Here is a 57,671-nt window from a genome sequence, read left to right as displayed (position 1 = left end):
TTTAAGGAAGTTTTATGACCATAGAAGAATTTAATAGTAAATATTTGGTAAACAGAGAAGGAACAAATTCCCAAAAGTGGGAAACAAAAAAAGACAGAAGATTTTTAGTAGATGGTTTAATACCTATGTGGGTAGCAGACATGGAATTCAGAGCTCCAGACGAAGTTATAGAAGCTTTAAATAAAAGAGTTTCTCATGGTGTTTTTGGATATACAGTTTTATGGGATAGTTATTTTGAAGCATTCTTTAATTGGCAAAAAAGCAGGTATAATATAGACTTAAAAGAAGAATGGATAAACTTTTCTACAGGATTAGTAACTGCATTATATTGGTTGGTTAATGCTTTTACAAACAAAGGAGACAGTGTTGTAATACTTACTCCTGTTTATTATCCATTTCATAATGCTGTTAAAGACAATGAAAGAAATTTAATAAAATGTGAATTAAAAAATGATAACGGAGTATTTTCAATTGATTTTGAAAAACTAGAAAGCGATATAGTAAAAAATAATGTAAAATTGATGATATTCTGTAACCCTCATAACCCTGCTGGAAGAGTTTGGACAGATGAAGAGATAGATAAAGCTTTTGATATATGTAAAAGACATAATGTATATATTATTTCTGATGAGATTCACCAAGATATGAATTTGGGTGTAAGACCATTTATTTCTGCTCTATCTATCAAAAATAAAGATAAATATTTAGACAGATTAATAGTATTATCTTCAGCTTCAAAAACATTTAACTTAGCATGTCTTCTAAACTCTCATATTATAATACCAGATGAAAAGATGAGAGAAATATATAACAAATATGCAAACACAGTTAATAGAACAGAATTAAGTTTATTAGGAATGGTTGCTACAGAAGCAGCATATAGATATGGTTCAGATTGGCTTGACGGACTTTTAAAAACATTAAAACGCAATTATGAATATATAAGAGATGAATTAAAAACAAAAGTACCTGAAATAATAACAAGTCCTTTAGAAGGAACTTATTTGCCTTTTATAGATTTAAGAAAAGTTGTTAGTCCAGATAGAGTAAAAGAGTTTATACAAGATGACTGTAAAATAGCTATAGACTTTGGAGAATGGTTCTCTGACAGTTGTAAAGGCTTTATAAGAGTTAATATTGCAACAGATTTTAAATATATAGAAGAGTTTGTAAACAAAGTAACTTCACAATTAAAAAATAAAAACTATAAATAATTATAAAATGGAGGTCTTTTATGAAAAGTTCTTTTTGGAAAAATTATAGGTTCCCGATACTGTTAGTTTCAGGAGTAGTTGTAGGAAGTATATTGGGAATAGTTCTCAAAGAGAAGGCTACAGTTTTAAAGCCGTTTGGGGATATATTTATTAATATACTATTTACTGTAGTTGTGCCTTTGATATTTTTATCTATTACAAACTCTATTATTCAAATGGATAATATGAAGAGATTAGGTAAAATAGTAGCTTCAATGTTTGTAGTATTTATTATCACAGGACTTATTGCTGCAACTATAATGATAGTTACTGTTAGAGTATTTAATCCTGCTGAAGGTTTTACTATGCCTATCACTCAAGTTGAAGAGCCTAATCCTCCTAAAGTTTCAGAACAATTAGTAAAGATGGTTACTGTTACAGATTTTAAAGATTTGCTTTCTATAAGCAACATGCTTCCTCTTATAGTATTTTCTTTATTCTTTGGTTTTTCTATAAAGTTGGTAGGAGAAAAAGCTCAACCATTAATCCCTGTTATTAATGCGGCCACACTTGCTTTAATGAAATTAGTAGGCATTATAATGTATTATGCTCCTATAGGTTTAGGTGCTTATTTTGCTAATTTGGTTGGTAAGTTTGGACCGGAATTGATAGGTACTTATGCTAGGGCTTGTGCTGTTTATTATCCTGCAGCTTTCTTATATTTCTTTATCTTCTTCCCTATTTATGGATATATTGCTGCTGGAAAATATGGAGTAAAATCTATGAAATATTTAATTACTCCTATGATAACTTCTTTATCAACACAAAGCTCTATTGCTACACTCCCTATAAACTTGGAAGCTTCTAAAAAAATAGGTGTTAATGAAGATGTTAGAAATATAGTTTTACCTATAGGTGCTACTGCTCATATGGATGGTACTTGCTTAAGCGGAATATTGAAGATTGCTTTCCTTTATGGTGTATTTGGAATGAACTTCACTGGTATTGATGTTTGGGTTGGTTCTATAATATTTGTTGTACTTGCTGGTATGGCTAATGGTGCTATACCTGGTGGCGGACTTATAAGTGAGATGCTTATTGTTTCTATATACGGCTTCCCACCTGAGGCTTTCCCTTTGATTGCTACTATTGGTATATTGGTTGACCCTCCTGCTACTATGGTTAATTCTGTTGGTGATAATGTTGCTGGTATGTTGGTTTCAAGAATAGTAGAAGGAAAAGAATGGTTTAAACAAAAAGTTACTCAAGCTTAATTAAAATCATAAAACAATAAAAGCATGCCAAAACTACGGCATGCTTTTATTTTATATTAAATAACATTTCTATATAATTGATATTTATTATTCTATATTATATAATTATAATTAATATTTCACTCATTATTTAGTATTTAGAGGAAAACATATGAGAAGAGAATTAGCTATTGTTTTAGAAACATATAATAACAATATTGCTAAAGTACAATTACAAAGAAGTTCTAGTTGTGATGGCTGTAAAATATGTTCAACAGGCAAACCAATTATATTAAGAGCTATAAACAACATAAATGCTTCTAATGGAGATAATGTGATTATAGAAGTAGAAGAACTAAAAAAATCTGCCAATTTCTTTGTATATATAATACCTCTAATATGTCTTATAATAGGATATTTTGTAGGTAATTATATATCTAAAATTGCTAATATTAATCATGATTTAGGACCTGTAATTTCTTTTGTATTCTTTTTTGTTTATGTTTTTTTTGGCGTACTAAAATTGAAAAAAAATAATAATAAGGTTATAGCTAATATAATAGCAAAAAATAAATTATGAAAATAAAATATATTATACTTTCTTTAGCACTATTTTTATTTGCATCTTGCAAAACTAATTATGAAAACTTTTATAAAATAGGAAATGATACAGTATCCTCTGTCTATAAAATCATAGGGTTAGAAATAAAACCAAAAGTAGAAAAGTTTCATGATAATTATATATACACTTTTAAGAATGATACCAATGCTTTATATAATAGCGTAAAGTATGCTAATTATTTATGGAAGAACGAAGGATATTATATTACTCAGCATAATGGTTTTGGAAAAGAAAATGGAAATGTTGAGCTAGCAAAAAGTTCAATAGACCCTAATAAAGTAATAAGAATTAATATTCATTCCTACACTAATAATTCTTTTGATGTTATTATATCATTAGTAAATGGAACGATAAAGCTAAAAAATAATACGAATAATTAAATATTATCCATATTAAAATTAAGCCAATATCCAAGCTCCACAAATAATTTTTTCTCTTCTTCATTAAAACTTATAAGAAGACCTTTATATTTTAGAAGTATCTTATAAAATATATTTTCATAAGTATTTCTATCTATTGGCATATCATTATTAGATAAAAACTTAATATCCCTAAGTAAATCAAATATAATTTTTCCATTTCCTGTTTCATAAAGCTCATTTAATGCATTTTTAATATTCTCTCCAACAACCTCAGATATACCGCTGTTAGAAATAAATATACCAGCATTTCTAGCATCTTTTAATTCCTTAGACACCTCATCATATGCCTCTCTTCCTTTTGATACTATAAGCTCTCTTAATATAGGAGAATCCATAGCTCCCATTAATCTTCTATAGTCATAATCTGGTGTAATATCATTTGTATTGAAATATTTAAATAGTTTTTTATATTCAGGATATATTTTATGCATTATATCATCTAATTTTGAAATATCATCTTTAAATAATGAATCTGAAAACTTATCTCTAATATCAGAACTTAAATCTTTCAAATGCATAGTATATACTAAATTATCATTACAATCCTTATATTCAGAAAGAGTGATATTATTTTTTAATTCATAATTCTCTTCAACAGTATCAACTTTAAAATATAAATCTGATGTTATATTATCAGTCATTACTCCTTCAATATGATTTTTATCTATTAGAGTAGCTTTAATATTATGCTTAAAAATATTTATATCTTTTTCTTTATAATTACTAGCAATTAAATTAAATATAAACTGATTGATAATATAAAGTTTAGTAAATAAATCTATCTTAGCATTTTTCTCATAAAAATATCTGGCAGTATGATGTTCTTTTTTATTACTAATTGAAGTCTCTAATGCTTTTAAAAATCCTTGATAAGCCTCTTCTACAAAAGGAGCATCTTTATCTTTGACAAGCATTCTAGCATAATGAAAAGACCTCTCTGCATATTGCATATTTTTGATAGGCTCTATTCTAGAAACATCTTCAAAAAACCAACCGCAAGAAGTATAAGCAAATAAAGAATATTTATAAGATTCCATTAAAAATATAAACTCTTTGAAAGATATATATTTGGAGCATATTTCGTATAAATCTTTAGCATCAGAATCATTATATATAGCCCTAACATACTCTTCCCTAAGAGAATTTCTAGATTCATTTGTAAAGTTTAAAAATAATGCAAATAATTTGTCTTGCATATTTCTAAGTATATCAAAAGCTTCTCTAAGTCCAGTCCTCCAAGATAAGTCAATAACACCATCACCGCCGCATCCGCAATTACTTCTCCACCTCTCAACACCATGCGAACAGCTCCAAGAAGTACCTCTTTTACCTTCACCTTCATGCAATATCACCTCTTCACTAGGAGGACATATACTTAAATAATGCTCATAATTTGTAGGCGTAATATTATCATAGTGAATATTATCTTGAAAATATCTAGCCAAACACATATCACCAAAAGGCTCATGATGTCCATAACTCTCGCCATCTGTAGCAATATTTACAAGCTTTCTATCACCATAAGCATTTCTTATTCTCTCAGCTAATTTCTCAGCAGAACAAAGCAAATGTTCAAAAGCTATAGCGTTAGATATATAAGGGTCATAAAAAAATACAGCAATTCTCTTACCATTATGCCCATAAAGCCAATAAGGTTTTGATGTGTCTATTCTAGCACCGGATACATCAGTTTGAGTAATACCTTTAACATAATGTGCCTGATATGGAGAAAGTATTGTAAACTTAACCCCACAGTCGCATAAAGCATCAACAACATCTAAATTTATAGCAGTCTCAGAAAGCCATATACCCTTTGACTTTCTTTTGAAATATTTTTCAAAATTGTAAAGTCCCCATTTAATCTGTACCACCATATCTTCTTTTTTGGCAAGCGGTAAAATTATATGATTATAAACCTGAGCAATTGCATTACCATACCCTAACCTTTCCATACTAAGTTTATCTGCTTCTAATATTCTCTTTAATAAATCCGGCTTCTTATCAGCAATATAATCCAATAATGTAGGTCCAAAATTAAAGCTTATATACTGATAATTATTAGACATATCCGTAATTCTTCCATAACCGTCTAATATTCTTGAATAAGCATTTGGGCTATAACATTCATTAGTTATTCTTTCATTCCAATCATGAGCAGGCGATGCACTTATTTCTTTTTCTATCTCTCCCAAAAACGGATTTTCTCTTGGAGGCTGATAAAAATGCCCATGCAATATCAAATATTTCATAATTAGAATCCTAGTATAAAAAGATTATTTAAAGTATAAACAAACTTACATATATTTGCAAGCAAATAATTTTTATTTTAATTATCGAAATAAAGGTTTGTTTTTTAAGTATAAAAAAGCCCAATACAAATTGCATTGGGCATTATTTCATTATTTGGATATATTTTTACTTAGATAAATATTTATGTATACCAGCCGCAGCTCTTTTACCGTCACCAATAGCAAGTATAACAGTAGCAGCACCGCGAGCAGCATCACCGCCAGCAAATACTCCCTCTACAGAAGTAGCACCAGTCTCTTCATCTATAACATAAGTACCTTTTTTAGTAGTTTGTAATTCAGGCACTTTTCTAGATATAAGCGGATTAGGAGTAGTACCTATAGCAACAATAACAGCATCAACTTCTATATCTTCAGTTTTACCTTCAACAGGAACAGGTTTTCTTCTTCCATCAGCATCAGGCTCACCAAGTTCCATAACTTGAGTTCTAACTGCTTTTACATTATCATTTTCATCAGCTAGAATTTCTAAAGGAGCTCTTAAGAATCTAAAATCAACTCCCTCTTCCATAGCGTGATGAACTTCTTCTAATCTTGCAGGAAGCTCTTTTTCTGTTCTTCTATAAACTATATATACTTTTTCAGCACCAAGTCTTACAGCAGTTCTGCAAGCATCCATAGCCACGTTACCGCCGCCTAATACAGCAACTTTTTTGTGTCTTATAACAGGAGTATCTACTTCTGGGAATTTATATGCACCCATTAAATTTACACGAGTTAAATATTCATTAGCAGAATAAACTCCGCAGTAATTTTCACCAGGTATATTTAAAAAAGCAGGAAGTCCAGCACCAGTACCCAAGAATATAGCATCATACTCTTTTCTTAACTCTTGGAAATCCAAAGATATACCAGCAACTTCATTTATTTTAAATTTAACACCATCTTTCTTAAGGTTTTCTACCTCATGAGCAACCAATTCTTTAGGCAAACGAAACTCAGGAATACCATACATAAGTACCCCGCCTATAGTATGTAAAGCCTCAAGCACTGTAACATCATAACCTAATTTTATTAAGTCGCCAGCACAAGCTAAACCAGCAGGACCAGCACCTACAATACATACTTTTTTACCATTTTTTTCTACTTTTAAGCCATCATATTGAGCATGTTTTCTTTCATAGTCAGCAACAAACATTTCTAATTTACCAATAGCAACAGGCTCAAATTTCTTACCAACAACACATCTTTGCTCACACTGAGTTTCTTGAGGACATACTCTTCCGCAAGCTGCAGGTAATGCGTTAGTTTCTTTTATTTTTTTAGCTGCTTCTAAAAATTTCTTTTCAGCTATAAGCCCTATAAACTCAGGGATTTTTACCTTAGCAGGACAGCCTTCCATACAATGCGGAACTTTACAATCCAAACATCTTAATGATTCAGTATAAGCTTGTTCTTCTGTATATCCTAAAGGAACTTCTTTAAAATCCTTTTTACGCTCTTCGGCACTTCTTTGAGGCATTTCTTGCCTAGGTATTTCACCTAATTTTGATCTTGGTGGGCATATATTTATCTCCTATTTTCTTTATAGACCAATATTAAATTTGATAATATTATACAATAAATAAAAAATATAGCAATGATATATTTTTATTTTATCATTATAGAATATAAAAAAGATTTCATCAAGTTTAAATTATAATTATCAATTAAATTATATAATCAAGATACAATATAATACTTATAAAATATAAAATAAAGTTTTTTCTTTTTTTTGCATTGATAAACACTTGTATATTGAACAAAATAAATATATAATACAAAAAAATAAAAATTATAATGGAAGAGTGTAAATTTTATGGAAAAAGAACTTATTTATTCTGTAGAAGATGATGATAATATAAGAGATTTAATTAAGTACACTGTTGAAGAAGCTGGATTTAATATAGAATGTTTCAGTAATGGTAAGGATATGCTTGAAGCTTTAAAAAACAATATACCTAGTTTAATACTTTTGGATATTATGCTTCCAGATATGGAAGGTACTGATATATTAAAAATAATAAGAACAGATTATGCACATTTACCTATAAAAGTAATAATGCTTACAGCAAAATCTAGTGAAATCAATATAGTTACAGGGCTTAATTTGGGTGCTGATGACTATATACCAAAACCTTTCTCTGTATTAGAACTCATAGCTAGAATTAAAGCTAATTTAAGAAAAAAAGACGTGAGAGTAGATACAGAAGAATTGACATTTGGCGAGATTAAGCTAATAGTAAAAAAAAGAGTTGTGTATGTTAATGATAGGCAAGTTTCGCTCACTCAAAAAGAGTTTGACCTTTTAAAACTTCTTATGGAAAATGCTAATAATGTTGTAGATAGAGAGATGATGCTTGAAGAGGTTTGGGGAGTAGAACATTCTATGGAAACTAGAACTATTGATATGCATATTAAATCTATTAGACAAAAATTAGATTTAAAAAAAGAAAATATTATTACTATTAGAGGAATGGGATATAAATTAATAGAAATTTAATTATTTTATGATTAGAAATATATTTTTAAAATCATTATTAATTCTTATATTATCAAGTGCTTTAATGTTTATAGGAATTCTCTTTACAGTGCAGTATAATAATATTATGTACAGCAGAGTAATGATTGTTAATATTATAGACATGCTTCAAAGAGAAATTAATATATATGATATAAAAACAGAAGATGATTTTAAAAATTTCGTATTACAATCAGACAAAGAAGAATTAAGAATAAGTATAATATCTACAAACGGTATAGTTATTGCAGATACCTTAAGCGACACAGCAAAAACAACACTCGGCAACCATAATAATAGAAGCGATGTTATAGAAGCCTTGCACAATACGAACGATGAGCCGTCTTTTTCAATAAGCACTTCTATTAGTCAAAAAACACCTTATATATATGCCTACAAAAAAAAATTAAATCTGATGACTTTGTTGATTATATATTAAGAGTATCTATTCCTATGGATTCTATTAATAAATATTTAACTACATTCTTATTTACTGCTGTTATGGTGATAACTATTGTTGTAATACTCATGGCTTTTGTACTTCCTATAATGTCTAGAAATATTATGAACCCTTTCTACATTATTAAAGAGACATTAGATAATATATATAATAACCGCTCACTTACACCTAAAAACCTTACAGGGTTTAATGATGTTAACAATATAATTTATGATATTAACGAAGTTGCTGTTGATTTGAATAATAATATCATAGCATATCAGACTGAAAAAGAAAAACTTAATTATGTATTAGAGAATATTGCTCAGGGAATTATTGCTGTTAATAAGAAAAAAGAAATATTTTTTATTAATCAATTTGCTATAGATTTTTTGGATATTGGAGAGAGAGCTGTTAATAATTTAAATGAGATAATAAAAGATGAAAATGTAATAAAAAAGATAGATAATGCTATAGAATTAGGAAGGTTTTCAAAGTTTGATTCAAAAGAACATAATATGGATATAGAAATCACTATTATACCGATACGTAATAATGAAAATATATCCGCTTTAATAAAATTTGAAGATGTTACAGATATTAGAAAATTAGAGATAGAAAAACAAGACTTTTTTATTAATGCCTCCCACGAATTAAAAACACCTTTAACTTCTATTTTGGGTTATTCTGAACTTCTGCTAGCTACCGGCGGTGGAAAGAACTTAAATGATTTTTTAAATAGAATAAATACAGAAGCATTGAGAATGAAAGAGCTAGTTATGGATATGCTTACATTAAGCAGAATAGAGGCTAATTGGCAAGAGACTATAGATGAAAAAATGGATATAAAAGAGATAATACTTAATGTTTATGACAGCAATAAGTTAAAAGCACAAAAAAGAGATATTACAATAGACTTAAATATAGAATCTGCTTTTATAATGGCTAATAAAGAAAAAATAACAGAGGTAATTAATAACCTTGTAGACAATGCCATAAAATATACAGATGACGGCGGAAATGTAAAAATTATTCTAAGCACAGATAAAGATAAAGCAATTTTTACAGTAAAAGATACAGGCTGCGGAATAGCCCCGCAGTATTTAAACAGAATATTTGAAAGATTCTTTAGAGTAAAAAATAATAAATACCTTAAAGTCAATGGAACGGGGCTTGGACTAACAATAGTAAAAAATATATGTAATAATTATAACGCTGATATACATGTAAAAAGCGAAGAAAATGTTGGAACAGAGATAAGCGTTGTATTTAAATTGTATGATGAAGAAAAAGAAAAAAACATAAAGAAGGCTGTTTAAATATTTTTATTTAAGCATAATTGTCTAAATGCCTCATAAGAAACTATAGCAGCGGTATTTGATACATTTATAGAGCGTATATCATCACTCATAGGCAAATATACAGAGTTAGCAGCATCATTTTCCCATATAGATTCTCTTAAACCAGTGCTTTCCCTTCCAAATAAAAGTATATCATTATCACTATAATTAAACTCATCATAGCGGATATGGCCAAACTTTGATATAGGCACTATTCTTTTATTGTTCTCTTTGCAATATTCTAAAAAAGTGTGTTCATTTTCATGTTTTATTAGGTTCAACTTTTCCCAATAATCAAGCCCTGCCCTTCTAATCTCTTTAGCACTTAGTATAAACGAAGGTTTTGATACTATATGAAGCGATATGTTTAACCCAACGCAAAGCCTTCCAATATTACCTGTATTAGAAGGAATCTCTGGTCTGTATAATGCTATTGATACATTAAAGTTTTCATTGCTTATATTAATTTTATCTTTCATATTTCATAAATAAAAAAGGAAACTTTAATTCCCCATACCTTAATAATTTTATATTAAACTTTTACTCTGCTTGCTTAATAAAAACACCTTTTATAGCTGTATCTACATTATTATTTTCTTCAACAGTATAAGTTATGTTTGCTATAGAAGAAGATATTATGTCATTATTATTTATATCTTCAAAAGTCATATCAAGTAAATGTTCTTTTGATGTGATATTACTATTATTATAATCCATTTCGTTATATACAGCTATATAACCATTTTTAACTTTTAATATTTGGCCTGAAGAAAAATTAAATGTTTTATTTACTTTCCCAAAATAGAAATCCATAGAACCATCTTCTTTTATTATAATATAAGAACCTAAAAAATTAACATCACTTACATTTGGAGTTTCATCAACATTCCAAATACCTGCATAAGTTTTATCTATTCCTATAATATTTTCTTCTATAGTGTCTTTCAAATTTTTGCAGCTTATAGTAAATAAAGATATTAATAATAAAGATGAAACTAGAAGCCTTTTTAACATATTTGAATTCCTTTTTTGAATTGTTTTATATTAGTTATAAATTTACTTTTTGTCAATAGAATTAAAATTATATATTTTAAAACTATTATCAAATATTTTAAAAAGTTTTGAAATAAATTTAATATTTTGTATTATTAAAAATTAATAGTGATATTCAAAAACTCAAAATTAAAAAAACATAATCATTTAAGTATAAATAAAAAAAGGAGCTTATTTTTAAAAAGCCCCTTTAATTTATATTCTAATTAATTATCGTTTACAGCCTTTTCATTGTTGCTTTCTTCGCCCTTAGCTACAATAGCAGGCTTTTCTTCCACCTCTTCTTTTTTAGGCTCAACTACTCTAAGTGAATTAAGAAGAGTATAAGCAACGGCTACATTCTCTTCGCCTGACTCTGACATCACTCTAAAAGACATAAGCGAAGAATATCTGCTTCTGCCATAAGAATATCTAAATCCTATTTCTACTGAAGCTCCGGCATCTATTGTAACAACTTCTTTATCAAGTACAATAGCAGCCAATGCCTGAGACAAGTCAGTTTTTATTCTAACATTATTAAGTCTTCTAGAAGTTCTATTAACTATAGTAAGTACTCCTGTTCTGTTTCTCTCATCAAGTTTAACAGTAACATTGAATGGGTTTTCAGAATATTTCTCCTCTATTCTAGAAACTATTGAAGCATTAATATTAGCCCATTCTTTTATAGTATTAGGACCTCTAAACTTAGACCATAACATTCTTGATACATCATGGAAGAATATACCTCTTATTCTGCTGCTTCTATTAAATTTAGCCTCAGATTCATAAACTCTTCTCATATATTCAAGCTCAGGTCTCAAACTACCGTCTTGAAGCCTATTATCAATCATATTACCAACTAAAACATTGTATTCACCAGATAAATATCTAGGCCAAGCAGTAAGCATACCAACATGTTGAGGACGGCTAGCCTCATATATCATAACAGCATCATAATCAATACCCGCATCAAAGAACATATAAGGGTCTTGTCCATGTTCCTGTCCATGATTCCAACCTAAAGTAAATGCCCATAATTTTTTCTTTATTCCAGAATCTTTTATTGCCTTTATAATAAGTGATTCTTTATGAGCTCTATACCATCTCCATTTTAATCCTATTTCCTTTCTGCCTCTATTAACAGCAAGCCAACGCATACGAGCAGCTTTGTTCATAGTAGACCAATTAGCAGGAGTATAAACTCCAGTAAGCTCTACCATCTCATCAACTAGCTCATAACCATCAACTTCACCAGTTCTAATAAAGTCCAAACCAATATATGATATATTAGGATTAGCATCATATCTTTTTAATATGTCTATAATATCCTGCACTCTCTTAGGGTCACCCAAAGAAATATGCCTGCTTTCTACTAAACTTTTTGTACTAGAATTGTATCCAACAGAAACTTCGTATCCGCCTTTTCTGTGTCCGCCGCCGGCTGCAAAATAACTCATAACATAAGCACCAAGCTCAACATTACCCTTAGATTTTGAAGCAGCTAGGTTCTCAACATTCTTAATCATAGCAGGTGCCCAAGGCTTATCAGGAGTGATTCCTCCAGTCCAACCAGTAGTTTGTCCTCCTATTACCCACAAAGTATCACATTTCATATAGCGAACCCAGTCGTATATGGCATTGTAATCTTCTGTAAGAGCTCCTGTTTCTATATTAGGAAGTTTTTTAGTAGTTAAATCTATAGCATATTCTAATGTAGTTATCTTTTTAGTCTCTCTAGCAGGCGGAGATTGTCTTCCTTTTACAGTAAAATCTTTTGTATAACCATAAACTCCGCTTTTTGTCTGTACAAGCACAACCGCCTGATATTCACCCAAATCGCCGCCAAATGGATGTAAATAAGTTGCTTTATACTCTGCATTTTTTAATTTAAATACATTAATAGGATATCTATCATCAACATTCTTTCTAACACTTTTATCTTTCTTATATCTCACATAAACGCTTAAATTCTCTACTTTATCCTCTGTATAAATAGAAGCATTTATAACTACAGGCTCATATCTAAATACTGATATCTTAGATAAATCTATAGAAACACGCGGAGCTTCTCTTTTCTTAGAATTAACAATAGCACCTTCTATAGCCTTGCTTAATCTATCTGATGTTTTATCAGTAGTATTTCCAGAAAATACCATAGCAGGAAGTACATTAGGATTCGGCATTCCGCTGCTCATCTCCTCATCACTCAATAATAATTCCTGATTAAAAAGGTCTATATCTTCTCTCACACTTATATCTTCATCTACATAAAAATCATCTAAATCTACAGCTAAATTATATTCATTAAATATAGGTTTACTATGAACCAAAGTAAGAGAATCTGGATTATACATATCTATTCTATGCGTTTTTCTATTATTACCATCTTCTTCTATCGCATATTGTAAATTGTTATTATAATTAATTATTGTAAGCCTTTCTCCTATACCAAAAGTAAGTAATATAAGAGAAGTTGCTATAAGTAACAGAATTGTAGTTGCTATAATGCTTTTTTTCATATAAAGTTGTATCCAATTATTATTTTATTTTTTTAGCTGTTTTGTCTAGTATGTTTTGTATATTTAGGGTGTTTAGCAATTTGCTTTTTTAAATGTGTAGAATCCACATGTGTATATATTTCGGTTGTAGTAATATCAGAATGCCCCAACATTCTTTGAACTGACCTTAAATCTGCACCATGCTGAATAAGGTGTGTGGCAAAGCTATGTCTTAAAGTATGAGGATAAACATTTTTCTCTATACCGCTTTTTTTCATTGCCTCTTTTACTATCTTCCAAATACCTACTCTAGAGATTTTATCGCCTCTAAAGTTTAAAAATAATTCACTAGTCTTTTTACCTTTAACCATCACTACTCTGCTGGTTTGAATATATCTTTTTAAAATATCTAAAGCTTTATCATTAATAGGAACTATTCTCTCTCTTTTACCTTTACCGCAAATTTTTAAATACTTCTCATCAAAGAATATATCTTCTATTTTTAATGAACAAATTTCACTAACTCTAAGTCCTGAAGAATACATTAGTTCAAATATAGCCTTATCTCTTAAACCCTTATCTGTTTTTTCATTATGCACAGACAATAAATCATCAACCTCTTCTGTAGTTAAAGATTCAGGCAACACTCTCTTTAAACGTATTACCTCTAAATTATCAGTAGGGTTCTTAGAAATATAATTTTCCATTACCAAAAATTTATACAAATTAACTATACTAACTTTATTCCTTGCAACTGTTCTAGATTTTGAACCTTGCTCTTTTCTTTCACTCAAGAACTTTTCTATATCTTTTCTAGTAGCTTTTAATATTGTTTTCTTATTTCTACCTAGAAAATCTAAATATATTACTATGTCTCTTCTATAAGACTCTAGCGTATTTTGTGACAACCCCTTCTCCATTGACTCATAATTTAAATACATTGATAATATTTCTTGATCTGAAATTTGCTTCACTGACATTTAATATTGCCTCTTTCTTTAAGATATATATACATAATTTAGTAAACATAAAAATTTTATAATATTCTGTTCACTTGCATATATTATCGGTAATATACTCAATATATTTAAACATAATATATTGTTTATAATATTATTATGTTTAAATAATATTAAATATTTTCAAAATTAAATATTATTTTTATTATTTTTTGATAAAAAAAAATATTATAAAAAGTAATAATTTTAATATTTTATTTATTTTTTTTGTTTGAGATAAAAAAAGTTAACAAAATATATATCTAAAATATATTGAATATGTTAAATTATATATATAAAAATGGAGGCTAATTTTATGGCAACTTTATTTGATATAATAGGACCTGTAATGATAGGACCTTCTAGTTCGCACACGGCAGGGGCTTGCCGTATAGGTAAACTAGCTAAAAAAATTTTGGGCGAAGATGTAAAAGAGGCAAAAATATATTTACACGGTTCTTTTGCTCTTACTTGGAAAGGTCATGGTACTGATAAAGCTATTTTGGCTGGACTTTTAGGATATGAAACTTATGACACTCAGCTTAGAGACAGTTATAAACTAGCTGAAGAAAATAATCTTAAATTTGAATTTATACCAACTACATTAAGAGAAGCTTTTCACCCTAACAGTGTTTATATAGAAGTAAAAGGTCAAAATAATGAGGCAAATATTTTAGCTTCATCTATTGGCGGAGGACTTATTGTATTAGATAAAGTAAATGGTATAGAAGTACATTACAAAGGAGACTTCCCTACTATAGCTATAGTTAATAAAGATGTACCTGGAATTATTGCTAAAGTTACTTCTATTATTTTTGAAAATGGAATTAATATAGAAAATATGAATGTTACTCCTCAATTTGAGGTCCTAATCAGGGATATGCCATCATAGTTATTGGTATGACTGATGTTATATCAAAAGAAATAGAAGAGAGAATTAGAAAAATAGAAAATATAAGAGATTTTGTATTTTTAGATAAATTATATTAATAATATATAAAAAAGGAAAATAAATTATGGATATAAAATCTATTGAATCATTAGTTGCTACAGCTACAGAACAAAACAAAAAAATTAGTGATATAGTTATAGATATAGAAGCTAATAGTCAAAAAGTTGATAGAAATAAAGTAATAGAGCAGATGTCTAGCTATTATGATATTATGAGAGAATCTGTAATAAATGGCAAAAAAGATAAATTTAATTTTGTAACAGGACTTCAAGAGGACTGTGTTGAAATAGTAGAGAAATTTTACAAAAACAAAAAGAGCATATTAGGAGAGACCATAGGAGAAGTAGTAACAGCAGCTATGGCCGTTAGCGGATATAATGCTTGTATGGGAAAAATTATAGCAGCACCAACAGCAGGAAGCTGCGGAATAATGCCTGCGGTTCTTACCGTATGCGAAAATAGAGGCTATAAAAGAGAAGATATAGTACATTCTATGTTTACAGCTGGAGGACTTGCTGATATTATTGCTCAGCTTGCTACATTTGCAGGAGCTGGCGGAGGTTGTCAGGCTGAATGCGGAAGTGCTTCTGCTATGGCAGCTTGTGCTTGTGCTGAGATTATGGGAGGAACTCCTGAACAGTGTGCTCATGCTTTTGCTTTATCTTTATCTGCTATACTCGGGCTTGTTTGCGACCCTATTGCTGGATTTGTTGAGGTGCCTTGTATGAGTAAAAATGTTTTGGGAGCTGTTCATGCTATAGTTTGTGCTGAGATGGCTTGTGCGGGATTTAAAAGTGTTATTCCTGCTGATGAGGTTGTTATGGCTATGAAAGAAGTTGCTGACGGAATGGACGAAAGATTTAGAGAAACTGCTCAGGGCGGACTTGCTAACACTCCTACAGGACGTGCTATTGCTGAGAAGCTTTTAGGAAAAATTAACAAATAATTTTAAGATATTATAATTAATAAGGGCTTGCAATATTATTGTATGCCCTTTTATTTTTATCTTTTATAAAAAAATATGATTAAAACAGAAAGACTCATAATAAGACAATTTAATATTGATGACACCGAAGCATTATTCAGTATTCTATCAGACAAAGAAGTTAATAAATATCTTCCTTGGTTTCCTTTCACAAGCATAGAAGAGACAAAAAATCATTTACAAAAATTTTATTTAGATACAAACAATAATAAGAATTTTTATAGATACGCCGTTTGCTTAAAAGAAAATAATATTCCTATAGGTTATATACATTTTGAAAACAATAATGATAGCAATGATTTTGGATATGGACTTAAAAAAGAATATTGGAACAAAGGCATAATAACAGAGGCTTCAAAAAAAGTTATAGAGAAATTAAAAAATGATAATATAAAATATATTACGGCAACACATGATATAAATAATATTGCAAGCGGAGAAGTAATGAAAAAAATTGGCATGCATTATAAATATAGTTATGAGGAACTATGGCAGCCAAAAAATATATTAGTAACTTTTAGAATGTATCAATTAAACTTAGATGATAATAAATCAAGAGTTTATGATGTTTACTTAAACAAATACAAAAAACATTTTATAGAAAAAATTTAAAACAACTTAAAAAAACTATAATCAATACAATTTGACAATTTATTATTTTTTAGTATCATTAAAAAATTAAATAATGATTTAGCATATTTAACATAATAAAAAACAATGAAAAAAAAGATTATATATTTTTTTGTAGGCATAATATTATTCATAGCTATATGGAGTTTTATTTCTCTAAAAATTAATTCTGAAATTATTTTCCCAAGTATAGATAAGATTTTTTTAGATTTAATAAATATAATTTCTCAAAAAGATTTTTACTCTAATTTATTATATACTTTTATAAGGGTGATAGTTACTTTTGTTCTTTCATTTTTGCTTGCTATAACATTAGGAATAATTTCTGGTATATTTAAAAGTGTTAGATATATTTTAATGCCAATCATAAACTTTATTAGAACAATTCCAACAATACCTCTTATTTTAATAGCAGTATTATGGTTTAATAATAATTTAGTGCCTATATTTGTATCTTTGTTTGTAATATTTCCAATAATATATGATGCTGTAGTAAATGGCATTATAAACATTGATAAAAATCTCATAGAAATGTCAAACTCTTATAATGTGTCTTTTAAAAATCAATTAATAACTTTGTATATACCATCAATAAAACCATATATACTCACTTCAATATCGCAATCAATGGGCATGACTTGGAAAAGCGTATTAGCTTCAGAAATTATAACTCTGCCAACATTAGGGCTCGGCACAAAACTATATGAATCGCATTTATATTTAAACACTGTTAGTTTGTTTGCATATTGTTTGATTGCAATTATATTTAATATTATATTTGAAATTATAATGAGGCTTCAAAATGATTTGTAATGATAAAGAAATAGTTGCTAACGTTTGGCAAATAAACAATATAAATCTTTCATATAATGATAATATAATATTTAAAAACTTTTCAATTAGTTTGCACATAAATAAAATAAATATTATATTGGGCTCATCAGGGTGCGGAAAAACTTCTCTGCTTAATATAATTGCTAAAAAAATTGAGAGCCCCTCTTTTGTGTATCAAGAGCCAAGATTATTAAATCATTTAAACGCATATGAGAATATTAATTATATCTTAAAAGACAAAATCAAAAATAAAAACCTAAGAGATAAAACTATAAAAGAAGCATTAACTATAACCAACCTAATTGATAATATACACAGCAAACCAAATGAGCTTAGCGGAGGCATGAAGCAAAGATTATCATTAGCAAGAGCATTAGCCTATAATTCAGACTTTTTACTAATGGACGAACCATTACAAGGTCAAGATATTAAAAGAAAAAAAGAATTACTTGATATAATTAAAAATATACAAATAAAAACAAATAAAACTATTATTTATGTTACGCATGATATATCAGAAGCTTTAATCCTTGGAGATTATATATATATTCTCTCAAAAAATAATAACTCTACCAACTTAATATTTCAAACAAAATTAGAAAGCAATGATTTAAACAACAATATAGATATGCAGTCAAAGTTAATGGATATTCTTATAAATAATTAATCTTTTAATATTTCTAAAGCTTTATCGTAACCTAAATCAGCAGATTTTTTTAAATATTTTTGAGAGAGCTTTTCATATTTTTCTTTTTTTTCATTATCTTTTTCATGCTTTATAAAAATATTATATATTCTATAAACATCATAATAAGCGATATAATCTTCACTGTTATATTTCAAAGTTTCTTTTAAATATTTAAGTGCTGTTTTATATTTCTTCTGTCTTCTATAGCAAACAGCAAGTAAATAATAAGCATCAGAATAAGCCTTATTTAGAGATATTGCTTTTTCTAAATCTTCTATAGCTTTTTCTATTTCATTTTTCTCTAAATATATTTGAGCCTTACTATAATAAATATCAAAATCATGCGGATATATTTCTATAGATTTATTATAAGTTTTTATAGCATTATCATAATCTTTTATATCATAATAAACCGCAGCCAAATTATAATAAGCATCTAAATTCTTTTCATCTAATTCTATAACCTTTAATAAATCCTCTATAGCTTTATCATATTCTTTTTTATTAATGTTATTTAAAGCACTGTAGAAATATTGATTTTCTTTGCTGTTCATTTTTATTTCCTAAATATATTAGTTTTTTATGCTTTTATTTTTATTATACTTTTTATTTAAAACCCTAGAAGAGCAGTCTAAAGCATAATCAGCAAACTCTTCTTTATCTTTCATGTAGTAGGCAAGCCCTGCAACCATAGCAGCATTGTCTGTAGTATATTTCAAAGCAGGAAGATAACATTCAAAGTCTTTAGAGTTTCCAAACCTTTCACGCAAATAACTGTTGCATGCCACTCCCCCAGATAATGTAACTCTCTTTATACCGCTTTTTTCAACATATTTAAGTGTCTTTATATATAAAGGCTCTATTGCACTTATTTGAAAAGCAGCTGCTATATTTTCATTTGTAGGCTCATAACCTTTTTGTAAATATTTTTGTGTAGAATATACGCAAGCTGTTTTAAGTCCGCTATAAGAAAAATTAAACTCATCAACTCCATTAAGAAGTACAATAGGATATTTTATAGCTTCTTTATCTCCTTCTTTTGCTAATCTGTCTATAATAGGTCCGCCCGGATAGCCAAGATTTAAAAACTTAGAAACCTTATCATAAGCCTCACCAACAGCATCATCTAAAGTAGTACCCACAACTTTATACTCGCCATAATCATGAACCTCTGTAATAATTGTATGACCTCCTGAAACAACTAATGCTATATAAGGAAACTCTATATTGTTTGTAAGATGAGGAGAATATATATGTGCTGCTATATGGTCTAATGCCAATAATGGTTTATTAAGAGAAAAAGCCAAAGCCTTAGCACTTCCAACACCCACAAGAAGAGAGCCTAAAAGCCCAGGGCGATTTGTAACAGCAAATAAATCTATATCATCTAATGTTGTGTCAGCGTCTTTTAATGCCTTATCTATTACATAAAGTATAGCTTCCAAATGCTTTCTTGCCGCTATCTCTGGAACTACACCTTGAAACTCTTTATGAGCATCTATAGAAGAACTTAATACTGATGATAAAACATTGTTCCCATCTTCTACTATTGCCACAGAAGTATCATCACAAGAAGTATCTATACCTAATATTTTCATTTTTTGTTTTCTCCAAAGTGCATATTGATTTAATAATTATACATAAAAATCTATATTTACTCAAATGCAGTTCTTTTGGTTCTTTTATACTAAAAAAGAACTGGGGGTGTTGGGGCTAGTCCCCACAAATAAAGAAACTAAAAATTTTATTGTTCTTTTTCCCGCCTTCGCTGTGCGGACTTCGTCAAAAGAACCAAAAAGTGCAAGTTATTTAATTTTATATGTATTATAAAAATATATATAAAATAATATCTATGCTTTTAGATAAAAATACTAAGTATATGCTAAAAATATTGAATTTTTATAAAACAAGAAATATTAAAAAACCTCTTACATATTCTCTTCTATGTATTTTCTTAGTTTATATAATGCCACTAATACATTTTTTCTGTTAATATTATTTTTAGTTGAAAATAAAACCTTAATATCATTAATCTCAGAAAGTTCAATATAATCTTCAGAGGCAATTTTGTCATATAAATAACTTATAGCTTTTAATAATCCATCATCATAATCTTTAAAATTAAAATATTCATTAGGTATATTCCATATCAAAGCTTCAATAAGCTCATAATTAAACTCATTTAACTCTTTTATCTCGCCATTGAAACTTTGAAATATGTATTTGAATATTCTAATTAAATTGATAAAATTATCTTTACATTCATATTCTTTTTTATCAAAATTTTTATTGTCTAATTTGGGATAATATATATTATTTTCTCCGTCAGAAGAAGTAATTAAAGCACCTTCTATCTTTTTGTTCTCTTCTTCAACTTTGAAACTTGGTCTTAATACAATCTTCTCTTTATCATAAACAATAATAAGAGAATCTAATATATCATTATATTCTATATTTTCTTTTTCTAATATCTTTGAAATATCTTTTTTAAAAACTCTAGTATCTTTGCTATTACTATCAGTTATTAAAAATAAATTGAGATACTCCATATAACTAACATTAGTATTGTTTCTTTTAGCACCAGTAGCAATTATAGATACATTATTGTTATTTATAATATTAGTTACAAAATCTAAAGCTTTATCAATTTTGTATCTTGGATAAATGGTAGTATTACCCACCCATTTATTTATATAATCATATATGTCGTTATTCATATAATTTTTATGCTTTTTTAAGAGCAGCGGCTAATATTCTATCAAGCGGAAGTATCTCATCTACACCGCCTCTAGCAATAGCCTCTCTTGGCATACCAAAAACAGTACAAGTCTCTTCGTTTTGAGCAATGTTATAAGCACCGGCATCTTTCATTTCTTTCATACCATTAGCACCATCATCACCCATTCCAGTAAGTATGATACCTATAGCTTTATTTTTAGCATATACAGCACCGCTTCTAAAAAGTACATCTACAGAAGGTTTATGTCTAGTAACAGGCTCACCATCTACAACTTCAATATAATACTTTCCATTTTTAACTTTTATCATAGTATGCTTTCCGCCTCTTGCAAGTACTGCCTGACCGCGTCCTATACTCATACCATCTTCAGATTCAAAAACTTCTATTTTTAATACAGTATTCAATCTCCTAGCAAAAGAAGTAGTAAAATGTTCAGGCATGTGCTGAGCTATTACTATAGGAGGAGCAGAAGGTGTAACATTTTTTAAACATTCTATCAAAGCCTCAGTACCGCCTGTAGAAGAGCCTATAAGTATAATTTTATCCATAGCAACTTCTCTAGAAGGTACAAGCGGAAGTATAATATCAGCATTATTTTTTGGATAAACTTTAAATCCTGAAGTTTTAGGAGCTTCTACCACAACTCTATTATGAGTAATATTAGTAGTAGTTTCTGTAGGCATAGCAACACCATGCTTTTTATAAAACTTAGCTCTGTTGTTATAAGCGTTTTTTATCTTTTCAACTAAATCTGTAGCTAGTTCCTCAACACCGCCTCTTACATTAGCAGAAGGCTTAATAACATAATCAAAAGCACCAATATTTAAAGCATCTAATGCTAATTCTCTATGTTTATCAAGCAAAGAACTAAACATTATTACAGGAATAGGATTATTAATCATAAGTTTTTTAAGATAAGTAATACCGTCCATTTCAGGCATTTCTATATCTAAAGTAATAATATCAGGTTTTATAGTTTTTAATTTAGCCTCTGCAAGTATAGGGTTAGCAGCAGTGGCAACCATTTCCAAATCAGGGTCAGAATTAACAATTTTTGTAAGCAATTGTCTTATCAATGCACTATCATCAATGGATAAAACTTTAATTTTATTAGCCATATAACATTTTCCTTATATTAAAATAATGTAATATCAGATTTCTCTTCAATTTTTTGTTGTAAGTTTTTAGAATACTTAATTTCTTGTTCAGCAGAGAACTCTTTAGTTTTACCTTCAATCTTTTTCATAAGTACTCTATTTTCAGTGTTGAAAAAAAACACCTTTCTAGGCCAAGAGCCTCCAACATCTTCACTAATAATAGGGATATTTTCATCAGCTAAAAATTTTCTAGCGAATCTAATATTTTTATCTGGTACTTGAAGCACATTACTAGTCATTCCAGTCAAAACGTGTCCGCCTCCAAATATTTTAGCAGTAAGATTAGCCTTTTTTCCTCCAAGTTTAATTATTTCGTTTATTAACACCTCCATAGCATAAAGACCATATCTAGTATAATTATAATCATCTTCAGGATTCTCCCATTCTTTCATTTCAGGGAGCATAAAGTGATTCATGCCGCCAAATTTCAAATTATTCTCAAACAAACAAACCGAAATACAACTTCCCAAAACTGTTTTTATTACCGCAGGCTGTCTAGAGGCATAATAACCGCCTATATATATTGTTATTCTTTTAAAATTGCTGTTGGCAGCTGATGGAAAATCTAACATATATCAAACCCCGCAATTAAATCTTTTTATAGATATTGCTAGAAATATATTTAAATAAATCTGAAATACCAAACAATGTTTCAGAATGCCCTATAAATACATAACTATCTTCTTTCATATATCTATAAAATTTATTAAATAATTCCTTTTGGAACTCTTTATCAAAATAAATTATTACATTTCTACAAAATATTAAATCAAATTTAGTATGTATATCAAAATCTTCATCTTTAAAATTAAGCTGTCTAAAAGATATACATTTTTGCAAAATATTTTTCACTTTATAAAGGCCAGCATTATTTCCAGTACCTTTAAGAAAATATTTTTTTAAAGTATTAGTTTGAATAGTTTCTACAGTCTCCTCTTTATATATTCCAGCACATGCATGGCTAAGCACATTAGTATCTATATCGCTTGCTAAAATTTTTATATCATAATGATTAAATCTCTCTCCAAAATAATCATGAAGAGTCATAGCAATAGTATAAGGCTCCTCACCTGTAGAACAAGCAGCAGACCATATTCTTAAATTATTAACTTTTCCTTCTTTGTAGCTTTTTTCCCAATTTGGAAGAAAAGTAGTTTTCATATATTCAAAATGTTTATTTTCTCTAAAGAAGTCAGTTTTATTTGTAGTAACAGCATTGATGAAATTAGTAACCTCTTCATCAGGAGCACCTTTTAAATAGTCTATATACTCTTTAAAAGAAGACATATTTAAAGCTCTAATTCTTTTACTTATTCTAGAAGTAACTAAAGCTCTTTTATGTTCAGACATTTGTATACGAGTTTTATCATAAATAATTCTAACTAACTCATTAAACTCACTGTCTGTTAAAGGTGCAAGATTTAATTCACTCATATAAAAAACCTCAAACTATAGCCTTACTTATAGCATCATTGGATTTTACTATATCCTCTATAGGAAGAACCATAATAATCTTATTTTCAAGTCTAATAACATTAGATATCTGTAATCCGCTAACATTAGCAATAGGAGTAGCAGTCATCTGACTTTCATAAACAGTAATAACATCAGAAACCATATCTGCAAGTATGCCAAATCTTCTATTAGAGGTAGATATTACTATAATAACATCATTTTCTATAGAACGGTCATCTCTTCTTTCAAGTCCAAAACGCATTCTTATATCAACTATATGTAAAATATTACCTCTTAAATTAATAAGCCCTCTCATATATTTAGGACTTCCAGGCACAGGAGTAATAGTAGTAACACCAACTATACCCTCTATACTTAGCACATCAAGAGCATATTCTTCGTTGTCTATCTTAAAAACAAGAAATTGCTGACTTGGCTCTGTGGAAGCATTTTCTTCAGCACCTATACCCACACCGCCAATCTGTGCTATTTCACTAGCATTAATTTTTTGATTATCCAACATATTAAAATCCTTTATTATTTAACGCCATTATTAACTTTATTCTGTAAAGATATATTAACAAGTCCCTGTATATCTATAATAAGAGCTATTCTACCATCTCCAAGTATAGTACCCCCAGCAATTCCTGCATGTTTGCTGAAAGCAGAGTCCAAAGACTTAATAACAACCTGCTGCTGATCAAGTAACTCATCTACAAATATAGCACATTTTCTATATCCTGCCTCAACAACTACAACTATACCATCATCTATCTCATTAACTTGAGTATCTATCTCAAATACCTTGTGAAGTCTTATGAGAGGTAAATATTCATCTCTGATTTTTATCATCTCTCCCTTGCCTTCAAAAGGTTTAACCTGGTCGCTTTTAATTTTTATCTGCTCTATGATAGATATTAAAGGCATTACATAAATCTGTTCACCTATAGCAAAAGTAATACCTTCTATAATAGCTAAAGTTAAAGGAAGTTTAATAATAAATGTGCTTCCAACTCCTTCGGCACTCTTTATCTCAATCTTTCCTTTCATCTTTTCAACATTAGCCCTAACAACGTCCATACCAACACCCCTTCCAGATATGTCAGTAACTTTTTCTGCTGTTGATAAACCTGGGCTAAATATTGTTCTATATATTTCAGCATCAGAGTAATTGCCGTCTTTTGATAACAAACCTTTTTCTACAGCTTTGTTAAATATTTTCTCTTTGTTTAATCCATTACCATCATCAGACACCTCTATAACAACATGTCCCTCTTGGTGAGCTGCTGACATTGTAATAGTACCAAACTCAGGTTTTCCTCTTGCAATTCTCTCTTCTTTAGTTTTTTCTATACCATGGTCCATAGAGTTTCTAATAATATGTTTAAGAGGGTCAGATAATTGCTCCAACATATTTTTATCTATCTCTGTAGTTTCACCTTTAAGAACTAATTTTACTTCTTTGTTTAATTCCAAATTAAGGTCTCTTACATATCTATGGAATTGTGTAAATATAGGTCCTATAGGCATCATTCTTATGTTCATAACCTCTTCCTGTATTTGTCTTGAGGTTCTGTCCATAGAACTAACTGCCTCTTTTAAGCCATTATCTATATCTAAATTTTGTGTTAGCTGCATTATTCTTGATTGTGCTATAACAAGCTCTCCAATCAAGTTCATCAAGCTGTCTAATTTTCTTATATCAACCCTTACAGTAGAAGGAGCCTGAACCTTAGTTCCTGTAGGTTTAGAAGCAGGAGCTGCCTTATTTTCTTTAGCCTTATCATCATGAGCTTCTTCTTTCTTATCTTCTTCATGTTTTTCTTCGGCTTTCTCTTCTGCCTTTTCTTCAACTTTTTCTTCAGCAGCCTTAGTTTCTTCAACTTTTTCTTCTACTTTCTCAGTAATATTAATATCATTATCATCTATAACAAATAAGAATATATTTTGAACTTGCTCTATAGTAGAAGCAGTTTCAATATCCAATGAAAATTGAGTGTAACAAGCATAAGGATCTTCTAAGTCAGATATAGCAGGAACATTACTAATATCTATTTTTAAATTACTAACAGTACCTATAGCCTTAAGGTCATTTAAAAACATAAGAGGGTCTATACCATTGTCAAAAATACTAGGTTTAAATATCATTTCAATATGAAACATATTATTTGAAGAAGATGCTTTACTCTCTTCTTTAGGTTTTTCCTCTGTTTTAGGTGCTTCTTCTTTTTTCTCTACAGATACAGTATTTATATCATTTCCTTCAGCTATAGCTTTTATTTTAGCTTTTAAGCTTTCTATATTTGTAACGCCGTCTGCTTCGCCAACACCATCTACTATATTTTGAAGCATAAGTTTTACAGTGTCCAAAAACTCTAATAGAACAGTAATCATCTGCGGTGTAACATCTAATTTACCGCTTCTTACCTTCTCCAATAAGTTTTCTGCAACGTGGTTTAACTCACTCATTGTAGTGAAACCAACAGTACCAGCAGAAGATTTTAAAGTATGGGCACTTCTAAATATTTTATTTAAAAGGTCTTCATCACTTTTATTATCTTCGAGCAAAACTAAATCATTTTCAAGTCCTTCAACTATTTCATTAGCCTCACTCAAAAATATCGAAATAAATTCATCACTATCAAACATATATAACCTCTGATTTATTATATACTACTACACAAAAATTAAACATTAATTTAAAAAACGTTTAACAACATCTAAAAGCTGTGTAGGGTTGAAAGGTTTTACTAACCAACCGCTAGCTCCTGCTGCCTTACCTTCCATCTTCTTATCATCTTGAGATTCTGTTGTAAGCATAAGTATAGGAGTATATTTATACTTATCAAATTTTCTAACATTCTTAATAAACTCTATACCATCCATCTTAGGCATATTCAAATCTGTAATAATCATATCAATATTTGCAGCCTTATTTACAGCTTCTAATCCAGTAGTACCGTCATCAGCAGAAATTACATCATAACTCCCCTTCTTCAAAGTATACTCAACAGATGCTCTAGCAGTATTTGAATCGTCTACTATTAGTATTGTTTTAGCCATACATTTAACCTCTTATTTTTTCATTAAATTTATATATTAATTATTTGGTTCCAATATTAAAATATTCTATAAAAGAATTATCTAACCCTTCTACTATAAGTTTTTTTTGATTTTTATCAAGTTCTTTTTTTATAGAATAAAGTATTTGCAAGCCAGCTAAATCTAAATGACTACCTTCTGGAAATTTTATAGTTGTATCTTCATTGTAGTTAGCTGCCTTTATAACATTCTTAAAATATTTGCTCATAGTTCTTATATTAAGATTTTCGTCTATTTCTATAACAGACATAAATACCTCCTAAAATAATGTAAAATCGCCACTATCCGAACCTTCTTCTATGTTAATATCGACATTTAATGCCTCTTCTCCAGATAAAATACTGTTCGCTATAGTTCTTTCTTTCTTTATAGTATAATAATTTACTATTTCCATATATTTATCACTTTCTATTTTCCAATTATCTATGTTTAAAGTCTTGTAATATTCATTTTTCTTATTTCTTATAATGTCACGCATTCTATTAAATACTTCCATTATCTCATTAATCTTTGTTAAGAGAGTAGTTAAAGAGCTTAAGTCTATTAGAGTTTTTTCTATTAAATTAAACAACTCTTTAGCATGCGTGTCCAAACCTTTAATATTATCTTCTATAATAGTTTTAGACTCTTCCAAACGTTTATAAATATTATCCATCATAGATTCTATAAATGAGTTTTCTATAGACTGCTGATTAATATTAAATTTAAACTTATTAATAGCACTAAATATTGTAGTTTTGATATTTTCAAATTTCTCCAAACAAACATCAACAGTATCCGTAATATTTGTAGCTATAGATTCAACGCTAACCATAGAAAATGTTTGAGAATCGCTAAATATATCACTATTTTTCTCTAATTCTATTTTAGCTAAGAAGTTAATAGAGTTAAATGCCTTAGCAATGTTTTTTGTCTCTAAGAACATATTTTCAAGCTCTTCTATTGAATCTATTATACCGGCATTATTATCTGATATTCTATGTTTATTGCTTAAGAATAATTTGAAATTGTCTAAATAAAGTTTAATAAAACCCAAATATTCATTAAATATAGAATCTGATACACTAAAAGGAAACTCTGATTTGCCTGATTGAGCACCTATCATATATTCAACTATAGTGTTTCTATCTGATGATATATCAAGCAAGCTCTCTTTTAATCCTTTTAAACTATCATTTATACGAGCATTGTTATCTAATATCTCTTTATGTATGGATTTAAAATTTTCTATTATTAAACTCAAAACAACATCATCAAAAGTAAGCAAATCTAATAATTTATGCTCCAAAGACTCATTATTTTCTAATTCTGCAGCATTATTTATAGCAACTACTTCCTTCCCATAAGCATCTATAAACTTTCTATTCTCTTCTACAATATGTTTTATAGATTCTATTATATGTTCTGTTTGCTGCCTAATAATATCTTCTTGCGGAAGTATCATCATCACTTCAAATATATAATCATAGCTATTATCTACTCTTGATATTATATCAGAAATCATATTAGAAAAAGTAGCAAAAGAATTAACCATATTATTATGCTCTTTATCTAATTGCTCTCTCATTATATTAAAGCTTCTTCTTTGCATCTCATTAGTTTTTAATATCTCATCTTTAAACCTATCAAACTGTACGAATAATTCCTGCCCTATTCTATTCATCTGGTCAGCTTGTTCGTTAGAAGTTTCTGACATTTTTATGATGTTTTTTGATATTTCTCCAAAAGCCTTACCGCCGGAACCGTATTTTGAAGCTATAATAATAGCATTAAGAGAATAAACCTTTATCTGATCTGCTAATTTTCTTATCTCTTCTATAGAGTCCATTACGTTACTAATAATATTAACGTCTTCAATAATAGAATTTGATAAAACATCATCTTGATTTATTAATGACTGCATTCTATCAAAAGATTTAAAAAAATCTTCTTGGTTTTCTTGGAAGTCGCTAGAAAAGTTTTTTTTAGTATCTTTTTCTGTAAAATAACTTAAAAGAGAAATTGATTTCTCATTTTCATTTTTCATTTCTTGTTCTATTAATGGAAACTTCTCTCCTATAAAGCTGTAAACTCTTCCGAATTCTGTTAAGAAATTTTGTATATCTTTTACAGTAACTTCTAAGATTGCAGAATAATCAAGAATATTCTCATTAACATTGCCATAAACTGTAGTGCTATCCAACACTTATATCAAATCCTCATTTTAAAGTATATTAAAAATATAACATTTATTATCGCTTTTTGCAAGCAAATTATTAATTTACATACTATCTATTTATATCGACTTTAATCTTTTAATATTTTAATCATTAAAATAAACTTTTTTACCGACAATAGTAAAATTATAATTAATTTTATACCGCATAAATAAGGACAGAGAATGTTAAAATATATAATAATATCATTATTTATATTAAACACATTACTATTTTCAGCAAACTTTTTAGACGAACAAAAAAGATACCCCAGAGTAAGAAAAGCAATAGAAGATAAAGAACAAATAATCAAACAAAATCTACAAAACAATAATATATCTATAAACAAATTAAATATAATAATTATAGCTTATAAAGAAGAATCTATATTAGAAATATATGCCAAAAATAATGCAGATAAAACCTACAAAAAAATAGCACAATATAACATAGCATCAAAATCTGGCGTATTAGGACCAAAAAGAATGGAAGGAGATTTACAAGTTCCAGAAGGTTTTTATTATATAGATAGGTTTAATCCTGCAAGCAGTTATTATTTATCTTTAGGCATTAACTACCCTAATAAATCTGACCAGATAAAAGGAAAAAGAAACAAATTAGGCGGAGATATATTCATACATGGCTCTGAAGTTACTATAGGATGCATACCTATGACAGATGATAAAATAAAAGAAATTTACTTATATGCCGTACATGCTAAAAATAATGGACAGAAAAAAATTCCTGTATATATATTTCCATTTAAAATGACAGAAGAAAATATTAAAAATAGAAGAGAATCAGATAAATTAATAAACTTTTGGAAAAATATAAAAGTAGGATATGATGTATTTATTAATAGTAAAAGAGAAATAATATACAAAATAGATGAAAATGGAAACTATGAATATTGAAAAACAATATAAATCTTATATAATAAAATATCATTAACTAATATATTTAATGATACTGGAAAAATAAAAAATGATATACTTATCAAAAAAAATAAATGATGTTTCTTTTATAAATACATATCGTACTTGGGCTAATTATTTTGTTATTGCTGTATTATTAAATTATATATTTTTTAGAGTTTTTATAATCAATAATGAATCTGTATTTTATCTGCTGTCTTACATACTTAACTATAGCATTTTAATTACTTTTTTTTTGCTGCTTTTTTATAAATTTTATAACTACATGTTTGATTCTCAAATTTCATACTCTATTCTTGGTATAATATTTCTCATCACAGGCACATTAAAACTATATATAACACATATAAACACATACAACATAATAGAATTGCTATTTTTTATTTCTACTTTAGTGCTTACTATATATATACTCTTTCCAATAATAATTAAAAAAGATATATATGAAATAACAAGAGGAGTTTATATTTTTCTATTATTAAGTTTAGTATCATCTAATCTAAATTATATAATAATATCAATAAACAAATTATTAGATTTTGATTTTTTACATTATTTTTCATCATATTTATCAGTATATTTATCAAAAGTATCATCTATATCTTTTATAATATTAATGATAGCGTATATAATGATATTTATGAATGAGATAATAATTAAAAACATAAATAAAGCTTTTGCATTATTAATACTTATAATTATATCTGTAACATCATTTTTATTTGGAGAGAGATTTTTATTTTTCACAATTTCTTTATATAATGCATTAAATGTAGGCATATATCTTCCAACACTAATATATATGATTATAATAATGCTATTTTTAATAACCCTATTTAGCTCTTTCACAGCATCATTGCTTTTAAAAAAAATATTATCCTGAACTTATAGCTTTGAGTTTGCTTATTATATCGGGGCTTGATATGAATAACTTTTCTTTAAGGTTAATATCAATGTTTTCAATAATGGAGCTTTCGAATTTAATTAATAAAAATAACGATAAAGCAAAATAAAAAATTATGCTTTATTTAAATTCATTGCCTGCTGTAAAACATCTTTCAAGAATATTGAAGCCTTAGCATCATCTAAATTTTTATTATTAAACTCTAATATTATATATGTAATATTATCAACTTGTAATTTAAATATTTTATCTTCAGAATCAGGCTCTCCTACTTTAATCATTCCATTATAAACCATCCAACCCTTCAAAGTTACATAGGCATAACCATTATTTTTTAAATCAATATTCAAAACAAAATATGGACTTTTAGACTTATATAACCCAACCCTATCTTTTAATGTAATTTTATCTTCTATTTCTTTAACAGCATTATTAGCTATATTATTATTAACACTCTTGCAAGAAACCATTAAACTAATCAATATAATTGAAATAATAACTTTTTTCACCAATATTTTCCTTTAATTTACTTTAACTTACTTTGATTTTATTTGACAAGCATTATACCAAAATAAAAACAAAAATCAATAATTATGTATTTTTATTAATAAAAGTTTTATTTTTTTATTATATTATAAGTACATACTTCAAAATTATATAGCATTAAAAAAGTTATTGAAATAAAGATATATATATGCTATACTAAAGGTATTGTGATTAATATTTGATGTTTAAGAGGAAAATTATATGGCTACTACTCCTATAAAATTTATGGATGTAAGATTTATAAATCCTTTCATAGTATCTCTAGTTTCTATATTTAAAGAAATGGCTGGTATCCCTATGGAAAAAGGCACTTTAGTAAAAGGACAAGGACGTAAATTATTTTCAGGTTATGGTGTTGCTATAGGAATAGTTGGCGATGTTAATGGTCAAGTTTTATATGAATTCCCTGAAAATTTTTCTCAGCTTCTAACAGAAAGTCTTACAGATAAAAAACGCAGCGATTATGACTCTGAAGATGAGTTTGAAGATATGATGAGAAGTGTTATAAACGAAATGGGTAACACTATAAGCGGACTTGCTATTACTAAATTATCTGAAGAAGGTATAAGCTGCGATATCACTCCTCCTATACTTTATTATGGTAAAGAAATTCAAATTATCCCGAAAAACTTACAAACTATTATAATACCTTTTCAATCTAATATTGGCTTCGTTAGCGTTAATATAGCTATGGATGCTTAATTATTATATAATTGCTGTATGAAAAATATTGTTATATTATTCTTTTTTATAACTCTAATATCATGTAGTAGTAATAAAAATATTATATCTAATAAAGAAAATAGTACTATAGAAATACACAATATATATAAAATATATCCAAGCACATTAAAACTAAGTTTGATGTCTGAATACAGTAAAAAACATTATGGTTATCCAAATTATAGTTTGGTCAATCCGCAAATAATAGTTGTGCATTCTACAGAAACAAGAAATTTGCAAATAGCTCTAAATGTTTTTCAAAATGATTTTCTTGTAGGAAGAAAAGATATAGATTCAGGCGGAGATGTTAATGTAGGCACTCATTTTTTAGTTGATACAAACGGCACTATATACGCAAGCACTCCTTTAGAATATATGGCAAGACACACTATAGGTCTAAATTATACGGCAATAAGCATAGAAAATATAGGTTTTGCTGGTAAACTTACAAAAGAACAGCTTAATGCAAATATCAAACTAATTAAATATTTAAAAAATCATTATAAAAGCATAAAATATGTCATAGGGCATTATGAATATAGAGATACCAATTCACCTCATTATCATCTTTTTAGAGAAATAGACCCAACATACAGATTTACAATAAAAACAGACCCTGGATATGATTTTATGCAAGAAATAAAACAAAGGATACATTAATTTTTTATTACTATTATGGAAGTTATATTAATTTATTTATTTGAAATATTTAGCATATTAATATTAATAATGCTATCAGGACTTTTTTCTGGAAGCGAAACAGCATACACCAGCATAGACGAAGTAACATTAATGCGTCTTGTGAGAGAAAACAAAATTAAAGAAGATGATACAAAATATTGGGGTAAAAGTAATTCTATGATACCCACTCTTCTTGTAGGAAATAACATAGTTAATATTACAGCAAGCTCAATAATAACTGTATTTGCTATAAGATTAGCCGATGCTCTGCCTCATATATCCGGAAGCGTAATGGTTACTATATCAACAACTTTAATTACAATACTTATTATTATATTTGGTGAGATACTTCCAAAAGTTATAATGAGAGTAAATGCAGAAAAACTTATACCTTCCCTACTCTATTTTATGAAAGTTTTTTATTTTATATTTACTCCTATTACTTTTATAATGGATAAAATAACTACATTTTTAATGAATTATTTTGTACCGAAGAAATTAAGAAATAAAGAAAAAAAGAGTGCATTATCAAGTATAGAAGACATAACAACAATAATTAATTTGGGACATAAAGCTGGAATTATTAAAGGCTATACACATGATTTACTTACTGGAGTAATGGATTTTAGAAACAAAACAGTAGAAGAGATAATGACTCCACGTGTGGATATGGTATGTATAGAGGCTGATACAGATATTAACGAAATTATGCGTTTAACAGTAGACACTGGTCTTTCAAGATTTCCTGTTTATGAAGAGACTATTGACCACATTATAGGAATATTTCACACAAGGGCTTTATTTAAAGATTACATAAAAAATAACGGCAAAGCAAGCAAAATGAAAAAGAAAGCAATAGATTATATTATGCTTCCATATTTTGTACCTGAAACTAAAACTATTAGCAGTTTATTTAGCGATATGCAAAAAAGAAAATTGCAGATGGCTATTACAATAGATGAATACGGCGGAACTTCTGGACTTGTTACTATGGAGGACATTGTTGAAGAGATTATGGGAGATATTGAAGATGAGAGCGATAAGAAAGAGAAGGATTTAATAAAGTTAAAAGGAAAAAGAATTATAGTAAATGGAACAGCATCAATTGAAGATGTAAATGAAGTATTAAACTTAAATATAGAACATGAAGAATATCAAACTATAGCAGGATATGTATTAGATAAATTAGACCATATACCTGATGTAAATGAAAGGCTTATATTGAATGATTATAGAGTAAGGATAATGAAAGTTGAAGACAGAAGAATAATAGAGATGGAATTTACTCCTATAAATAGCATTAGAATATCCGATGTAAATAATATAAACAATACTGAAGTTAATGCAGAAAATAATATAGAAAAGGACGAAGAATAGATGAAAAAAATTATTAGTATATTATTTATATTGATGTTTCTTTTTTCATGCGAATCTAAAGAAAACAAAAAGAATAACAAAGAAACTATAAGAAGAGCTAAATTAGTTTTTACAGGCGACATTATGACTCACCCAAAAGTTGTAGAAGCTTTTGAAGGTAATGATATACTAATAGATTTAAAAGATTATTTTCAAGGAGATATTGTATTTGCAAATTTAGAGTTTGTAGTAAATACTAATAAACCTCCTATGCCTTATCCAGAGTTTAACGGCTCTAAAGAATATTTAGAATATTTCTTTAATTATTTTAACACTTTTTCTATAGCAAATAATCATGCATATGACCAAGGAGCTAAAGCAGAAACAGAAACAGTATCTATGCTTCATCAAAATAACATACTCACATTAGGAGGCTCAACAAACTCACCGTATATCTCTCCTATAATAACAAATATAAACGGTATACCAATATTTATATCAGCATACACTATGCTTGATAATGGATTAAGCCACAAAACAAATAAAGACGGTCATTTTTATTTTATGAACTTCTATCCAAAAAAAGATGATTTAGTAGAAAAAGTAAAAAGCGATATGTCTTTAGCAACAAACAATGAAATAAAGATAATATCATTACATTTTGGTTATGAATACACAATAGCTCCAGAAGATACAACTATAGAAACAGCAAGGGCATTAATAGAAAATGGAGTTGATATTATAATAGGTCATCACCCTCATGTACCAAGACCAGCAGAAGTATATAACGGCACTAATAATAGCGGTATAATAATATATTCTTTGGGTAATTTTATTGCTAACCATAAAGGAAGATATCCGTATTTAGATATAGGCACTATTCTCTCATTAGAAATTAATGAAAACAGAGAAATTAGTTTTTCTTATGTTCCAACATATTATGCATTTTTTAGAGATAATGGCTTTGAGTTTGTAATGAAGCCTATAAAAGAAAACCCAAGCATTAATATGCCTACACTATCAAGCAATTATGTTTATAGTGCTTATGACACTAATGCTATAAAATCAGGCTATCAATTAATAAATAGTTTCTACTCACCGCTTACAAACGAAAATGTAAAAGATATTTTTGTCTTAGATAAGAATATAGAAAATAACATAATGGCTAAAAATTGATTTTTATAATTATATATTTTAAAAAAAATAAATACTGAAACTTAATATTTTAAATATATAATTATTCTCAATATTAAAATAAAAAATAGCAGCCTTTTTGCTTCTTTGTGGCACGCCGCCGGCACTCCCTTCGGTCGCAAAAGAAGTGGGGGTGTGTACCCTATGGGCACGCTTCGCAGGTGGCTAGTCCCCACAAATAAACATATAAAAATAATAAATTAACTAAAAATTGATTTTTATAATTTTTTATAAATAGATACTAAATACGGCAAAATATCTCTATAATCTAACTTATTCAAACAATCTATAGTTTTACAGCCTCTTTTTATATACTCGCAATGAAAACTTTTTATCTTATTACAATATTTTTCTCTTGCTTCTATATTAAAAGCCTTATCTCCTCGAACTCCGTATATTAAAGGAAGTGTATCTCCAAATATGCCTATAGAATATATTCCAAGTGCATTTGCAATATGCAAAGGGGCACTATCGCCTCCAATTAAAGCATACGAATATTTTATTACAGATATAAGCTCTCTTATTGTAAGTTTATCAGTAAAATCTATTATATCATTAATATTTTCTTTCATGGTGTTTGCAAAAGATGCATCATCTTTAGAGCCTATAATAATTACTGGCACATCATTAAACTCTTTTTTGAACTCTTTAATTAACTCTACAAAATGAGTATATCTTTTACTTATGCGTGTAGCTCCACCATGAACGATTAGGGCATTTTTATAATCTTTCATTTTGTTATAACCAAATGCCTCTTCTTCTTTGCTTAAAAATAATTCTGTGTAAAAACCATCATCTTTTATATTTAAAGGTTTTAAAATTGAAAGTATGGTATCAACAATATGTCTACTGTGTTTTTTCCAAGAAGTTTTATGTGTAAGTAAAAATCCTCTGCATTCACTATTAACACCCACTCTCACTGGTATATTAGCTTTTTTTAAAATAGATGCTGAAATAAATGATGTATTTGCTGCAAAACCTATATCATAATTTTCTTTTTTTATAAACTCTAAATTATTCTCATCTCTAACTATAATATTATTTATATATGGATTTTCTTTTAATATATCAATTCCTCTGCTTCCATTTATTACATCAATAGTGCAATTTCCACCATAATGTTTTTTTATAGCCCTTATAATTGGAGTAATAAATATAGTATCTCCAATATAGTTCATTCCTATTATTAATATTTTCATTGATAAAAACAAAACCTTTAAATATTATTTCTATTTGGTCTATTTTGTCTATGATGTCTTTTATAACTATTAACTCTTCTTATTCTAACAGAATTATTGACAGCTCTTTTTTTCTCTTCTTTATCAGAAAATAATCTCTCTTCATTATACATTCTCATAATCTCAAAGAATAATATAAAAGTTAAAGGACCAAGTATGATTCCAGAAAGTCCGAAAAATAAAACACCACCCAATATAGCAAAGAATATAAACAATGGGTGAAGCTCTATTCTATTTCCCAAAAGCAAAGGACGAACAAAGTTGTCTGGTATAGTAATAAAGAACCAAGAAACTACTAAAAATATTATAGCTCTTAAAATTTCTCCATTAATTATAAAAAGCACTCCAAGAGGTATCCAAATAATAGTAGTACCTATTATAGGCATAAATGAAGCTATAATTGTAAGAAGTGCAAAAGTTAAAGAATTAGTAACACCAAATATAGAATAAACTATAAAAGCACAAACACCTTGAAATATACCTGTAAATAAGTTTCCAAATATTATTCCCCTTATACCTTCAGAAGCTTGTTTGAATAATCTATCTAAATATTTTTTTTCTATTGGTATTAATGAACTTACTTGCTCCTTTAAATATTCTCCATCTACAAAAAAGAAAAATAAAGAAAACATCATAAATATAAATGAACTTACAAACTTACCTGTTCCTTTTAATATGCCTGCCACATTCTGAGTTAAATATGAACTAACAGAAGTTAAATTTGATAATAAACTATCTTGTATTCTTCTTAATATTTCTGCTGCCGATATTTCTACAGGAAGCATTGATAATAATTCTCTTAATCTATCATTATTTAAAATAGAATTAAAATCTAAATTCATAAAATATTTTATACCAATATTTGATATATCTATAAGCTGAACTATTATAGTATATAATAATAAACTAGTAGGAACTAAAAATATAATTAAAGATGTTAAAGAAAATAATAAAGCCAAAGTATGCCTTTTAATCATAGATATTTTATCTTCTTTACCATAACTTTTACCTATAGCCTTTTTGAATAATGGTGATAAAACAACATAAAAAACTAAAGCAAAAAATATCACCATACCAAATGGTTTTAAAAGCTGATACATTATAAATATTGATAAAAAGATAAAAGTAATAAAAAATATTTGACCTATATTATATTTATTCATCTATATTCCTAATATATTTTAAATACACAAGTATTATATTATATAATTTAATATTGTCAAAGAAGTAAATAAATATTTTTACTAACTATTCTTTTTTTCTATAGCCTTATATTCATTCCAAAGATTATCCATCTCTTCTAAGCTCATGTCCTCTAAGCTTTTATTCATTTTTTTTTGACATTTCTTCTATATATTGAAATCTTCTTTTAAACTTTTCATTTACTCTTAATAATGAATTAACAGGATTGATTTTATTCATACGGGCAAAATCTAAAACAGTCATTATTAAATCGCCTATTTCTTCTTCCAAATGCTCTTTATCTTTTTCGTTATAAGCCTCTTTAACTTCTATAAGCTCTTCTTCTATCTTATCTAAAGAGTCATCTATATTCTCATACTCAAAACCAACGCTAGCAGCTTTTTTCATTAACTTGTATGATTTCTCCATTATAGGCAAAGATTTTGGTATTCCGTCTAATATACTTTTATTATTATTTTTCTTCTCTTCTTTTTTTATCTCTTCCCACTGTTTTAATATGCCATTAACATCTTTTACTTTGCTATCCCCAAATACATGCGGGTGTCTTCTTATAAGTTTTTCATTAATATTCTTACAAACATCATCTATATTAAATTTATTTTCATCATTAGCAAGCTCAGAAAAAAATACAACATGTAGCAAAATATCTCCAAGCTCTTCTTTTATATTCTCATAATCCTTATTATTAATAGCCTCAACTACCTCGTAAGCCTCTTCTAAAAAACAAGGTATTAAACTATCAAATGTCTGTACCCTATCCCAAGCACAACCATTCTCCCCGCGAAGCTTTTTTACTATAGATATTAACTCTTCAAAAGATTTCATTTATTTGTTTCTCTCTTTAATCTTCTATAATAGTTTATTCTTTTAGGCTCTAATATGGCATTATATATAATAGCATTTTTTATATCCAAAGAAGTAAGCATATGATTAACATGTTTTTTATTGTTAACTACATTATTGAATACTGGACTTTCTTCCATAATTTTAGACTTTTGAGACTCTATTTCTCTTATCCTAGAAGCATATCTATTTTGCTCTTCTAATATTTCATTATTAGTTTCATACTCATCATCATAAAAGTCATCTTCTTCATCTTCATTTATATTTTTTAATTCACTTATGCTTTTTCTAAGATTTCTATATATTTCATCATCACTATTATAAGACTTTCTATTATTTGTAGCAGCCTTTTTATTTATAGCTTTGCCTCTATTAACCTTCTTTGAATTGCCTTTCGCTGCCTTTTGTATTAGGCTAACTATAAGCCAAATTATACCTATTATTATATATAAAATTAATTCCATAAAACATTCCTTAATAAAAGTTATTATATTAAGTTAATATAATAATGTCAATATTGGTTTAATGTTTGAAAGCAATTAAAAATAAATAATTAATTTTGAAGTTCTTTTATTAATTTATTAGCCTCTTCAAATCTTCTTTTTATTTCTTTCCAATTTTTCTCTTCTATTAGATTCCTTGGACAAAGCCAAGTACCTCCGCATGCAAATACATATTCATTTTGCAAATATTCTTTTACATTATCAATATTAACTCCGCCTAAAGGCATAAATTTAACACCTGTATGCTTGTAAACAGGAGCGATGCTTTTTATCCAATTAATCCCACCATAAAGAGCAGCATGAAAAAACTTTATATATTTATACCCATAAGCTAAACATTGCTCAACTTCAGAAGGAGTAGCAGCACCAGGTATATAATAATAATTTTTATTTTTAGCATATTCAAGCATTGCAGGCTGAAAACCAGGACTTATTATTATATTTGTGCCTAAATCAACTACTCTCTTAACTTGTTCTATATTTAAAACTGTAGCAGCAGACCTTTGAATATTTGGATAATCTTTAGCTAATATTTCTAATGCTTTATATCCGTATTCTGTTCTTAAAGTTAATTCTATAGAAGGAAGAAACTCCAAACAAAGTTCTGCTATTTTTCTTGTCTCATCTTCATTTTCTACAACTACTACTGGTATTATTTTAGTTTGTATATATTTCTCTAACATAGAAATTCCATAAAATTATTTTTATTATTATTTATAAAAATTGTATTTACATATTATTAATATTTTTGTTTAATATTATAGTAATTTAATCTATCATATTTAACTGTTAAAGTAAATATTGGCATTATTAAAGCATATATTCTCTACAATACTTCCTAAATATTTAATATCATTAGGCACTTCTCCATTCTCTGCCCACTCCCCTATAATATCACACAATATCCTTCTAAAATATTCATGTCTTGAATATGATAAAAAACTTCTTGAATCTGTAAGCATTCCAATAAATAAACCTAATGAAGCAGTATTAGCAAGAGTTTTAATTTGCTCTTTAATTCCATCTTTATTGTCTAAAAACCACCAAGCAGAACCAAGCTGCATTTTACCTTTTATGCCGCCATCTTGAAAAGAGCCCATAAGAGTTGAAAGAGGATAATAATCTTTTTTGTTTAAACTATAAAAAATTATCTTTGGAAGTCCTCCGTCATTATTTGCTGTTGTTAATAACAATGATAATTTCTCTATAATATTAGAATCTCCTATAGAATCATATCCAGTATCAGCACCTAATTTTTTAAACATTACTTCATTACTGTTTCTCATTGCAGAAATATGTATTTGCATAACTAAATTTGATTCTCTATATTTTTTTATTAGTTTTATGAGAATATATGTTTTGTATTTTTCTATTTCTTCATGAGATAATATTTCTTTATTCATAGCTTTTTTAAAAATACTATCAATATTTTTTTCATCATCTAAATTAAAAGGTACTACAGATAATGAACAATCACTTGACACACAGCCTAAACTTTTAAAATAATCTATTCTATTATATAAAGCTTCAACTAATGATTTTATATTTATAATATTTATTTTACTTGCCTCTTCTAGCTTTTTTATATAATCACTAAAATCAGACATTTCTATATTTATAGCTTTATCCGGTCTAAAAGATGGTACTACTTTTGTATCAATCTTTCCTATTTTTGATTTACCTTCATTAATTAATTTATGATATTCTAAATTATCTATTGGATCATCGGTTGTGCCTATTGTATGAACTCTAAATTTTTTAAGAATATCTTTAACAGTCATACTCTCTAATTTTTCATTTGCTTTTTTCCATATTAAATCAGCATTATCTTCGTTAATAATTTCATAAATATCAAAATACATCTGAAGCTCCAAATGACTCCAATGATAGAGAGGATTACCTATTAAGTTAGATAATGTTTTAACCCAAGCAATAAACTTATCATAATCATCTCCATTACCTGTAATAAACTTTTCATCTATACCATTAGCCCTCATCATTCTCCATTTATAATGGTCATTGTAAAGCCAAATCTCTGTTAGATTATTAAATTTTTTATTTTCAAAAATTTCTTTCGGATTAAGATGACAATGATAATCAAATATAGGAGTTTGGCAAGCATAATTATAAAAAAGAGTTTTTGCAGTTTCGCTTCCCAATAAAAAATCTTCACCCATAAAAGTTTTCATAATATTATCCTATTCTTATAATGCTATAGTATAATCAAATAAATGCAATATATAAATAATAATAAAAAGAATATATTATTAAATTACTTATTCATTTTATCTATTGCTTCCCATAAACCTTGTAAATAAACAGCACCCAATGCTCTGTCATAAAGCCCATAACCAGGCATAGACACTTCGTCCCAAATAGCTCTTCCATGGTCTGGTCTAAATGGTCCTTCAAAACCTATATCATAAAATGCTTTCATAATAGCAAACATATCCATTGAGCCGTCGCTTGATAAGTGTGCCGCTTCTTGGAATTTACCTGGTGCTGTATGTTCTAAGTTTCTTACATGAGCAAAGAATATTTTGTCTTTTAAGCTTCTTATTATATCAGGTATGTCATTTTTAGGATTAGAGCCTAAAGAGCCCGCACATAATGTAACTCCATTACAAGAGCTATTAACACTATTAACCATTCTTAAAATATTTTCTTTATTAACTATTATTCTAGGAAGTCCAAATACAGGCCAAGCAGGGTCATCTGGGTGTATAGCCATTTTTATATTATATTTCTCACATGTAGGCATTACAGCACTTAAGAAATATTTTAAGTTTTCAAATAACTTTTCATCATCAACATTTTTATACATTTCAAAAAGCTCTTTTAATCTGCTCAACCTTTCAGGCTCCCAGCCGGGAAGTACAAATCCATTAGAATTAGAATCAATTTGTTCAAACATTTTCTCTGGGTCTATTTTTTCTATTATTTCTTGGTCATAAGATAATACAGTAGAGCCATCAGGGCGAACTTTTGCTAAATCGCTTCTAGTCCAGTCAAATACAGGCATAAAATTATAGCATACTAAATTAATTTCATTTTTACCTAAAACTTCTAATGTTTTTATATAATTTTCTATATATTTATCTCTGCTAGGAAGCCCTATTTTTATATCATCATGTATATTTACACTCTCTATACCATATATTTTAAGTCCTGCATCTTCTACTTCTTTTTTTATATTTTTTACTTCTTCATCTCTCCAAACCTCTCCTACTTTACTTCCATATAATGTTGTTATAACGCCTTTTACTCCAGGTATTTGCCTAATTTGTTTTAAAGTTACAGAATCAAAACTACTTCCAAACCATCTTAAAGTCATTATCATAATGAATAATTCTCCTTAAATTATTTTATATATTTTTCTAAACATTCTTTTACAGCATTTTCTTTACTTATCATCTCACTAAAATAACTTTCTATTTTTTTTCCTTAAATTTATCTTTTCATCATATAAATCAACAGCAAATATAATCTTATTAGAAAGTATAGGCTTTAAATTATTTCCAATAGTTTCTTTATATTTGAACTTGATGTTTTTTATATGTTTTTGTAATTCTTCAAGCATAGGGTCTGGACTTATTTCCATAGGTTTTCCATTATCATCAATACCCACTAAATACCTAAGCCAAGCTGCTATAGTTAAAGGTATGCCTACTAAAGAAGAAATGTCAAGTCCATTTTTAACATAAGATTTTAATGTCTCTCCATATCTTATAGGTATTTTTTGAGAAGTGTCTGTTGCTATTCTTTTTGGGGAATCTGGTATATAAGGATTTACCAAACGCTCTTCAATTACTTCTTTTATAAAATCTTTAGGGTTCAAAATTTTAGGGTCAGCAACTACTTTCATGCCTTCATCATAACCTATTTTTTCAACTAATTTTTTTAATGAAGGATTTCTCATCTCTTCATAAATAAAATTATAATTTAGTAAACAGCCAAATATTGCTAAAGCTGTATGAAGCGGATTTAAACAAGTTGTAACTTTCATTTTCTCTACAGTTTGAACTGTTATTCTGTCTGTTACATATACATTAGCTTTTTCAAACTTTGGTCTTCCATTTGGAAATAAATCCTCTACAACTAAATATCCAACACTTTCAGCATTTACAAAAGGAGCCATGTTGTTATGACCAACTTTAAATAATGACATTTCTTCAAGTCCTATATACTCTAATTTTTTTTCTATAATCTCAGAAGGTCTTGGAGTAATTTTATCAACCATGCTTAATGGGAAAGAAACCTTTTTGCTATCTTCAATATATTCTACAAAGCCATTATCAGCATAACCTCTTTTTACCCATTCTCTAGATATTTCAACAATAGAGGATTTTAATTTATCTCCATTATTTGAACAGTTATCTACACTAAGCATAGCTATAGGAAAGGCACCGTTTTTATATCTTTCTAAAAGCATAGTAGCAATAATACTCATAATATTTTTTGCTTTTTTTGGCTCATTATCAATATCTTCTTCTACTATGCTAGTATAATTACCATTTAAGTCTTTTATTGAATAACCTTTTTCTGTAATAGTAAAACTCACTATTTGAAGAGAGCTTGATATAAATATTTTTTTTAATGCATCATAATTATTAATAAAATCAGCATGTAATATATCAGTTATACTTCCTATTATTTTTTTATCTATATCACCATTGCTTTTAATAGAAGCTAAAAGAGTAAGATTATCAAAAGGCTTATAAACTTTATTAATCATATCATAATCATCATCTCTTCCAAAAGCATGAGTATCTACTGCTATTATACCAGTATCTATTATACTATCATTTAAGAGTGTATCAGCTACTGCTGCTATAAAACCTCTAAATATATTTCCAGCTCCAAAATGAATCCATGTAGGTTTTTTAGCTGTATTTTTTCTAATATCATTTATATTATATTTAGGAACTTCTATATTAGCATTTTCCCAAAAATTTTTATCATTCAAATTTTCTATATTGAGTTTCATAACATATCCAAAAGTTTTAATAAAATAAATAATATTATAATTTATAAATTTTGATATTTATTGCAACTATAATTTTTTATATTTAATAATAAATAATTGAATCTATTTTTATAAAAACTATAAATAAAATTAATAATTCTTTATATATCTTTTTATTATATACAATACTAGTATACAAAAGTTTAAAAATAAAAAGGCTGAATAAGATAATAACTAAACATCTTACTCAACCTTGAGTATTTTTAAATATACTAATAATTAATTTTCTATATAAGCATAGCTAAATTTATGTTTTGCCAAATTATCATATACAACACCTTTCAACTTAGGACTAACTAAAGTAGGTGTAGCATAATAATATAATGGTATTATAACATCATTATCCATAAATATTTTTTCAGCTTTATGCATAGCGTCCATTCTGATATTCTGATCTATTGTATTCATAGCAGTTTGAAGTAAATTATCATATTCTTTATTTGTAAATAGAGCATGGTTTTGAGGACTATAACTTAAAAACATACCCAAGAATGTCATAGCATCATTATAATCAGCAGTCCAACCGCTTCTTCCCATAACATAATTTTTATCAGTATATAATGTTTGTAAAAATACAGCCCATTCTTGCTGACTTACAGAAGTATCTATTCCTAAATGTTCTTTCCACATTTGCTGAACAGCTTCAAATGTAGGAATTTCTCTATTGGAATCAACTAAAAATTGAAGTACAGGGAAACCTTCTCCATTAGTATATCCAGCTTCTTCCATTAACTTTTTAGCTTCTTCTATATTTTTTTGATAATCTTCAGGCTTAACACTTATATAATCACCGCCTACTTCTCTGAAATCTCCATTAACATCAGGAGCTCCAAAAGGCACAAATGCACCAGCAGGCACACCAGCTTTTACTATATTATCAACTATATAATTTCTGTCTATAGCTAATGATAAAGCCTTTCTCACTCTTCCATCTTTTAAAACTTCATTAGTATGGTTTACAGCATAATAATATGTTCCAAGACGTTTAACCATTTGAAGTAATCCTTCTGCCTTTAGAGTATCTATATCCTGAGCAGGTACTCTGTCAGAAAAATGTAGAGAACCTTCTTTTATACCAGCAACTGAAGCTGTAGGATTATCCATTAAAACAAATGTAATTTTTTCTGGAACTAAATTCTCATAATCCCAATAATTAGTATTTTTTACCATTATTATATTATTATCTATATTGCGTTCTATCATTACATAAGAACCATTTCCTATATAGCTTTCCGGATTAATAGTCCAAGTGTCCCCATACTTTTCTATAATATCCTCGCGAATAGGATAGAATGTAGGAAATGCTGTTAACTCTAAAAAGTATGCAGTAGGTTTTTCTAATGTTACCTCTAAAGTATAATCATCAATAGCCCTTATTCCTAAAGTATCCAATTCCATTTTACTAGCATTAATAGCCATAGCATTTTTTACAGGCTCAAATTGATAACTATATTCGCTTGCTGTTTTAGGGTCTACAGCTCTCTTCCAAGAATATACAAAATCTTTAGATGTTAATGGAGTTCCGTCAGACCATTTTCCATTAGTTCTTAAATGGAATGTATATGTAAGTCCGTCTTCGCTTATATCCCAGCTTTCAGCAGCTCCGCCTACTAATACACCTTCTTTGTTTCTTGTTGTAAGTCCTTCAAATGCATGTATTATGTAAACTGAAGCATCTGATGCTATGTTTAATGTAGGGTCTATAGTTTTAGGCTCTGGACCTACATTTATAAATAAACCTTCACCTTGATTTTTTATTTTTTGATGAACAAAATGTTATTATCAAGCCTATTGATAATAAAAAAATAAAAAATAAACGCATAATATTTTTCATAAATCAATACCCTTTTTGTTTTTTATAAATAATTAAAAAATATATTATATCATCAATTATTAAAAATCAATTAATTAATAAAAAATTATTGTGAATGCTATTTATAAAATAATAATTTTATTTCATAGTACGCATATCTATCACATATCTAAACTTAACTTTTCCATCTATCACTTTTCTGTATGCTTCTGATATAGTTTTAGCATCTGCCTTTATTATTTCAACAGTAGGATAAATATTATTTTCTATAGAATAGTTGAGCATTTCCTGAGTTTCTTTTATTCCGCCTATAAGTGAACCGAATAGTTTTTTACTGCCATGCTGACCTACCATCGCTATTAGTGTAGGCATTTTTGATGTGCGAGGAAGACCTAATATACACATAGTACCTCCCCTCTTAAGCATACGCATATACATATTAACATCATAATATGCAGGAATTGTGCTTATCACATAATTAAGAGTATTGTTAATATTTTTTAAATCTTCTGGATTATTTACATTAACATATTTTACAGCTCCCATATTTAAAGCATCTTGTCTTTTATCTTCTGTAATGTCAAATACAGTAACTTCTGCCCCTAATTTAACAGCATATTTTACAGCCATAGAGCCAAGCCCTCCAAAACCTGCAATGCCAATTTTTTCTCCTTTTTGTACATTCATTGCCTTTATTGGTGAGTATGTGGTAATGCCTGCACAAAGAAGAGGAGCAATTTTATCAAGCTCTGCATTGTCTGGTATGAGTATTGCAAAATCTTCGGATACTACTATATTGTCAGAATAACCTCCTTGAGTAATTTCATTATTATGGAATCTGTCTCTTGAGCCATAAGTATAAACTGCTCTATTTAAACAATATTGTTCTAAATTATCTAAACAGCTTTCACACTCTCCGCAAGAGTTTACCATACAACCTACACCGGCAAAATCACCAACTTTGAATTTTGTTACAGAACTTCCAACCTGTACAACTCTTCCAGCTATCTCATGCCCTACCACCAAAGGAGTATTGCTTGACTTTCCTTCAACCATATGTATATCGCTATGGCATATTCCTGCATAAAGTATTTCTATTAATACATCATTGCTTCCTACTGCATGCCTTGTAAATTCATGATATTTAAAATCCATATTAGCCGAAACTGCAGCGAATCCTCTTGATTTTACTCTTCCATTTGCATTGGTTTGTATGTTAATAGGAGCTTTTTTAAACTCCTGATTATACATTGCATTAGAGGAATTATTTTGATTATTAAATACATTATTATTTTGCGTTTGTGCATTTGAAGAATTATTACATGATATAACATATAATAGCACAATTATTAATAGAGCTTTTTTCATTTTGTAATCTCCATTTTTATATTTTTTATTATATTATATCATTAAAGTAAACTCTAGGGTCAATATTTTTTTTCTAATCTTATTTAATCTATATTACTTAAATCTTAATTAATTAGATAACTGCAACACATTTCAGCAATATTTTTTATAAAACAAAAAATATTTCTTACTTCTTATAATAACACTATTGACAGTAAGATATATGTGTTCTATAATTCTTTACTATAAATAATAATGTTTTAGGAGTATTAAAATGTATAAACGATTTTTAATATTGTTTTTTTCCAATGATTATATTTGTCGTTTTATCTTGCGGCGGCGGAAAAAGTAATTTAGACAATAAAACTATTGTTATTAATGCTGGTCCTCAGCCAAAAACAATAGACCCTGGGTTAAATACTGCATTAGATGCTTGCTATTATGTAATACATGCATTTGAAGGTTTAACTACAAAATCTAAAGAAGGAAAGATTGTAGGAGGCGTTGCTAAGAATTGGGAAATACTTGATGATGGTAGTAGATATATATTTCATTTAAGAACAAATGCTAAATGGAGTGATGGTAAAGCAGTAGTTGCTGATGATTTTGTTTATGCTTGGAGAAGAGTTGTAGACCCAGCTGTTGGAAGCCAATACAGTTTTCAACATGAGCCTGTAAAAAATGCTAAAGCAATAACAGCAGGAGAAATGCCTGTTGATAGTTTGGGAATAAAAGCTATAGATGATTATACTTTAGAAGTTACATTGGAAGCACCTACTGCATACTTTTTAGACCTTGTAGCATTTACAACTTTTTATCCTGTAAGAAAAGATATAATAGAAAAATATGGTGATAGTTGGAGTTTAAATGTTGAAAGTTATATAGGAAATGGTCCTTTTGTAACTACTGAAATTAATCAAGATGAAAGCATAATAATGGTAAAAAATACAAATTATTGGGCTTTCAATGATGTTGTACCTGAGAAATTAAAATTTGTTCTTATGCAAAATGAGACTGCTTCTGTTGCCGGCATCAAAGAAGGTTCTATAGATTTTTCTAGAATATTACCAACTCAGGATATACCAACATTAAAAGAAGAAGGATTATTACAAATAAAACCAATGCTTGCTTCATATTTTTATTGTTTAAATACTACTAATGAAGTATTAAAAGATATTAGAGTTCGTAAGGCATTGGCTCTTGCTATAGACAGAAATTATATAGTAGAACAAGTAACTAAAGGCGGAGAGACTCCTGCTAATGCTTTTGTTCCTTATGGTATAAATGATGCTGATGGAAGTTTTAGAGAAAATGGCGGCGGATATTTCGATATAAGTCAAGAAGGATATAAGAAAAATGTAGAAGAGGCTAAGAAATTAATGGCTGAAGCAGGATATCCTAATGGCGAAGGCTTCCCTGTATTTGAGTTTAAGGCTGACCCTGGTTTTCATATATCTATATTTGAAGCGGTGCAGCAGATGTGGAAAGAAAATTTAGGAATAGATACAAAAATAGTACAGGAAGAATGGGCTGTATTTTTACAAACTAGATATGATAAAAACTTAACTATGTGCCGCGGTGGTTGGTTTGGAGACTTTAATGACCCTATCAACTTCTTATCATTATACACAAGCTACTCTCCAAATAATTATAGCTCATATAGTAACGCTCAATATGATGCTTATATACAAACAGCACTTACTACTGGAGATCAGAAAGTTAGAATGGAAGCTATGCATAAGGCTGAGGAATTATTAGTAAATAGTTTTGCTATAATACCTATGTATTTTTACACTGAACCTTTGCTTGTTAATCCTAAATTAAAAGATGTTTATTATGATGCTTTATCTATGCATAAATTTACTTATGCCTCTAAAGAGCAATAATTAAAAATCATGATTAATATAAAAGAGCATTGATAAAATATATTTATCTTTGCTCTTTTTTGTATTTATTATTTTATTATTTTAATAAAAGAACTTACCGCACGTTAAGCAGAATTAAAAACATAAATTTATTTTGAATGTTAAGTTTAATTATATATTAAATTTAGTTTACCGTGCGTTAATTAAGCTACAAAGTTAAATAAAATTTGGGTGGGTGTGCTTTTTTTAATTAAATAAAAAATATAAATTAAGTTAAAATATTAAAATAGATTATAATCTCTATAGGGCGGGGTTTCTATAGAAATTTCTAATGTTTTAAAAAATTATTTTGACAAACTTAAAAATTTTTAGTATATGCAATTTAATTTGACATAGTGTTAAATTATTTTTTATTATAATATAATAATTTATATAAAATTAATAAAGTATGATAGGAATAAAAAATGCCAAAAATATCTAATTATCTTTTTAGTAAACATATAGAAAAATGCAAAATATCATTAGAAGCTTTTGAAGAAAGAGAAGTTCCAGATTTAAAAGATGATTTTAAAAAAGAAGCAGAAAAAATTCTATATGAGGCAAATAATTTTTTAAATAATATTGATGCATTTAATTATTCTGATTTTGATGATTTCAACATCAAGGCAGAAAAATTTAATGATAAATTAAACAGAATACTTGAAACATTCTATATAAAAGAGCCTGATGAACTTTATACTTATAACAGGTTTATTGAGTATTTTCATTATGATAAAACTATGTTTAATGATGAAAATGATGAAATTGATATTAATGATTTAGACACTTTAGATGAATATTTCGATTGTAACACTAATGGAGTTGCTCTAAACAATATGAGAGAATATAGAGATGCTATAGATTATTATAGTAAAGCTATAGATTTGATTGATTATTATGCATTAGCTTATTATAACCGTGGACTTGCTAGAAGCAATTTAGGATTTTTTAAAAAAGCTATAAAGGATTATGACAAAGCAATAGAATTAAGTAAAAATTATAAGGACGCTTATTATAACAGAGGGTTTGCTAAAAATAATGCTGGCTTACACAAAGAAGCTATTGAAGATTATAATAAAGTTATAGAGTTGGACCCTAATAATATAGATGCATATAATAATAGAGGAGTTTCCAAAAATTATTTAGAGCTTTTTGATGAGGCTATAAAAGATTTTAATAAGATTTTAGAGTTAGAGCCTAATAATTATTGTGCCTATAGCAACAGAGGCAATTCTAAAAATGATTTGGGGCTTTATAAAGAGGCTATTGAAGATTATAACAAAGCTATAGAAATTAATCCAAATTATTCAGATGCCTATTATAATAGAGGAAATTCAAAAAAAGAGTTAGGTTTATTTAAAGAAGCTATAGAAGATTATGATAATGCTATAAAATGGGAACCTAACAATATAAATACTTATCTTAATAGAGGAAATGCTAAATACGATTTAGAATTATATGAAGAAGCTATAAAAGATTATGACAAAATTATAAAATTGGATACTAATTATGTAGATGCTTATTATAACAGGGCAAATGCAAAAAGAGAGCTTGGTTTATATAAGGAATCTATAAAAGATTATGATAAAGCTATATATTTAAATCCTAATTATAGTGATGCATATAATAATAGAGGGCTTGCTAAAAGCGATTTAGGAATGTATGAAGAAGCAATCAAAGATTATGAAGAATCGATAGATTTATGTGCGGATAATCCAGAAGCATATTATAATATAGGAAGTGCTAAATATGATTTGGATCTTTTAAAAGAATCAATTAAATATTATGATAAGGCTATAGAATTAAGACCAACTTACAGTGAAGCATATAATAACAGAGGACTTTCTAAAAATGATTTAGGTCTTTATAAAGAGGCTTTAAAAGATTATGATAAATCTATAGAGTTAAACCCAGATGACAGCAATACTTATAATAATAGAGGGCTTACTAAATATAGTTTAGGATTGTATAAAGAAGCTATAAAAGACTATACTAAGGCTATAAAATTGACTCCTGATTATACCAATGCTTACGGAAACAGAGGAAGTGCTAAAGATGAATTAGGACAGTATAAAGAAGCTATTGAAGATTATGATAAAGCTATAGAATTAGAACCGAATACAGCTTATTTATATAATGATAGAGGCTGGGTTAAGAAAAATGCGGGGCTATATAAAGAAGCTTTGAAAGATTATAAAAAAGCTTTAGAATTAGATCCTAATAATGAATATGCAAAGAGTAATATTGCAAATCTTAAAAAAGAACGCGGTTTATAATATATTGTTTTTTATTAAAAACATAAAAACTAGTTTTTTGAAAAACTTAAAAATTTTCAGTATATACTATGACATAATTGTATCATATACAAAATTATAACTTATATATTAATAATAAATAGTTATAGGAGTTAAAAATGGCAACAATGACTAATTTTCTATTCGGACAACATTTAAAAGAATCTAAAAATAAATTAGAGAATTTGCAAAAAGAATTAAATAAATGTGTAGATGAATTTAATAATTTTTTAAATAATATTGATGCAGAAAATTATTCTGATTTTGATGATTTCAATGACAGAGCAAAAGCTTTTAATGAAGAATTAAATAAAATAATGTCAGATAAAAAACATTTTATAGTCAGTTTTACAAATATAGTTGACAATAATAAAGAAGTTGATATTGATCGTTTAAACAATCTTACTGATTATCATGATTATAATTCTAAAGGTATTTATAAAAGTGCTAATGGAGAATATGCAGAAGCTATAAAATATTATGATGAAGCTATAAAGTTAAACCCTAATATGGCAGATGCTTATTATAACAAAGCTATTGCCAAAACTAAACTTGGACTTTTAAAAGAAGCTATAGAAGAATATGATAAGGCTATAGAGTTAAGAGCTGATTATACATATGCTTATTATAATAGAGGACTTCTTAAAAGTGATTTAGGACTTTTAGAAGAAGCTATTAAAGATTTTGATAAAGCTTTATCAATAGATCCTAATTTATTTGATGCTTATAATAATAAAGGATTATTAGAAGATGAGTTGGGATTTTCTAAAGAAGCTATAAAAGATTTTAACAAAGCTATAAAATTAAATCCTAATTATGCTCTTGCATATAATAATAGGGGAATTGCCAAAGATAATTTAGGACTTTATGAAGAAGCTATTAAAGATTATAATAAAGCTATAAAATTAAATCCTAATTATGCTTTTGCATATAATAATAGGGGAAATGCTAAAGATAATTTGGGACTTTATGAAGAAGCTATAGAAGATTTTGATAAGGCTATAAAATTAAATCCTGATTATGTAGATGCTTATAATAACAGAGGCTTTACTAAGGAAAATTTAGGTCTTTATGAAGAGGCTTTAAAAGATTATAAAAAAGCTTTAGAATTAGATCCTAGCAATGAATGTGCCAGAGAAAATGTAAAACGTACTAAAGAAGAACATGGCTTGAAATAAAATTAGCTTTATTGGAATTATAAACTAAAAATTTTTTAATTTATAATTTTTTTGTTCAACTTTTCTCGTGGCAAAAGCTGCAAAAGTACTTATTAATTTTTTATTATAATCTATGTTACAATTTGAGTATTTTTATAGGAAACTGTATTATAAATAATAGCATCGAAGAATTATTGAATAAAGATAAATAAGCATTTTAAGATATAGAGTATAAAAAATCTATTTAATATATTGATAAAATTATATTTTATAATGGTAATTCTTATTATATATACATTGTAATTTTTGTATTAGTATAGTACATTTTTTTTACAAACAAATAAAAACTAATTATATTTCATATTTTTTATATATTTATGAATTATAATTAGTTTTTATTATAGTTATTTAATATATATTATTACTATGGATAAGTTAATAAATATCATAGTAACATTGATGACCACTAATAATTTAAAACCATTTCATAAAATACTAATTATGCTATTTATAATATTATTATCTATATTTTTAGTATTAATATTAGATAGTACTTTTTATTTTTCAAAATATATTAATAATAGGAATAAATTAGAAAATCTAGAAAAAGATTGATTTATTATTAAAAAATGATAATATTGATTATAATGATAAAAAATATTTAGTAGAATTAAAAAACTCTATAATAAATGATTACAATTTAATTGATGATATATATACTAATTTAAATGAAATTAGGAATAAATTTTTTAATTCTGATAAAAAATATGATAATAATATAATTTTTAATTTATTATCCCATTCTTGGCCTATAATATTAATAAATATTATTATGATAATTGCAGAAATAGCACAATTACATGATAAAGAAGTATCTATATTTGGTGCTTTATCTATAGTTTTGTTTTTTATAACTATATCAATTCCTATGATATTGGGTATGAATATACTAACTGAATTAATAAATTTAAATTTTAATATTTATGTTAAAAATATTATATTGTCTATTATTTTTGTAATTTTCCTTATTATTTTGATATTTATATATAATAAGGATATTGCTAAAACAAAAAAATAAAAAAAATAATAATTTTTAATTTTATTTTATAAAATTATATTATATAAGCTTTGATAAATTATATAAAAAATCAATTATCTGAAAAATTCTGAAATATTAAAAACTATAAAATGTAATATTAATGCAGGTATACCAATTACAATTAGAAGTACAATCTTAAAAATATTAAATAAAGTACCAAATATTCCATTAAAAGTTAATTTTATATTATATATAAATGCTCCGGGATACGCTTTTTGCCCATTATTATTTTTTATATTTTTATCTGCATTATTTTCTATCAAAAGAGAGGCAACTTTTTTTTCCATATCAATATCTCTATAGTCATTATTTTTTTTATATAAAATTTTATGAAGTGCAGTATCTCCATCATTATTTTGTAAATTAATATTGACTGAGTTTTTTATGAGCATTTCAATAATATCATATTCTTCTGTTCCTATATTATCTCTAGAAAGTATATAATGAATTATACCATTTCCGTCATTATCTTGTATATTAATATTTGCCCCAAGATTTATAAGTGTTTCAATTTTATATTTACTATCTGGAACTCCTATAATTTCACTTGTACCGAATTTAGGTTTATGAAATGAATTGTAGTACTTACTTACATTAAGTATAAGGCTTTTTCCCTCTTCATTTTTCTCGTTAATATCCATTCCATTATCTAATAAAACTTTTACGAAATCAGAGAAATTATTAGTGCTTAAATTAGGTATATAGTTATACCATGTTTCACTGTTCGTTATAGAATAAATTATATATTCTTTATTGTTTTCAATTATGTATTTAAACTCATCAATATTTTCTAATACTACTGATTTGTATAATGCTGATTCTTTATTTGTTGCCGCTAAATTCTTAAAATCTTCACTTACCTGACCATAAGCAATGTACGAACTAATTATAATAATCCATAATACTTTCATCATAAACCTCTTTTTTATTATGTATTATATTTTTTGATTATACATTGTAGCGGTATATTTTGTCAACTTAGATTTCATTTTAGATTTTATTGATTGTATTTAGTAGAAAATAAAATTTAAAACTATTTATTTTTTCTTATAATATTTTTTTACTAAATCAATCATTTTTTTATCCTGAATAGCCTCAGCATATTCTAAAACATTGTAGCTTTCTTTTATACTTCTGCCATAGTCATTATCAGGTTTCATTTTTATATTTAAATCCACTCCATTTTTAAATAAATATTCAGCAACTTCATAATTATGTTGGTCTATAGCATGAAATATCGCAGTATAGTTTATATCATTAGGATAATAGTTCACATCAGCCCCATTTTCAACCAATGCCTTAACTATTTCTAAATTACCCGCACCTGCAGCAATTGCTATAGGAGGATAATAATCTAAAAATTTAGTATCCAAATCAGCACCATTATCTTTTAAAAGCTTTACTACTTTAGGAGTAGACGCCGCAAGTATAGTAGCAGGAGCAACTCCTCCATAATTTGTAGCATTTACATTGGCACCATTTTCTATTAAAAGTTTTGAAGCTTCATAAGGATTCTCACCTGTAACAGCCCAAAGTAATGGAGTATCCCCATTATCATCAGCTTTTCCATTAACATCTATTCCATTATCTATTAAATATTTCATTATGTTGATATTGCCTTTTTCAGAAGCATAAATAAGTGCAGATGCTCCCCAAGATGATTTTTCATTTATATCTGCATTGTTTTCTATTAATATATTAAACATTTCTTCATTACCCTTTTCGCATGCAATCATAATCATATTTTTTCCGTCTTTATTTTTTATATTTATATCAGAGTTATGTTCTATTAATAATTTTGCTATTTCTATATTGCCAGTTCTCACAGCTTCCATTAAAGCATTAAATCCATCGTCTGCTCTTAAATTAACCAAAGCCCCATTATCAATCAAAGCTTTTGCTATATCATAATGCCCGTATGATGAAGCTATCATTAAAGGAGTAGAATTAGCATAGTGTGTAACATCGCCTATATTAATTTCAGTTTTAGAGCTTGCATTTATACCGCCCTCATTTATTAATTCTATTATTTCAGCAACACCTGTTTTCTTTTTATTTTTTTTTAATAAGCTTAATAATTCATCGCTAGGCTTTATTATTTCATTTGTAATGCCTAAATTATTTATTTTATCATTATTGCTCTTGGAATAAAGTAATGAAATTGCAATTATCAATATAAATAATATCTTCTTTTTCATAAAACAACCTTTTTTATTAATATGATGTATATTATATAATAACTCATACTAATACTCAATAAAAAAACATCTTTAAGCTAATAAATCTCCTCTGTAATTTATACATAAATCTATGGAATTACTTAATTTTATTCTATAAAAATTTATTCTTTTGTTTATTTCATATATATGAACATCTTTATATTTTTTTATAATATTTTTTACTTTATTTGATATAGATTTTGGAAGTATGCTATCTGTTATAGTATCATCACTGCTTATATAATTCCAATTACCGTTTTTATCAAAATCAATATAAGTTCCGTTGGATAATTTCACTTCATATTCATCATTAATTTTATCTATATATATTATTTTTGCATTATGAAAGTAAAATTCTATTAATCTTCTAGCATTTTCAGGCAATTTACTAGGAGTTATTTTTATAGAAAGTTGTAATTTAGTATTCATAAATTAACCTCCGATTATTGTATTGTAAATTATCTTTACAATTATAATTATAGTCAAAGGGATAGTTTTGTCAATATAATTTTACAAATATTTTACAATAAATTTACAATAATAAGCTTTTTATAAGTAATATATAATACATATCACACATAACATACAGATTAATGTAAATTTTACGTAAAAAATAAACTACTCTTCTTTACAATTAACATAAATCTATACAAATATACAAAAAATACTTGAAAAATATAACATTTTGCAATATAATTTTTGTTGTAAAAATTTTCAGTAAATATATTTTGCTGTTATCATCTTATTTTAATTCTTTATACAGTAATAAAATAAGCGGAATTTTACAAAATACACATAAAAATAATAATTTTTTTTATTAATAAATAGTATCAAACTACGGAGTGTATATTATGGAATATAATTTTACCACCATTGAAAAGAAATGGCAGAAGTACTGGAAAGACAATCAATCTTTCAAAACAGTTTCTAAACCTACAGACAAAAAATATTATGTATTAGAGATGTTTCCATATCCATCTGGAAAAATGCATATGGGACACGTTTCAAACTACACTATAGCTGACTCTATAGCTAGATACTATAAACTGTTGGGCTATGATATTTTACACCCAATGGGCTGGGACGCTTTCGGTATGCCTGCAGAAAATGCCGCTATTGATAACAAAACCCACCCTGCTGAATGGACTTTGAAAAATATTGCTAATATGAAAGACCAATTAAACTTGCTTGGATATTCATATGACTGGGATAGAGAAGTTACTACTTGTTTGCCTGATTATTATAAATGGGGACAGTGGTTTATATTAAAAATGTATGAGAAAGGGCTTTTATATAGAAAAGGTGGCGATGTTAACTGGTGCGACCATTGTAATACAGTATT

At 27.4% G+C, this 57,671-nt stretch carries 50 protein-coding genes and 2 pseudogenes (1 of these 52 cut by a window edge); 21 read left to right on the top strand and 31 right to left on the bottom strand.

The genetic code is table 11. The features are described from left to right. The first annotated feature begins 14 nt into the window (after positions 1 to 14). The 4 genes from BPP43_RS00785 to BPP43_RS00770 all read left to right on the top strand — a co-directional run bounded on the left by BPP43_RS00785 (position 15) and on the right by BPP43_RS00770 (position 3,448). Positions 15 to 1,214 (top strand): MalY/PatB family protein, encoded by a 1,200-nt coding sequence (locus BPP43_RS00785; protein WP_015273876.1) that lies wholly within the window; start codon positions 15 to 17, stop codon positions 1,212 to 1,214. 20 nt (positions 1,215 to 1,234) lie between these two features. After that, the gene (locus BPP43_RS00780; RefSeq protein WP_013243399.1) at positions 1,235 to 2,467 is read left to right on the top strand and encodes a dicarboxylate/amino acid:cation symporter; all 1,233 of its coding nucleotides are present in this window, start codon (positions 1,235 to 1,237) and stop codon (positions 2,465 to 2,467) included. Between the two features lie 151 nt (positions 2,468 to 2,618). Further along, positions 2,619 to 3,026 carry a SoxR reducing system RseC family protein gene (locus BPP43_RS00775; RefSeq protein WP_014935696.1) on the top strand — a complete coding sequence of 136 codons (408 nt, stop codon included), beginning with the start codon at positions 2,619 to 2,621 and terminating at the stop codon, positions 3,024 to 3,026. Beyond that, the gene (locus tag BPP43_RS00770; protein WP_013243401.1) at positions 3,023 to 3,448 is read left to right on the top strand and encodes a hypothetical protein; all 426 of its coding nucleotides are present in this window, start codon (positions 3,023 to 3,025) and stop codon (positions 3,446 to 3,448) included. The genes BPP43_RS00775 and BPP43_RS00770 overlap by 4 nt, the downstream gene beginning before the upstream one ends. On the opposite strand, the gene BPP43_RS00765 is transcribed toward BPP43_RS00770, so the two are convergent. Further along, positions 3,445 to 5,739, bottom strand: a complete 2,295-nt coding sequence (locus BPP43_RS00765; protein ID WP_015273875.1) for a DUF3536 domain-containing protein — start codon at positions 5,737 to 5,739, stop codon at positions 3,445 to 3,447. The two genes, BPP43_RS00770 and BPP43_RS00765, sit on opposite strands and share 4 nt — an antisense overlap. Positions 5,740 to 5,905: 166 nt before the next feature. Further along, on the bottom strand, positions 5,906 to 7,261 hold the full coding sequence (gltA, locus tag BPP43_RS00760) for an NADPH-dependent glutamate synthase (protein ID WP_015273874.1): 1,356 nt from the start codon (positions 7,259 to 7,261) through the stop codon (positions 5,906 to 5,908). 336 nt (positions 7,262 to 7,597) lie between these two features. On the opposite strand from gltA, the gene BPP43_RS00755 reads away from it, so the two are divergent. Next, positions 7,598 to 8,281: a response regulator transcription factor gene (locus BPP43_RS00755; protein ID WP_013243404.1), complete on the top strand. Its 684-nt coding sequence runs from the start codon at positions 7,598 to 7,600 to the stop codon at positions 8,279 to 8,281. Between the two features lie 7 nt (positions 8,282 to 8,288). Next, a pseudogene (locus BPP43_RS00750) lies at positions 8,289 to 10,057 on the top strand (sensor histidine kinase). On the opposite strand, the gene BPP43_RS00745 reads toward BPP43_RS00750, so the two are convergent. The 4 genes from BPP43_RS00745 to xerD all read right to left on the bottom strand — a co-directional run bounded on the left by BPP43_RS00745 (position 10,054) and on the right by xerD (position 14,588). After that, complete coding sequence (locus BPP43_RS00745; RefSeq protein WP_013243406.1) at positions 10,054 to 10,557, bottom strand: tRNA (cytidine(34)-2'-O)-methyltransferase; 504 nt, start codon at positions 10,555 to 10,557, stop codon at positions 10,054 to 10,056. The pseudogene BPP43_RS00750 and the gene BPP43_RS00745 overlap by 4 nt on opposite strands. Positions 10,558 to 10,618: 61 nt before the next feature. Beyond that, positions 10,619 to 11,092, bottom strand: coding sequence for a hypothetical protein (locus BPP43_RS00740; protein ID WP_015273873.1), 474 nt, complete (start codon positions 11,090 to 11,092; stop codon positions 10,619 to 10,621). A 245-nt stretch (positions 11,093 to 11,337) separates the two neighbouring features. Then, entirely contained in the window at positions 11,338 to 13,629 is a 2,292-nt protein-coding gene (locus BPP43_RS00735) for a hypothetical protein (protein ID WP_015273872.1), read from the bottom strand. 32 nt (positions 13,630 to 13,661) lie between these two features. After that, on the bottom strand, positions 13,662 to 14,588 hold the full coding sequence (xerD, locus tag BPP43_RS00730; protein WP_014933434.1) for a site-specific tyrosine recombinase XerD: 927 nt from the start codon (positions 14,586 to 14,588) through the stop codon (positions 13,662 to 13,664). A gap of 334 nt (positions 14,589 to 14,922) precedes the next feature. Here xerD and sdaAB point away from each other — a divergent pair, with 334 nt between their 5' ends. The 5 genes from sdaAB (at position 14,923) to BPP43_RS00705 (ending at position 18,674) form a co-directional block, all read left to right on the top strand. After that, on the top strand, positions 14,923 to 15,498 hold the full coding sequence (sdaAB, locus tag BPP43_RS00725) for an L-serine ammonia-lyase, iron-sulfur-dependent subunit beta (RefSeq protein WP_015273871.1): 576 nt from the start codon (positions 14,923 to 14,925) through the stop codon (positions 15,496 to 15,498). Between the two features lie 124 nt (positions 15,499 to 15,622). Next, complete coding sequence (gene sdaAA, locus BPP43_RS00720) at positions 15,623 to 16,504, top strand: L-serine ammonia-lyase, iron-sulfur-dependent, subunit alpha (protein WP_013243411.1); 882 nt, start codon at positions 15,623 to 15,625, stop codon at positions 16,502 to 16,504. Between the two features lie 75 nt (positions 16,505 to 16,579). Then, a complete protein-coding gene (locus tag BPP43_RS00715) occupies positions 16,580 to 17,155 on the top strand; it encodes a GNAT family N-acetyltransferase (RefSeq protein ID WP_015273870.1) in 576 nt (191 codons plus the stop codon). Between the two features lie 105 nt (positions 17,156 to 17,260). Next, positions 17,261 to 17,986: an ABC transporter permease gene (locus BPP43_RS00710; RefSeq protein WP_015273869.1), complete on the top strand. Its 726-nt coding sequence runs from the start codon at positions 17,261 to 17,263 to the stop codon at positions 17,984 to 17,986. Continuing rightward, a complete protein-coding gene (locus BPP43_RS00705) occupies positions 17,976 to 18,674 on the top strand; it encodes an ATP-binding cassette domain-containing protein (RefSeq protein ID WP_015273868.1) in 699 nt (232 codons plus the stop codon). The genes BPP43_RS00710 and BPP43_RS00705 overlap by 11 nt, the downstream gene beginning before the upstream one ends. On the opposite strand, the gene BPP43_RS00700 is transcribed toward BPP43_RS00705, so the two are convergent. From BPP43_RS00700 to BPP43_RS00650, 11 genes are all read right to left on the bottom strand, one after another. Then, positions 18,671 to 19,249 carry a tetratricopeptide repeat protein gene (locus BPP43_RS00700; RefSeq protein ID WP_015273867.1) on the bottom strand — a complete coding sequence of 193 codons (579 nt, stop codon included), beginning with the start codon at positions 19,247 to 19,249 and terminating at the stop codon, positions 18,671 to 18,673. The genes BPP43_RS00705 and BPP43_RS00700 overlap by 4 nt on opposite strands. An 18-nt stretch (positions 19,250 to 19,267) precedes the next feature. Beyond that, positions 19,268 to 20,293 carry a tRNA (adenosine(37)-N6)-threonylcarbamoyltransferase complex transferase subunit TsaD gene (tsaD, locus tag BPP43_RS00695; RefSeq protein ID WP_014933441.1) on the bottom strand — a complete coding sequence of 342 codons (1,026 nt, stop codon included), beginning with the start codon at positions 20,291 to 20,293 and terminating at the stop codon, positions 19,268 to 19,270. 330 nt (positions 20,294 to 20,623) lie between these two features. Beyond that, positions 20,624 to 21,412, bottom strand: coding sequence for a nucleotidyltransferase-like protein (locus BPP43_RS00690; RefSeq protein WP_013243417.1), 789 nt, complete (start codon positions 21,410 to 21,412; stop codon positions 20,624 to 20,626). Between the two features lie 7 nt (positions 21,413 to 21,419). Beyond that, positions 21,420 to 22,553, bottom strand: coding sequence for a protein-glutamate methylesterase/protein-glutamine glutaminase (locus BPP43_RS00685; RefSeq protein ID WP_013243418.1), 1,134 nt, complete (start codon positions 22,551 to 22,553; stop codon positions 21,420 to 21,422). A gap of 17 nt (positions 22,554 to 22,570) precedes the next feature. Beyond that, on the bottom strand, positions 22,571 to 23,164 hold the full coding sequence (locus BPP43_RS00680; protein ID WP_013243419.1) for a chemotaxis protein CheD: 594 nt from the start codon (positions 23,162 to 23,164) through the stop codon (positions 22,571 to 22,573). Positions 23,165 to 23,180: 16 nt separating this feature from the next. After that, entirely contained in the window at positions 23,181 to 24,026 is an 846-nt protein-coding gene (locus BPP43_RS00675) for a CheR family methyltransferase (RefSeq protein WP_013243420.1), read from the bottom strand. Between the two features lie 10 nt (positions 24,027 to 24,036). Next, complete coding sequence (locus BPP43_RS00670) at positions 24,037 to 24,570, bottom strand: chemotaxis protein CheW (protein ID WP_013243421.1); 534 nt, start codon at positions 24,568 to 24,570, stop codon at positions 24,037 to 24,039. A 14-nt stretch (positions 24,571 to 24,584) separates the two neighbouring features. Then, complete coding sequence (locus BPP43_RS00665; RefSeq protein WP_013243422.1) at positions 24,585 to 26,696, bottom strand: chemotaxis protein CheA; 2,112 nt, start codon at positions 26,694 to 26,696, stop codon at positions 24,585 to 24,587. A 45-nt stretch (positions 26,697 to 26,741) separates the two neighbouring features. Next, positions 26,742 to 27,110, bottom strand: a complete 369-nt coding sequence (locus BPP43_RS00660; RefSeq protein WP_013243423.1) for a response regulator — start codon at positions 27,108 to 27,110, stop codon at positions 26,742 to 26,744. A 40-nt stretch (positions 27,111 to 27,150) separates the two neighbouring features. After that, positions 27,151 to 27,399: a hypothetical protein gene (locus tag BPP43_RS00655; protein WP_013243424.1), complete on the bottom strand. Its 249-nt coding sequence runs from the start codon at positions 27,397 to 27,399 to the stop codon at positions 27,151 to 27,153. Between the two features lie 9 nt (positions 27,400 to 27,408). After that, the gene (locus BPP43_RS00650; RefSeq protein WP_013243425.1) at positions 27,409 to 29,334 is read right to left on the bottom strand and encodes a methyl-accepting chemotaxis protein; all 1,926 of its coding nucleotides are present in this window, start codon (positions 29,332 to 29,334) and stop codon (positions 27,409 to 27,411) included. A gap of 195 nt (positions 29,335 to 29,529) precedes the next feature. On the opposite strand from BPP43_RS00650, the gene BPP43_RS00645 reads away from it, so the two are divergent. Together BPP43_RS00645 and BPP43_RS12505 are read left to right on the top strand one after the other, a co-directional pair. Continuing rightward, a complete protein-coding gene (locus BPP43_RS00645) occupies positions 29,530 to 30,258 on the top strand; it encodes a L,D-transpeptidase family protein (RefSeq protein ID WP_015273866.1) in 729 nt (242 codons plus the stop codon). A gap of 70 nt (positions 30,259 to 30,328) precedes the next feature. After that, entirely contained in the window at positions 30,329 to 31,162 is an 834-nt protein-coding gene (locus BPP43_RS12505; protein WP_015273865.1) for a WESB_1763 family membrane protein, read from the top strand. A gap of 134 nt (positions 31,163 to 31,296) precedes the next feature. On the opposite strand, the gene BPP43_RS00635 is transcribed toward BPP43_RS12505, so the two are convergent. Next, positions 31,297 to 31,692, bottom strand: coding sequence for a hypothetical protein (locus BPP43_RS00635; protein ID WP_015273864.1), 396 nt, complete (start codon positions 31,690 to 31,692; stop codon positions 31,297 to 31,299). A 238-nt stretch (positions 31,693 to 31,930) separates the two neighbouring features. On the opposite strand from BPP43_RS00635, the gene BPP43_RS00630 reads away from it, so the two are divergent. From BPP43_RS00630 to BPP43_RS00615, 4 genes are read left to right on the top strand one after another with little or no spacing between them, the layout of a single operon-like run. After that, positions 31,931 to 32,431, top strand: a complete 501-nt coding sequence (locus BPP43_RS00630; protein ID WP_013243429.1) for a chemotaxis protein CheX — start codon at positions 31,931 to 31,933, stop codon at positions 32,429 to 32,431. An 18-nt stretch (positions 32,432 to 32,449) separates the two neighbouring features. Continuing rightward, the gene (locus BPP43_RS00625) at positions 32,450 to 33,112 is read left to right on the top strand and encodes a peptidoglycan recognition protein family protein (RefSeq protein ID WP_015273863.1); all 663 of its coding nucleotides are present in this window, start codon (positions 32,450 to 32,452) and stop codon (positions 33,110 to 33,112) included. A 15-nt stretch (positions 33,113 to 33,127) separates the two neighbouring features. Continuing rightward, positions 33,128 to 34,510, top strand: coding sequence for a hemolysin family protein (locus tag BPP43_RS00620; RefSeq protein ID WP_013243431.1), 1,383 nt, complete (start codon positions 33,128 to 33,130; stop codon positions 34,508 to 34,510). Further along, positions 34,511 to 35,665 (top strand): CapA family protein, encoded by a 1,155-nt coding sequence (locus BPP43_RS00615; protein WP_015273862.1) that lies wholly within the window; start codon positions 34,511 to 34,513, stop codon positions 35,663 to 35,665. Positions 35,666 to 35,901: 236 nt separating this feature from the next. Here BPP43_RS00615 and BPP43_RS00610 read toward each other — a convergent pair whose 3' ends face one another. The 10 genes and pseudogenes from BPP43_RS00610 to BPP43_RS00565 form a co-directional block, all read right to left on the bottom strand. Next, positions 35,902 to 36,882 (bottom strand): glycosyltransferase family 9 protein, encoded by a 981-nt coding sequence (locus tag BPP43_RS00610; RefSeq protein WP_015273861.1) that lies wholly within the window; start codon positions 36,880 to 36,882, stop codon positions 35,902 to 35,904. A 17-nt stretch (positions 36,883 to 36,899) separates the two neighbouring features. Beyond that, positions 36,900 to 38,084, bottom strand: a complete 1,185-nt coding sequence (locus BPP43_RS00605) for an AI-2E family transporter (RefSeq protein WP_015273860.1) — start codon at positions 38,082 to 38,084, stop codon at positions 36,900 to 36,902. 160 nt (positions 38,085 to 38,244) lie between these two features. Further along, a complete protein-coding gene (gene mazG, locus BPP43_RS00600) occupies positions 38,245 to 38,949 on the bottom strand; it encodes a nucleoside triphosphate pyrophosphohydrolase (protein WP_015273858.1) in 705 nt (234 codons plus the stop codon). Continuing rightward, on the bottom strand, positions 38,946 to 39,431 hold the full coding sequence (locus BPP43_RS00595; protein WP_013243436.1) for a hypothetical protein: 486 nt from the start codon (positions 39,429 to 39,431) through the stop codon (positions 38,946 to 38,948). The genes mazG and BPP43_RS00595 overlap by 4 nt, the downstream gene beginning before the upstream one ends. An 89-nt stretch (positions 39,432 to 39,520) precedes the next feature. Continuing rightward, a complete protein-coding gene (locus BPP43_RS00590; protein WP_015273857.1) occupies positions 39,521 to 40,153 on the bottom strand; it encodes a bifunctional 4-hydroxy-2-oxoglutarate aldolase/2-dehydro-3-deoxy-phosphogluconate aldolase in 633 nt (210 codons plus the stop codon). 99 nt (positions 40,154 to 40,252) lie between these two features. After that, positions 40,253 to 41,659 (bottom strand): glucuronate isomerase, encoded by a 1,407-nt coding sequence (gene uxaC, locus BPP43_RS00585; protein ID WP_015273856.1) that lies wholly within the window; start codon positions 41,657 to 41,659, stop codon positions 40,253 to 40,255. An 83-nt stretch (positions 41,660 to 41,742) separates the two neighbouring features. Continuing rightward, entirely contained in the window at positions 41,743 to 42,810 is a 1,068-nt protein-coding gene (gene uxuA / locus BPP43_RS00580) for a mannonate dehydratase (RefSeq protein ID WP_015273855.1), read from the bottom strand. 78 nt (positions 42,811 to 42,888) lie between these two features. Further along, the gene (locus tag BPP43_RS00575) at positions 42,889 to 44,457 is read right to left on the bottom strand and encodes a mannitol dehydrogenase family protein (RefSeq protein WP_015273854.1); all 1,569 of its coding nucleotides are present in this window, start codon (positions 44,455 to 44,457) and stop codon (positions 42,889 to 42,891) included. Positions 44,458 to 44,715: 258 nt separating this feature from the next. After that, positions 44,716 to 46,330 (bottom strand): annotated as a pseudogene (locus BPP43_RS00570) (peptide ABC transporter substrate-binding protein). A 117-nt stretch (positions 46,331 to 46,447) separates the two neighbouring features. Further along, positions 46,448 to 47,677: an NAD(P)-dependent alcohol dehydrogenase gene (locus BPP43_RS00565; RefSeq protein ID WP_015273852.1), complete on the bottom strand. Its 1,230-nt coding sequence runs from the start codon at positions 47,675 to 47,677 to the stop codon at positions 46,448 to 46,450. 287 nt (positions 47,678 to 47,964) lie between these two features. On the opposite strand from BPP43_RS00565, the gene BPP43_RS00560 reads away from it, so the two are divergent. From BPP43_RS00560 to BPP43_RS00550, 3 genes are all read left to right on the top strand, one after another. Then, positions 47,965 to 49,542, top strand: a complete 1,578-nt coding sequence (locus BPP43_RS00560; protein ID WP_015273851.1) for a peptide ABC transporter substrate-binding protein — start codon at positions 47,965 to 47,967, stop codon at positions 49,540 to 49,542. Positions 49,543 to 49,985: 443 nt separating this feature from the next. Further along, complete coding sequence (locus BPP43_RS00555; protein WP_015273850.1) at positions 49,986 to 51,836, top strand: tetratricopeptide repeat protein; 1,851 nt, start codon at positions 49,986 to 49,988, stop codon at positions 51,834 to 51,836. Between the two features lie 137 nt (positions 51,837 to 51,973). Further along, positions 51,974 to 53,032, top strand: coding sequence for a tetratricopeptide repeat protein (locus BPP43_RS00550; RefSeq protein ID WP_015273849.1), 1,059 nt, complete (start codon positions 51,974 to 51,976; stop codon positions 53,030 to 53,032). A 1,131-nt stretch (positions 53,033 to 54,163) separates the two neighbouring features. On the opposite strand, the gene BPP43_RS00540 is transcribed toward BPP43_RS00550, so the two are convergent. The 3 genes from BPP43_RS00540 to BPP43_RS00530 all read right to left on the bottom strand — a co-directional run bounded on the left by BPP43_RS00540 (position 54,164) and on the right by BPP43_RS00530 (position 56,758). After that, a complete protein-coding gene (locus BPP43_RS00540) occupies positions 54,164 to 55,021 on the bottom strand; it encodes an ankyrin repeat domain-containing protein (RefSeq protein WP_015273847.1) in 858 nt (285 codons plus the stop codon). 126 nt (positions 55,022 to 55,147) lie between these two features. Beyond that, positions 55,148 to 56,308, bottom strand: coding sequence for an ankyrin repeat domain-containing protein (locus BPP43_RS00535; RefSeq protein WP_015273846.1), 1,161 nt, complete (start codon positions 56,306 to 56,308; stop codon positions 55,148 to 55,150). 72 nt (positions 56,309 to 56,380) lie between these two features. Then, complete coding sequence (locus tag BPP43_RS00530) at positions 56,381 to 56,758, bottom strand: PepSY-like domain-containing protein (RefSeq protein ID WP_014933470.1); 378 nt, start codon at positions 56,756 to 56,758, stop codon at positions 56,381 to 56,383. A 422-nt stretch (positions 56,759 to 57,180) separates the two neighbouring features. On the opposite strand from BPP43_RS00530, the gene leuS reads away from it, so the two are divergent. Then, positions 57,181 to 57,671, top strand: partial view of a leucine--tRNA ligase gene (gene leuS / locus BPP43_RS00525; protein WP_015273845.1) — the start only. The gene runs 2,071 nt beyond the window's last position; the window shows 491 of its 2,562 coding nt (coding positions 1–491); its start codon is at positions 57,181 to 57,183; its stop codon lies off the right edge, out of view.

Origin of the sequence: Brachyspira pilosicoli P43/6/78, from assembly GCF_000325665.1 — a bacterium.
Lineage (GTDB): Bacteria > Spirochaetota > Brachyspiria > Brachyspirales > Brachyspiraceae > Brachyspira > Brachyspira pilosicoli.
This window is presented reverse-complemented; position numbering and strand designations above follow the sequence as displayed.

What these genes read in the sequence shown, in the direction of transcription:
- BPP43_RS00755 (WP_013243404.1), top strand. Translation starts at nt 7,598, where the DNA reads ATGGAAAAAGAACTTATTTATTCTGTAGAAGATGATGATAATATAAGA.
- BPP43_RS00575 (WP_015273854.1), bottom strand. Translation starts at nt 44,457, where the DNA reads ATGAAACTCAATATAGAAAATTTGAATGATAAAAATTTTTGGGAAAAT.
- BPP43_RS00775 (WP_014935696.1), top strand. Translation starts at nt 2,619, where the DNA reads ATGAGAAGAGAATTAGCTATTGTTTTAGAAACATATAATAACAATATT.
- BPP43_RS00550 (WP_015273849.1), top strand. Translation starts at nt 51,974, where the DNA reads ATGGCAACAATGACTAATTTTCTATTCGGACAACATTTAAAAGAATCT.
- BPP43_RS00785 (WP_015273876.1), top strand. Translation starts at nt 15, where the DNA reads ATGACCATAGAAGAATTTAATAGTAAATATTTGGTAAACAGAGAAGGA.
- BPP43_RS00590 (WP_015273857.1), bottom strand. Translation starts at nt 40,153, where the DNA reads ATGTTAGAGAAATATATACAAACTAAAATAATACCAGTAGTAGTTGTA.
- BPP43_RS00605 (WP_015273860.1), bottom strand. Translation starts at nt 38,084, where the DNA reads ATGAATAAATATAATATAGGTCAAATATTTTTTATTACTTTTATCTTT.
- BPP43_RS00565 (WP_015273852.1), bottom strand. Translation starts at nt 47,677, where the DNA reads ATGAAAAAAGCTCTATTAATAATTGTGCTATTATATGTTATATCATGT.
- BPP43_RS00690 (WP_013243417.1), bottom strand. Translation starts at nt 21,412, where the DNA reads ATGAATAACGACATATATGATTATATAAATAAATGGGTGGGTAATACT.
- BPP43_RS00680 (WP_013243419.1), bottom strand. Translation starts at nt 23,164, where the DNA reads ATGTTAGATTTTCCATCAGCTGCCAACAGCAATTTTAAAAGAATAACA.
- BPP43_RS00700 (WP_015273867.1), bottom strand. Translation starts at nt 19,249, where the DNA reads ATGAACAGCAAAGAAAATCAATATTTCTACAGTGCTTTAAATAACATT.
- BPP43_RS00745 (WP_013243406.1), bottom strand. Translation starts at nt 10,557, where the DNA reads ATGAAAGATAAAATTAATATAAGCAATGAAAACTTTAATGTATCAATA.
- BPP43_RS00625 (WP_015273863.1), top strand. Translation starts at nt 32,450, where the DNA reads ATGAAAAATATTGTTATATTATTCTTTTTTATAACTCTAATATCATGT.
- BPP43_RS00715 (WP_015273870.1), top strand. Translation starts at nt 16,580, where the DNA reads ATGATTAAAACAGAAAGACTCATAATAAGACAATTTAATATTGATGAC.
- BPP43_RS00735 (WP_015273872.1), bottom strand. Translation starts at nt 13,629, where the DNA reads ATGAAAAAAAGCATTATAGCAACTACAATTCTGTTACTTATAGCAACT.
- BPP43_RS00740 (WP_015273873.1), bottom strand. Translation starts at nt 11,092, where the DNA reads ATGTTAAAAAGGCTTCTAGTTTCATCTTTATTATTAATATCTTTATTT.
- BPP43_RS00670 (WP_013243421.1), bottom strand. Translation starts at nt 24,570, where the DNA reads ATGTTGGATAATCAAAAAATTAATGCTAGTGAAATAGCACAGATTGGC.
- BPP43_RS00655 (WP_013243424.1), bottom strand. Translation starts at nt 27,399, where the DNA reads ATGTCTGTTATAGAAATAGACGAAAATCTTAATATAAGAACTATGAGC.
- xerD (WP_014933434.1), bottom strand. Translation starts at nt 14,588, where the DNA reads ATGTCAGTGAAGCAAATTTCAGATCAAGAAATATTATCAATGTATTTA.
- BPP43_RS00615 (WP_015273862.1), top strand. Translation starts at nt 34,511, where the DNA reads ATGAAAAAAATTATTAGTATATTATTTATATTGATGTTTCTTTTTTCA.
- BPP43_RS00665 (WP_013243422.1), bottom strand. Translation starts at nt 26,696, where the DNA reads ATGTTTGATAGTGATGAATTTATTTCGATATTTTTGAGTGAGGCTAAT.
- BPP43_RS00560 (WP_015273851.1), top strand. Translation starts at nt 47,965, where the DNA reads ATGATTATATTTGTCGTTTTATCTTGCGGCGGCGGAAAAAGTAATTTA.
- mazG (WP_015273858.1), bottom strand. Translation starts at nt 38,949, where the DNA reads ATGAAATCTTTTGAAGAGTTAATATCTATAGTAAAAAAGCTTCGCGGG.
- sdaAA (WP_013243411.1), top strand. Translation starts at nt 15,623, where the DNA reads ATGGATATAAAATCTATTGAATCATTAGTTGCTACAGCTACAGAACAA.
- BPP43_RS00630 (WP_013243429.1), top strand. Translation starts at nt 31,931, where the DNA reads ATGGCTACTACTCCTATAAAATTTATGGATGTAAGATTTATAAATCCT.
- uxaC (WP_015273856.1), bottom strand. Translation starts at nt 41,659, where the DNA reads ATGAAAACTTTTATGGGTGAAGATTTTTTATTGGGAAGCGAAACTGCA.
- uxuA (WP_015273855.1), bottom strand. Translation starts at nt 42,810, where the DNA reads ATGATAATGACTTTAAGATGGTTTGGAAGTAGTTTTGATTCTGTAACT.
- BPP43_RS00555 (WP_015273850.1), top strand. Translation starts at nt 49,986, where the DNA reads ATGCCAAAAATATCTAATTATCTTTTTAGTAAACATATAGAAAAATGC.
- BPP43_RS00610 (WP_015273861.1), bottom strand. Translation starts at nt 36,882, where the DNA reads ATGAAAATATTAATAATAGGAATGAACTATATTGGAGATACTATATTT.
- BPP43_RS00765 (WP_015273875.1), bottom strand. Translation starts at nt 5,739, where the DNA reads ATGAAATATTTGATATTGCATGGGCATTTTTATCAGCCTCCAAGAGAA.
- BPP43_RS00530 (WP_014933470.1), bottom strand. Translation starts at nt 56,758, where the DNA reads ATGAATACTAAATTACAACTTTCTATAAAAATAACTCCTAGTAAATTG.
- BPP43_RS00595 (WP_013243436.1), bottom strand. Translation starts at nt 39,431, where the DNA reads ATGGAATTAATTTTATATATAATAATAGGTATAATTTGGCTTATAGTT.
- BPP43_RS00660 (WP_013243423.1), bottom strand. Translation starts at nt 27,110, where the DNA reads ATGGCTAAAACAATACTAATAGTAGACGATTCAAATACTGCTAGAGCA.
- BPP43_RS12505 (WP_015273865.1), top strand. Translation starts at nt 30,329, where the DNA reads ATGATATACTTATCAAAAAAAATAAATGATGTTTCTTTTATAAATACA.
- BPP43_RS00535 (WP_015273846.1), bottom strand. Translation starts at nt 56,308, where the DNA reads ATGAAAAAGAAGATATTATTTATATTGATAATTGCAATTTCATTACTT.
- BPP43_RS00705 (WP_015273868.1), top strand. Translation starts at nt 17,976, where the DNA reads ATGATTTGTAATGATAAAGAAATAGTTGCTAACGTTTGGCAAATAAAC.
- BPP43_RS00645 (WP_015273866.1), top strand. Translation starts at nt 29,530, where the DNA reads ATGTTAAAATATATAATAATATCATTATTTATATTAAACACATTACTA.
- sdaAB (WP_015273871.1), top strand. Translation starts at nt 14,923, where the DNA reads ATGGCAACTTTATTTGATATAATAGGACCTGTAATGATAGGACCTTCT.
- BPP43_RS00770 (WP_013243401.1), top strand. Translation starts at nt 3,023, where the DNA reads ATGAAAATAAAATATATTATACTTTCTTTAGCACTATTTTTATTTGCA.
- BPP43_RS00685 (WP_013243418.1), bottom strand. Translation starts at nt 22,553, where the DNA reads ATGGCTAATAAAATTAAAGTTTTATCCATTGATGATAGTGCATTGATA.
- BPP43_RS00710 (WP_015273869.1), top strand. Translation starts at nt 17,261, where the DNA reads ATGAAAAAAAAGATTATATATTTTTTTGTAGGCATAATATTATTCATA.
- BPP43_RS00540 (WP_015273847.1), bottom strand. Translation starts at nt 55,021, where the DNA reads ATGAAAGTATTATGGATTATTATAATTAGTTCGTACATTGCTTATGGT.
- BPP43_RS00620 (WP_013243431.1), top strand. Translation starts at nt 33,128, where the DNA reads ATGGAAGTTATATTAATTTATTTATTTGAAATATTTAGCATATTAATA.
- BPP43_RS00675 (WP_013243420.1), bottom strand. Translation starts at nt 24,026, where the DNA reads ATGAGTGAATTAAATCTTGCACCTTTAACAGACAGTGAGTTTAATGAG.
- gltA (WP_015273874.1), bottom strand. Translation starts at nt 7,261, where the DNA reads ATGCCTCAAAGAAGTGCCGAAGAGCGTAAAAAGGATTTTAAAGAAGTT.
- BPP43_RS00780 (WP_013243399.1), top strand. Translation starts at nt 1,235, where the DNA reads ATGAAAAGTTCTTTTTGGAAAAATTATAGGTTCCCGATACTGTTAGTT.
- tsaD (WP_014933441.1), bottom strand. Translation starts at nt 20,293, where the DNA reads ATGAAAATATTAGGTATAGATACTTCTTGTGATGATACTTCTGTGGCA.